Below are 57,671 nucleotides of genomic sequence, written 5' to 3'. Positions count from 1 at the left end.
TGCACCGCGACGTGTACTCCCTGTACACCCTGGTGCGTCAGGGCAACTCGGGCGGACCGCTGCTCACGCCGGACGGGCAGGTCGCGGGCGTGGTCTTCGCCAAGTCCCTGGACGACGCCAACACCGGGTACGCGCTGACCGCCGACGAGGTCGCGCCGGACGTGACCGCGGGACAGGCCGCGGACCGGCAGGTGGACAGCGAGGGTTGCGCGTTGTGACGCGGGAGCCGCGGTGACGCGGTGGGCCGGGTGTCAGTCCCGGACGTGCCGCAGCCTCGCGCCGACCCAGCGGGCCCTGCGTCCCAGGATGCGGTGCAGGCCGAGATGGCTCGGCCCCGGCGGGAGCAGTGTCATGGCCGTGTACGTGCCCGCGGCGGTGGTCCGGCGGCGCGTGCGCGATACGTCACTGTAGTCGTGCGTCCAACCCATACCGAGCTACGTGCCCGCGCCTCCCGGTCGGTAATCGCTGGATCATCGCTCAGTTGGCGTATGCGCCCGGCAATGTGACGATCGTCGGATCGTCGTACCGGTAGGTCCGCGGTGGGTGTGCCGGCGCCGGCCGGAGCTCTGCCGGAGGTCTGCGGGAGGTCCGGGGCGGCCGTGGGCCCGGCTCAGCGATCCGGTTCCGGGTCCTTCAGCCAGTTGACGAGCTCCGTCGAGAACGCCGCCGGGTCCTCCTCGTGCGGGAAGTGCCCCAGGCCGTCGAACAGCCGCCAGCGGTAGGGCGCTTCGACGTACTCGCCGCTGCCCGCCGCGAGCCGCGAGCCCATCGCCGGGTCGAGGGAGCCGTGCATCTGCAGTGTCGGCACCCGCACCGGGCGCTTCATCCGCCGGTTGAACTGGATGCCGTCGGGCCGCGCGAGCGACCGCACCATCCACCGGTAGGGCTCGATCGCGCAGTGGGCGGTCGACGGGATCTGCATCGCGCGCCGGTAGACGTCGATCGCCTGCTCGTCGGGCAGGCCCGGCCCCGACCACTGCTGCACCAGCCGGCCGACGAGCGCCGCGTCGTCCGCGACGAGCTGCCGCTCGGGCAGCCAGGGCCGCTGGAAGCCCCAGATGTAGCCGCCGGACTTGCTGGTCCTCAGGTCGGTGAGCATCGCGGTGCGCCAGCGGCGCGGGTGCGGCATCGAGGCGACCGCGAGCCGGCGCACCAGCTTGGGCCGCATCGCGGCGGCGGTCCACGCCAGGTAGCCGCCGAGGTCGTGGCCGACGAGCGCGGCGTCGGGCTCGCCGAGCGAGCGGATCACCCCGGTGACGTCGAGCGCGAGGTTGCCCGGGTCGTAGCCGCGCGGGGTGCGGTCGCTGCCGCCCACACCGCGCAGGTCCATCGCGACGGCGCGGAACCCGGCGTCGGCCAGGGCCGTCAGCTGGTGCCGCCAGGTCCACCAGAACTGCGGGAAGCCGTGCAGGAGCAGCACCAGCGGTCCGTCGCCGAGCTCGGCGATGTGGAAGCGGGCGCCGTTCGCCGCGACGTCGCGGTGGGTCCAGGGGCCCTCGGGGCGGGGGACCGGAATGCCCGTGCCGGACGGACGGCGCGACCGCTCGGGGAGGTTCATGTTCTGAGCGTGTCACATCCGGGGCCGCCATGTGGGCGAGCCGCCCTCGGTCACCCTTCGGGTCGTCGCGCGGCCGCCCGCCTCGTGCGCCGCGCCGCCACAGCCCCGGACGGCCGTACCGGCGGGGGCGGCCGTACCAGCGGGGGCGGCTACTCGCCCTTGGGGCCGGGCAGCGCCGACCGCGACGCCTTGCCGCCGGCGCCGGTGAGCTCCGGCCGCGCGTCGGCGGGCTCGACCGGCCGCGGGTGCGGCTTGGCCTTCTGCAGCACCGCCGCGCTCTCCTTCGCCGAGTGCAGCGACCGCTCGGGCTTCTTCACCTTCTTGAACCGGCCGTACGCGATCAGCGCCATGAGCACCGCCAGCACGACGTAGGCGCCGAACACGATGAGGAACGACCAGCCCAGCGTGATGCCCAGCGCGTGGATGCCGTACGCGGCGGCCATGCTGCCCATCGGCACCGCGAACAGGGCCAGCGCCAGCGCTCCGACGACGAGCCCGCTGCCGACCGCGGCCCGCTTGGCGTCCTGTCGGATCTCGGCCTTGAACAGGGCGATCTCGTCGTGCACCAGGGCGGAGACCTCCGCCGTGGCGGACGCGAACAGCTGCCCGATGCTGCGCTCGTCACCGTTCGAGGCTGCGCTCATCGCGGCGTCCTCCGTCGTTCTGCGTGGGTTCGGTCACGGTACCGGTTCGTACCGTGTCTGCCCCCGATCATGCCTTACGCGTCATCAGAGCCGCCGGTGTCCCGGCCGAGTTGGGCGAGGCGGCGGTGTTCCGCGGCCTGACGTTCGAACATCTCGGCCATCCTGAGGTGGTACGCGGGCTGGTCCTCCTCGTAGATGTCGGGGATGCCGTCGCCGTCGGAGTCGCGCTCCTCGTACTCGGTCAGCGCCCGGTAGGTGTTGTTGCGGAGCTTCAGCAGCGTGGCGGCCAGCACCGCGGAGATCAGCGAACCCACCAGCACCGCCGCCTTCGCCTCGTCGGCGAGCGGGGGGCCGGTGAAGGCCAGCTCGGCGATCAGCAGCGAGACGGTGAAGCCGATACCGCCCAGCGCGGCCACGGCCAGCACGTCCGGCCAGCGCAGGTCCTTGTTCAGTTCGGCGCGGGTGAAGCGGGCCGCCAGCCAGGTGCCGCCGAACACCCCCAGCGGCTTGCCGATCACCAGGCCCAGCACGATGCCGAGCGTCTCCGGCCGGTGGAAGACGTCGCCGAGCGAGCCGGCCGACACCGCCACCCCGGCGGAGAACAGCGCGAACAGCGGCACCGCCACCCCGGCCGACAGCGGCCGCACCAGGTGCTCGATGTGCTCGCCCGGCGACCGCGCCTCGCCGGGGCGCTGGGTGCAGCGCAGCATCAGGCCCATGGCGACGCCGGAGATCGTCGCGTGGACGCCGCTGTTGTACATCAGCGCCCAGATCACCAGCGCCAGCGGCACGTACACGTACCAGCCGCGCACCTCGCGCCGCAGCAGCAGCCAGAACAGGACCAGCCCGCCGGCCGCCCCGATCAGGGCCGCGTAGTCGATCTCGGAGGTGAAGAAGATCGCGATGATGAGGATGGCGAACAGGTCGTCGACGACGGCGAGGGTGAGCAGGAACGCGCGCAGCGCGGCGGGCAGGGCGGTGCCGATCACGGCGAGGACGGCCAGCGCGAACGCGATGTCGGTGGCGGTGGGAACCGCCCAGCCCTTGAGCACGCCGCCGCCCGACGAGGCCGCGATCGTGTAGACGACGGCCGGGACCGCCATGCCGCACAGCGCCGCCACTACGGGCAGCACCGCCGCCGCGGGGGTGCGCAGCTCGCCGACGACCAGCTCGCGCTTGAGCTCGATCCCGGCGACGAAGAAGAAGATCGCGAGCAGGCCGTCCGCCGCCCAGTGCTCGACCGACAGGTGCAGGCCGATCGCGGACGGCCCGAAGTGGACGCCGCTCGCCGTCTCGTAGCTGTGGTGCGCGGCGTTCGACCAGATCAGCGCGGCGACGGCGGCGGCCAGCAGCAGCACCCCGCCGACCGTCTCGGTGCGCAGCGCGTCGGCCACGAACGTCCGCTCGGGCAGGGGCAGCCGGCCCAGCAGGGTGGCGGCGCGGCGGGCGGGCCCCGGCGCGGATCGCTGCGGCGGCTGCTCAGTCACGGGGGGCGACCTCCTGGGCTCGCCCTCAGTCTTCCCGCGAAGGGGGCCGCGGGCGCCGTCGAGTGATCCGAACGAATGAGATCCGAACGAATGAGAGGGGCACCCGGCCTTCCGGCCGGGCGCCCCTCGCGCGGTGGTGTCGGTGCGACGCGCTGTCCGCGCCGACGTCGCCTCCCGACGGTCCCGACGGTCCCGACTGTGCCGCCGGTGCCGCCGGTCCTCGTTCTGGTCCCCTAGTCCTCGGACGCCGCCGAGGGCAGGCGACTCTGGATCAGGTCCATGACCGAGGAGTCGGTGAGCGTGGTGACGTCGCCCAGCTCGCGGTTCTCCGCGACGTCCCGGAGCAGACGGCGCATGATCTTCCCGGAGCGGGTCTTCGGCAGCTCGGTGACCACCAGGACGCGCTTGGGCTTGGCGATCGGGCCGAGCGTCTTGGCGACGTGGTCGCGCAGCGCGGAGGTCAGCTCGGCGCTGTCCTCGGCGGTGCCGCGCAGGATGACGAACGCGACGATCGCCTGGCCGGTGGTCTCGTCGGTGGCGCCGACGACCGCGGCCTCGGCCACCTTCGGGTGCGAGACCAGCGCGGACTCGACCTCGGTGGTGGAGATGTTGTGGCCGGAGACCAGCATCACGTCGTCGACCCGGCCGAGCAGCCAGATGTCGCCGTCGTCGTCCTTCTTGGCGCCGTCGCCGGCGAAGTAGCGGCCCGGGAAGCGGGACCAGTACGTGTCGAGGTAGCGCTGGTCGTCGCCCCAGATGGTGCGCAGCATCGACGGCCACGGCTCGGTGAGGACCAGGTAGCCGCCGGAGCCGTTGGGCACCTCGTTGGCCTCGTCGTCCACGACGGTGGCGGCGATGCCGGGCAGCGGGCGCTGCGCCGAGCCGGGCTTGGTCTCGGTGACGCCGGGCAGGGGGCTGATCATCATCGCGCCGGTCTCGGTCTGCCACCACGTGTCGACGATCGGGGTGCGGCCGCCGCCGATGTGCTCGCGGTACCAGACCCACGCCTCGGGGTTGATCGGCTCGCCGACGCTGCCCAGCACCCGCAGGCTGCTCAGGTCGAACTTCGCGGGGATGTCGTCGCCCCACTTCATGAACGTGCGGATCGCGGTCGGCGCGGTGTAGAGGATGGTGACGCCGTACTTCTGCACGATCTCCCAGAACCGGCCCTGGTGCGGGGTGTCCGGGGTGCCCTCGTAGATGACCTGCGTGGCGCCGTTCGAGAGCGGGCCGTAGACGATGTACGAGTGGCCGGTCACCCAGCCGATGTCCGCGGTGCACCAGTAGACGTCGGTCTCGGGCTTCAGGTCGAACACCGCGTGGTGGGTGTAGCTGGCCTGCGTCAGGTAGCCGCCGGAGGTGTGCAGGATGCCCTTGGGCTTCCCGGTGGTGCCCGAGGTGTAGAGGATGAAGAGCGGGTGCTCGGCGTTGAACGCCTCGGGGGTGTGCTCGGCGGACTGGCGGGCGGTCAGCTCGTGCCACCAGACGTCGCGGCCCTCGGTCCACTCGACGTCCTGGCCGGTCCTGCGGACCACGAGGACGTGCTCGACCTGCGGCGTGCGGGACACCGCGTCGTCGATGGCCGGCTTGAGGGCGGACGGCTTGCCGCGGCGGAAGCCGCCGTCGGCGGTGATGACGAGCTTGGCGTCGGCGTCGTCGATGCGGGACGCGACCGCGTCCGCGGAGAAGCCGCCGAACACCACGGAGTGCGCGGCGCCGATGCGGGCGCAGGCCAGCATCGCGACGACCGCCTCGGGGATCATCGGCAGGTAGATCGCGACCCGGTCGCCCTTGGCCACGCCCAGCTCGGTGAGCCCGTTGGCGGCGCGGCAGACCTCGTCCTTCAGCTCCGCGTACGTCACGGTGCGGCCGTCGCCCGACTCGCCCTCGAAGTGGATGGCCACACGGTCGCCGAGGCCGGCCTCCACGTGCCGGTCCACGCAGTTGTACGCGACGTTCAGCTCGCCGTCGGCGAACCACTTGGCGAACGGCGGGTTGGACCAGTCCAGCGTCTGGGTGGGCTCGGTCGCCCAGGTCAGGCGACGGGCCTGCTCGGCCCAGAAGCCCAGCCGGTCGGCCTTGGCCTTGTCGTACGCCGCCTCGGTGACGTTGGCTGCGGCGGCCAGTTCGGCCGGAGGAGCGAACCGCCGCTCCTCCTTCAGCAGGTTGGCCAGGCTCTCGTTGCTGCTCACGCCAGCTCCTTGTCAGGGTGTCCCAGATGTCCCAGCACTACCTCACCAGTCCTGGCGCACCCTGACAAGGGTTGCCCGCAAAGTGGTTTAGACCTTTGTGGTGGCTCCCTCCGTTTCCGGGCTGCCGGGAGCGCCCCCGGGCGGCCGTGCGCCGCCGGCCCGGGCCTCGTCCGCACTGACCTGGGACGGGGCGTCACGGGCCGCCGTTCCGTCCGGCACCGCGTCGTCGGGCCAGGCCGTGGCCGCCTCGGGGGCGACGGCGGTGAACACCCCGGTCGCCGTGTCCAGCATGTACGCCTGCGCCTCGGCCACGTGGAAGTACATCCCGTGCAGCTGGAGCGAGCCGTCGGCGACCCGGCGGGCGACGGGCGGATGGACCGTCAGATGGTCGAGCTGCGTCACCACGTTGACCAGCGCCAGGCGCTCGGCGTCGTCGGCGACGGGCCGCCCGGCGAGCGCGACCCCTCCCGGCCCGGTGGACGAGGGCCGGCGCAGCCGGTCCAGGCTCGGCCGGCCGTGGCTCAGCCAGCGGGCCAACGGCGTGCGTGCGCCCGGCTCGTGGTCCGAGCCGAGCAGTGCCTGCATCGCGCCGCAGCCGGAGTGCCCGCACACGGTGATGCCGGACACGCGCAGCACCTCCACCGCGTACTCCACGGCCGCGGCCACCGAGTCGCAGGACGTCTCCGCGCCGGGCGGCGGCACGATGTTGCCCACGTTCCGCACGGTGAACAGGTCGCCCGGGCCGCTCGACGTGATCATGCTGGTGACCAGCCGGGAGTCGGCGCAGGTGAGGAAGAGGTGCCCCGGGCTCTGGCCCTCGTGGGCCAGCCGGGCCAGCTCCGCACGCACCAGGGGCGCGGTGTTGCGCTGGAACGCGCTGACCCCGCCGAGCAGTTGACCGCCGCTGGTGGCCGGCGCCCCGTTGGGTGCGGGCCTGGTGCAGTGGTGGTTGCGCCACGGCGTCCAGGGGCGGCACGCGTGGGCGCTCAGCGGTTCGCTGACCGTCCGTCCGGCACCGTCGCCCAGCACCGCGCGGCCGCCGCGCGAGCGGTGCCGGCCGCACCAGGCGCTCAGCGCCTCGTAGGCGGCGTGGTCCATGAACGAGCCGTCCAGCTCCACCACCGCGTTGGCCCCGGGGGGCACCTGGGCGAACGCCCGGGTCAGCCGCGGCACGGCCAGGAACGTCAACTGGCCGGTCACCCGCACCCGGTGGCAGCCGGGCTCCTCCGTGACGGTGACCCGCGTGCGGGTCAGGCGGTGCAGTGCCAGCACGACGGCGACCGCGATGCCCGCGGCCACGCCCGCCAGGACGCCGAACAGGACGACGGCGCCGAGCGTGACCGCGTAGACCGGGAACTCGCGGTGCCGCTGCACGTGCCGGATGTGGGCGAAGCTGACCATCCGCACCCCCACCACCATGACGAGCGCGGCGAGCGACGCCAGCGGGATCGCCCGCAGCGCGCCGGCGGCGAAGCCCGCGCAGGCGAGCACCCACACGCCGTGCAGGATCGTGGCCCGCCTGCTGCGGGCGCCCGCCTCGACGTTGGCGGAGCCGCGCATCGCGCCGCCGGCGATCGGCAGGCCGCCGAGCAGGCCCGACAGCACGTTGGAGGCGCCCTGGCCGAGCAGTTCGCGGTCCAGCCGGGCCGGCGGGGCGTGCGGCCCGGGACGCCGGGCCCGCAGCGTGTCCACGGCCACCGCCGACAGCAGCGACTCCATGCTGGCGACGAGCGTCACGGTCAGGACCGCCGCGGCGACCCCGAGCACCGGCCCGTCGGGGAGCTGCGGCAGCAGCGGCGCCCGCCACTCCGGCAGCACGACGCGGGGGACGGTGTGCCAGGCGCTCACCGCTGTGGCCACGCCCACCGCGACCAGCGGGGCGGGGACCGCACGCAGCCCGGCGGCCCGCCCGCGCAGCCGCGGCCACCCGAGCAGGACCGCCGCGGTCAGCGCGCCGATGAACGGCGTCGCGGGGTGGCTGTGCGCCAGCTGGCCGGGCAGGGCCGCGATGTTGGCGAGGGTGGAGCTCTGGGGGGAGCCGCCGAGCACCACGTGCAGCTGGCCCACCGCGATGACCGTGCCGATCCCGGCGAGCATGCCGTGCACGATGGCCGGGCTGACCGCGAGGGCGGCGCGGGCCACCCGCAGTGCGCCGAGCAGCAGCTGGACGAGTCCGGCCAGCACTGTGATCGCGCACGTGGCACGCCATCCGTAGCGGTGGACCAGGCCCGCGGTGACCACCACGAGGCTGGTGGCGGCGCCGCTGACCTGCAGCGGGGCACCGCCCAGCGAGCCCGCGACGATCCCGCCCACCGCGGCGGCGACCAGACCGGCCTGCAGGGGTGCGCCGGTGGCGAGCGCGAGGCCCAGCGACAGCGGGACGGCGATCAGGAAGACCGTGATCGAGGCGGACAGATCGGATCGGTGGCTGCCGAGCAGGCTCGGCAACGGCGGCAGTCTCATGGTTCCCGTCTCCTTCTTCGGGCGGCGGGTGCCGGGGTGCGGGCCGGAGGCGCGCGGAGCCGGAGTGGCGCAGCGAGCCCCCTCGGCACTCCCAAGCTTCGGTAAATGGAGAGTAATGTCTCGAACGCGGAGAGTGAAGTCCGGAGGGCCGATCCGGCGATCATTTCCAGCTATCGAGTGAATTGTCCGGTGAGCGGATCGATGTGCCCGGCGACATTCGGTGAGCGCGCCGCCGTGCGGTCGCGGTCGCTGTGGTGGGGCGGGGGCCCTGCCGTGTCGGGTCGAACCGAGCACCGGCCGTCGCGCTGAGGGCCGTGGCCGCCCGGGGGGCCGGTGCCGGCCGGCGGGACGGCGGGGAGGCCGGCACCCCGTTCGCTGCGCGGCCGTGCGTCCGGAGCTCCGGACGGGACCACTGGGTGGCACCTCAGGGAGCGCCGGGATCCGGCGGGGCGAAGGCTCGGTCGCGCGCCGGACAACGCACACCGGCCTCGTCGACGACGAGGACCGGCGCAGGTCGGAGCGCTGCGCCGGTCGGAGCGCCGCTGCGCAGGTCAGGCCGTGGCGGCCGCGGTGCCGGCGGGCGCCGCGAGCGCTGCCTCGCCCAGGACGAAGGAGGGGTCGATCTGGCCCGCCAGGTCGGCGCCGGTCCTCTCGTTGCCCCAGCTGCGGGCGTTCTTCTCGTGGAAGTGCGCCATCTGCCGTGTGTAGCGGGTCCAGTCGCGGGCCTCGTAGGCGCGGTCGGCGTGCGCGTGCACGGTGCGCAGCACCTCACGGTTCACCTGCTCCAGCAGCTCGAACCGCGGCGGGCGGCCCTTCTCCATCGCGCGCACCCAGTCCGAGTGGCCGAAGGCGGCCAGCAGGTCGTCGCCGACCTCGGCCCGCAGGAACGCCAGGTCGTCCTCGCCCTGCACCTTGTTGCCGACCACGGCGAGGCCGACGCCGAAGTCGCGGGCGTACTCCTTGTACTGCCGGTAGACCGCGACGCCCTTGCGGGTCGGCTCGGCGACCAGGAACGTCATGTCGAAGCGCGTGAACATCCCGGAGGCGAAGGAGTCGCTCCCGGCCGTCATGTCGACCACCAGATACTCGTCGCGCCCGTCCACCAGGTGGTTCAGGCACAGCTCCACCGCTCCCACCTTCGAGTGGTAGCAGGCGACACCCAGGTCGGACTCGCTGAAGGGCCCGGTGACCATCAGGCGCACCTCGGCGCCGTCGTCGAGCGCGACGGTACGGGCACAGGCCGCGTACACCGGGTTGTCCTCCGCCAGGCGCAGCAGCCGTGACCCGCGGCCCGGCGGGGTGGTCTTGATCATCGTCGCGGCGGACGCGATCCGGGGGTTGGCGCCGCGCAGGTACTCCTTGATGTCCGGCAGGTGCGCGCCCAGCGCGGGCAGCGCCACCGCGTCGTCCTCGTCCAGGCCGAGGGCGGGGCCGAGATGCTGGTTGATGTCCGCGTCGATCGCGAGGACCGGGACGCGCGCGGCCGCGAGATGGCGGACGAAGAGGGAGGACAGTGTCGTCTTCCCGCTGCCGCCCTTCCCGACGAAAGCGATCTTCATGTTCGGCAGCGTAGTGGTGTGTGCCACGCCGTAGCCCGGTCGGAGTGGGAAAGGCCACTCGTTCGTGGTCGTTCACGGTCCCGGTGGGTTTGTAGGGTCTTGTGTCATGGCTTCGAACGGATCTCCCTCGCCCGCCCACGGGCACGCCGACCCCCTGGCCGTGCTGGGGGACCTCCCGGGTGTTCCCGAGTCGGTCGCCTCGGTGCGCAAGGCCGTGGACGGCGTCTACGGGCACCGGGTGATGCGCCGGCGCTCCGACGAGGTCGCCTCCGAGGCGGCGCTCCGTGGAGCGCGCGCGTCCGCCGCGCTCGCGGGCGCGGACTGGTCCCTGGAGGAGCTGCGCCGCCGCAGCGACTTCTCGGCCGACGCCGAGGCGCACACGGTCGGCGCGGCCCTGCGGCTGACCGCGGAGGCCGGACAACTGCTCGGCATCTGGCGCCGGTCACCGGTCCAGGCGCTGGCCCGGCTCCACCTGGTGGCCGCCGGCGGAGTGTCCGACGACGCGACGGTGGGGCGTCCGCGCCTGAGTGGCGAGTCCGTCGACGAGCCGCTGGTCCCGGTCGCGGATCTCCCGCTGCCCGACTCGATAGAGGTCAACGCTCGGCTGGAGGGTCTGGCGGACCTGCTGCGCGCCGGCACCAGCGCGCCCGCCCTCGTCGTGGCCGCCGCCGTGCACGGCGAACTGCTGTGCCTGCGCCCGTTCGGGTCGTTCAACGGCCCCGTGGCGCGGGCGGCCGAGCGCATCGTGCTGGTCGGCAGCGGTCTGGACCCGAAGTCCGTGTGCCCGGCCGAGGTCGGATACGCGGAACTGGGCCGTTCGGAGTACCTGGCGGCGCTGGAGGGCTATGCGTCCGGGACTCCGGAGGGCATGGCCGTGTGGATCGCGCACTGCGGCAAGGCGCTGGAACTCGGGGTGCGCGAGAGCGTGGCCGTGTGCGAGGCGCTGCAGCGCGGGGCCGCCTGAGCGGCGGCGCGGGTCCCGGTCGCCCCGGACGACCTGGGGCGGACACGAAGATGCGGCGGCATCGTCGGAGATGCCGCCGCTGGCATGTCCGCCGAGTTACCAGTGCGTGCGCGATATCTGCCCATCAGGTCGGGATCTTTGCCCGTGACCTGGTGCGGCTGGCCCGGTTGGCGGGTCGGCTACGCGTGGGTGCCCGGCTTTCATGCTCGGTCCGTGGGGCCATCTGCTGTGAACTGCGGTCTTCCTCTCGGAACTCCGTGGTCTCGCGGGCCTATGTCCTTTCTACCGCTGACCGGTGCGAAGCGGAACCCCTGGCTCTGGTTTTTACGTTTCCTGTCAATCAGGACATAAGGACCGACCGGCGCCGCCGGGAGGCCAGCCAGACCAGGCCCGCGGTGGCCGCCGCGGCGCCCAGGGCCGCGAGCACCAGCACGGGCCCCTCGGGCATCGGCAGCGCCTGGATGCGCTGGTTGAGCCGCACCGGACGGCTGAAGGTCAGCACGGGCCACTCGCGGGCCACCGCCTCCTTGCGCAGGGCGCGGTCCGGGTTGACGGCGTACGGGTGCCCGACCGCCTCGAGCATCGGAACGTCGGTCGCCGAGTCGCTGTACGCGAAGGACCGCTTCAAGTCGTAGCCCTCCGACTCCGCCAGTCGAGCCATGGCTTCGGCTTTCGCCGGTCCGTAGACGTAGTGCTCGATCTCCCCGTTGTACGCGCCGTCCTCGACGACCATCCGGGTGGCGATGACATGGTCGGCGCCCAGCATCTCGCCGATCGGCTCGACGACTTCGGAGCCCGAGGCGCTGACGATCACCACGTCACGGCCGGCCGCGTGGTGCTCCTCGATGAGCGAGGCGGCCTCGTCGTAGATGATCGGGTCGATCAGGTCGTGCAGCGTCTCGGCGACGATCTCCCGTACCTGCTGGACATTCCAGCCGCGGCACAGATCGGAGAGGTATTTGCGCATCCCCTCCATCTGGTCGTGATCCGCGCCACCGACCAGGTACACGAACTGGGCATATGCGGTTCGCAATACCGCACGTCTGTTGATGAGGCCGCCGTGGTAGAAGGAGCGCCCGAAGGCGAGCGTGCTGGACTTGGCGATCACGGTCTTGTCGAGATCGAAGAACGCCGCGGTGCGCGGTGGCAGGTGGTTTTCCACGAGACGAGCATAGGCAACCACCATTCGGCGTAAGCTCAGGCGCGTGGGTTTGCCTGAGAAGGCCATCGGGTACACCATGGAAGTCACGGATCGTTCGCGACCGTGCTAACCCGGTCTGGCTCCTCCCCCCCCGAGTCGGACCGTGGGGACGACCCCCGCTCTCCCCCCCGGCGGGGGTCGTCGCATGTCCGGACCCGTTTCTGTGGCCCGATCCCGTCTGCGCGGCCCGTGTGTCCATCGTTCTCCCCTTCGCATGCGTGTGCGTACTGCCGTGTACGACGCGTGACGGTGTGTAATCGATTCCCGCTCCGCCGGAACTCACTCCTCCGTGTGGCGGAGTTATCCACAATCGTCGAGTTGTCCACAGATTCCGACCAAGATCATCTCAATTCCGGTTCCAGTCCCAAGCTGATCGCAGGCGAAGCTCACCGAGCTCGCACGACTCGCTACGGGGGACTCGGAAATGACCGGAACCACCACGCCCGACCGTCTCGCGGCCACTGCCGAACGGTCGGCCGGGCCGCTGATTGTGGCCGACGACGAAACGCTGCTCGACGATCTGCTCCGGTTGTGCGCCGCCGCGGGCACCGAACCGGAAGTCGTGTTCACGGCGCCGCCACGCGCGGCCAGTTGGGACCGGGCCCCGCTCGTCCTGGTCGACGCGGAAGCGGCCGGCAGAGTGCAGGGCGCCCCGCGGCGCCGCGGCGTCCTCCTCATCGGCCGGGACCTCGACGACGCGGAGACCTGGCGCCGCGGTGTCGGCATCGGCGCCGACCACGTGCTCTTCCTGCCCGAGTCGGAGACCTGGCTCGTCGACCGGATCGCCGACATCGCCGAGGGAACGGGCAGCCCCGCCCTGACCGTCGGCGTGGTCGGCGGCCGCGGCGGAGCCGGCGCGTCGACCCTGGCCTGCGGGATGGCCGTGACCGCCGCCCGCGGCGGCCTGCGGACCATGCTCATCGACGGCGACCCGCTCGGAGGCGGCCTCGACATCCTCCTCGGCGCCGAACGCACCGGCGGGCTCCGCTGGCCCGACTTCGCCGACTCGCGCGGCCGGGTCAACAGCGGGGCCCTGGAGGAGTCCCTGCCACGGCTCGACGCCCTCAGCGTGCTGAGCTGGGACCGCGGCGACACCGTCGCGATCCCGCCCGCGGCCATGCGGTCCGTGCTGGGCGCGGCGCGCCGTCGCGGCGGAGTGGTCGTCGTCGACCTGCCGCGCCGCGTGGACGACACCGTCGCCGAGACCCTCCACCAGATCGACGTGGGCCTCCTCGTGGTCCCGGCCGAACTGCGGGCGGTGGCCGCCGCCAGCCGTGTCGCCGGCGCCGTCGGCACCCATCTGAAGGACCTTCGGGTGGTGGCCCGCGGCCCTTTCGCCCCCGGCCTGGACGACCAGGAGACGGCCCGCCTCCTCGGACTCCCGCTGGCGGGTGAACTGCCGCACGACGCCTCGCTCGGGGACACCCTGTCCGGCGGGCCACCGGGTTCCGCCCGCCGCGGGCCCCTCGCCCGCTTCTGCGCCGCCTTCCTCGACCGCGCGATGAACCGGGCCGGGAGCGTGCCGGCATGAGCCCCGAACTCCTGGACGCCGTCCGGCTCCACCTCGCCGAACACGGCGGCGAGCCGACCCCCGCCCGGGTGGCGGCGGCCCTGCGCGCCCGGGGACGGCTGCTCGGCGACGCCGAGGTGCTGGGCGTGGTGGAGGCCCTGAGATCCGAACTCGTCGGCGCCGGCCCCTTGGAGCCGCTCCTCGCCGACCCCGACGTCACCGACATCCTCGTCAACGCACCCGACCAGGTGTGGATCGACCGCGGCCGCGGCCTGGAACGCAGCGGCGTCCGCTTCGCCGACACCGCCGCCGTACGCCGGCTGGCCCAACGCCTGGCGACTACCGCGGGCCGGCGGCTCGACGACGCCCGGCCGTGGGTGGACGCGCGACTGCCCGACGGCACCCGGCTGCACGCCGTGCTCCCACCGGTCGTCGTCGGCTCCCCCTGCCTGTCGCTGCGCGTCGTACGCGCCCGGGCCTTCACTCTTCCCGAACTCGTCGCGGCAGACACGCTCGACAGCGGGACCGCGGCGCTGCTGCGGGACGTCCTCGACGCCCGGCTGTCGTTCATGATCAGTGGCGGCACCGGCTCCGGGAAGACGACGCTGCTCAGCTGCCTGCTGGGCCTCGTCGACCCCGCCGCCAGGATCGTCCTGGCCGAGGACTCCGCCGAACTCCGGCCCGACCACCCGCACGTGGTCCGGCTGGAGACCCGCCCGGCGAACCAGGAGGGTGCCGGCCACGTCACCCTGCGGGACCTCGTCCGCCAGGCCCTGCGGATGCGCCCCGACCGGCTGGTCGTCGGCGAGGTCCGGGGCCCCGAGGTCCTTGATCTTCTGGCCGCGCTGAACACGGGCCACGAGGGCGGGTGAACAGGTCAACCATACATGGGAGGGTCCTGGTCAGGGCGTTGTTCCGAGGGTCCTCGCTGCCGACGCCAGGAAGGCATCCCGCGTCGCTTCCCTCTCCCGCATGTTGGCCTCCACGGTTTCGAGGGTGAGCCCGTCCTCCAGGAGACCGTTCAGCTGCCGGAACGCCCTCACCAGTGCTCTCGCGGCCTCTGCCACTTCTGTAGGGCCCTCCATTCGGACCACCAACAAGCTTTGGTAGAGGGAGCGCTCGGCCGAGGCAAGGCTTAGCAGCGCGGACTCAGACAAGTTGCGATTCTCAGTGCGGTTCACTTCACGTTGAGCAAGATCCATGAGGTGGATCTTGCTCAGGAAGTCCACGTAGGCATCTCGGCGAATCTCACGGTGCCGCGCAACGCGCTGCTCTAGCCGCTCACGCTCCTTGTCGGCGCTCTCCTGACGCCCTTTAAGCAAGGTGAATCCACCGGCCAGGCCAGCGCCTGCGACCACAGCGCCAGCGCCGAGCAGCGTGCTCAATATGTCTGACATGCAGGTAAAAATACGGGACACGCTCATAGGTGACGGGGGCAACGCACAGACAAGGCGGGCACCTTGGGGGCGCGGGCGCTGTTGCTACCCGGCTGCCTCACTCACGAAGTAGCCACGGCCGCTGACGACGTACACCAGGCCCTCAGGGCGGAGGCTGGCCAGCGCGCGGGAAGCCGTCGACTGGGACACATCGAACTCAGCGGCGAGGGCCACGGTGCCCGGCAGACGCTCGCCAGCGCGATAGGTGCCACTCCCGATGCGTCGCCGGATCTCCGCCGCTACCTGGGGCCAGTGCGGCTCGGCCCTATCGATGTCCACCTAGTCAGCCTGCGACCGATTCACCCATTACGCTATCGAGGTAGTCAGCTACCGAGCTAGTCTGATGACGCAGCGCAAACAGAAACGACCCCCAGTGATCGGGCTGAAGCGATCACCAGGGGTCTGACCGACAAGGGAGCGTCGGCTATGGCAGAGCTTAGGCGTACGGAACTGGACGCAGCGCGAGAGGGCACAAACGCCCGGCTGCTGCCATGGCAGAACAACGGCAAACCCACTTACCTGGTGACCGATCCGGCCGGAACCTCTGCGCTGGCGAGGCTGGCCGATTCGGTCGAGTCACAGCAAGTCGCCAACGCACGGGAAGTGTTGCGGCTCAGCGGACAGCGGGAAATGGACACGTGCGGTGCGCCGGAACTCCGATGGGTAGTTGCGAGGCTGCGGGAATCGCTAACAGAGGTATTGCGCGTAGCTGAGTCACGGGGCATGCGACTTCCTGCCCCCGAGCCGACCGAGTAAGCCGACACCAGAAACGACACAACGCCCCGCTACGCGGTCCAGGACAGTCCTGGTGCGTAGCGGGGCGTTTCATTGCCTGGCAGGGCCTCAGTGCGACTCAGGGCCACGCGGGGGCAGATTCAGCAGGCGGCGCACATAGCGGTTCACGCTGACGCCTTCCGCCTTTGCGGCAGCGCGTAGGCTCTCGCGCTCGTCCTGAGTGACCCGCACCCAAAGAGTCCTGACTAGTTCGGTCATGCGGCTGCCTCCTCGGCAAGTCGTAGGTAGCGGCGTCCGGTTCGTTCGGACACACCAAAGTGGTCGGCCATCATGCGTCCGGTCACCGGTCGGCCATTGCGGGACTCAAGAACGGACATGGCCGCTAGCACGTCCTCGGCGGTAGGCGGAGTGACCGGAGTTTCGTCCGGCGCGCTGTCCTCGAAATCGGCCCACAGGTCACCAGACGGCCAGCTATCGGAAACGCACTCAGCGCCACTCTGACGGGCGGTCGCCGGCTCGGGGACCCCCGCTTCCACGGAAGGGGAATCCAGGGGCGCAGACGACCGCTCAGGGCTTTCTGCCCGGTGCATTCGCCACACGGTCAGCGGGAAAACGGCGTGCAGCGCTGCGGACACCCAGGTATCGACGGCGGACAGAGACTCTGCGGTAAGGACACTGGCCACATTGGCGGCCACAGCAACGGCCACGGACAGGGCCACATCACGGCCTGACCGGACGGCCCAGACTAGGTAAAGGTCGACGGCCACGGGAACGGCGTAGGACGGCCACCCAGGGACACCATGTGTCCGCGCTAGGTGGACCTGGGTTGCGAAGCTGATGACCATTGCGGCCAGCAGCGCGGCGTATCTGGCTAGCTGGGTTACGGAATGACGAGTAGTCATGGAATCTCCAGAAAGGAAGTGTCTGGGGTCATCGGCCCACTTGACCTATGCCCTGGTCGTCCCGAACATGGCGACATGGATGCAGGGGTGGCCGCAGTACTCGGGGCATTAGCAGGTTCGGTAGCGACGATCGGCGCAGCGATCGCAACGGGGTGGGCGCAGCGGGAAGGGGCGCGCATCTCTGCGCGGGCCGAGCACCGACGAGAGAGGCGGGGGCCACGCCAAGAGATCTACAAGGAATTCATCTCGGTGGCCTCGGTGTTCCGAGCGGAATCCGGGCGCTTCACTTATCGAGAAATCATCCCGGATGTCATCGACAGAGCCAGGGTGGATAGCCTCAATGAGGCAGCGAAAACTATGAAGGACTGTGCCCTTAGTGTGGCTTTGGCCGGTCCGCGAAGAGTCAGTCAAGAAGCCATCAAAATTGAGCGGATGAGTAGGGACCTAGTCACGCTCGTCTTGATTCTCAAGCAAGTGATGGAGCATAGCGGGGAAGGGCGCCAACGACTTGAACGGTCTTACCGCAAAAGGACAGTGGTCGCCGCGCGTAAGGTTGACAAAACGATAGAAGGATTCGTGCTTCGCGCGCAGGCAGCCCTAGACGATGACGGCAGCGTGAGCTAACCGCTCTCCTCCTTCCGGCACTGTCGGCGCGGGCGTGCTCGGCGGATACGGTCGCAGAGTGCAGCGCAGTGCGTTGGTCGTGCGATGTGATCACAGGGGAGCGGTGGGATAATGCAATCAGTGATGTCCGCTCATCCAGGAGGTGGCTGATGAGGGCGAGCATGATGCTCTGCGATTCAGCAGAGAGTATCAGCGATGGGAAGCTCAATATCTATGGAGCTGGTTGGAGCGTCGTTTCTTCGCCAACACCCCCCTGCTCGGTAGTAATAAAGCTGGAGGTGCCCTGGACCATGAGGAATGTCCCGCTGCGCTTGGCCCTGGATCTGGTCGACGCAGACGGTAGAAAGCTCGGAGGAGTGACGGGCGAGAATGACGGAGTGAATCCGGTGCCCACTGCCGTTCCGGGGGTTCCATTGGACTCATCGCTTGTCGTGCCGGTTCCCTCCTTTCCGCTGGCGCCGGGGCGGTACGCCTGGCAACTCGAAATCAACACGGAGGTCCCAGACGGGGGGTATCTAGGATTCACAGTCCGTTAGAAGGGGATCTGTTCAAGATTCACTCGGTGGACATGTGCATAGCGTGATGCCGGTTACATTGGGTGTTTTGAACTGGGCCGCACCTGGCCAATGGTCCAGCGGTTCCGGGCCATGCCAGACACGCTCAGCCCAAGGGACTCGGCAATCTGCTTGGCCGCCGACCACTCAGCCGCCAGGGACCCTGGGGCCTCAGCGCGCACCAACAGGCGTACGTAAGAGGCAACCTCGAAATCCTGGTGTAGCCGCTCCCACATGACAGCCTGGGGCGTCTCCCAGAGCCGTTCCCAGAGCACCATCTCGCGCCCACTGGGCGACGCTAGGGGGAAGGCAGGAAGGGGGGCGTCTCGGCCCTCAGCGGGCAAGGTGACCCAGCCGTTAGCATCCGGGGCCTTGGCCTTGTGGCTTCGCTCGGTCGACGTTGGGGCCGGACCAGAGCGAGCACGCGCACCACCCTTAGGCATGGGGTCACCTCCCAAAATTGGTATGTGATCAGCCATTGCGGCTGGTCACTTAAAGTGAAGTTCTTTGGGTTTTTCCGGATCTCTGAACCGGGCGCACCTGACGGAGACCTCCCCCGCGCTCTCCGCCCCCAAGGGTCAAAGGGGGTCACCCCCACCCCCCAGCCACGGAATGTGAAGTGCCTAAGGGTCGAGCAGACCACGCAACGCGCCTAGCGCTTCATAAACGTCGACTCGCGCACTGTCGGCAGGCATCATCACCTGATCGGCAATTGCGCTCACGACACGAGCAGGGTTGTTGCCGAACACCAGCCAGTCAGCGAGAGCAGCCGCACGACGGCCGGATACGGCAGCCTCAGCAATGCGCAGCGCAGCGAGATAGGCAGGGTTGTGGGACGGCGTCAGATAGTGCGCCAGGGTACTTAGCGGATTGTTGTTCATGGTTCCTCCGGACGGGGCCAGCCACGTACCAAAATCGGTAGGCGACTGACCCCACAGGCGCGCGCCGATTAGCTCAGGTCCGCCTTTAGCGGGCACAGGACCAGTGCCTTGACATCCGTGGCGGCGTCGACGTCGACGTGCACCAGGCCATCCGGCTGGATAACGCGGGACGTGTCAAAGCGCACGTAGTGCGTAGCGCCCGCAGCCAGCGGGATACCGCGCGACCACTGGTAAGCCTCATTCACGCCGATTGTCGACGGGTCATCCTGGCGATCCGGGAATACGGACAGGAGACGCGCGGTGCGGGTAACAGTACCGGTATTGGTTAGCTTGAGGATCGCGCGGGGAGCGGGCGGGAATTGGCCACCCTCGGCCGGTAGGACCGTAGGTGCGGGCTCTACGGTGTCCTTTCCGATGGCCACAACAGCGATGTCAGTGCGAGCCACGATGGCTCCTTTCAGTGAGAGGGGCCCGGCCGAGTTGCCAGGCCCCACGACCAGGGGTGCGCCTACTTCGCGTTGAGCGTGTTGCGGGCGTAGGAAGTGGCGGCAGCACGGGCCTTGCGCAGCTCTCCAAGGGCCTGGGAAGTGCGTCCGGCAGCAGCGCGCTTAGGGTCGCCGGATGCAGCCGCAGAAGCCACCACAGCGGCCTTGACGTTGGTAACGATGGCCTGCGCGACGTCCTGCGCGATGCCGTTGGCGGCCAGGAAACGAGTCAGGTACGTCTCATCGGCAACCAGGGCGGCCAGTGCATCGTCACCGCTCGCAAGGGTCTTCAGTGAATTGACCAGCGCGCCAGGAGAATTCGCCGAAATTGCACTCCGAGTGATCATGTCGAGATCAGCGCGAGCGGTCATGGCATCAGCCTGTGCAAGCCTCGGGCGGGAAGTCTCGTACAGCAGGGCATCGGCAATGGCCATCTTGGCGTCAGCCTCGGAAAACGACTCACTGATGGAATCCTGAGCCGCCTTGATCGCATCGCCAGCCATCATCCTGCGGCCGTCGGGCCACATGGTCTGGTCATTCAGGAAGCTGTCAGCGCGCTTACGGGCATCCTGCGCCTTACCGACCGTGCCAGTGATGGCGCTAGCGGCCTGGGAGACCATCTGCCGGACGTCGGCGGGGAGGTTGACGCTCAGGTCGGCCCCGCTGCGGAAAGCCGCCTCGTACTGGGTCACGCCCTGGCGCTGCTTGGCGATAGCCGCCGCCACCGGGTCCTGTGCAGTCGGCATGGGGTAAACCTTGAGCGGGTCCGACTCGGTACCCGAGCCGGTGACCCTTCGCTGAAACTCGCCAGTCGGCTCGGCGGGCAGGACGGTGTGCGGGGTGTTCTCAGGCATGGTGGTTTCCTTTCTCAGCGCATCCGCAGTTTGCGGGCGCGACGGATGTTCAGGGTTTGCTGTGTTTCCTTGGCGTCGTTCAGTACGGCACCTAGCCGGGCCCCAAAGGTCACTGCTGTGCGCCCCTATTAATGTGGAGTCGACGTGTGTTCCGCTCGTGAGTTCTGGCATTTATCAGCGCAGCGAGGGAGGAAGTCAGTTCTGCAAGGGTGTTGAGCGCGTCTAGGTCAGGCTCGTCGTCGTCCAGCAGCGTCAGCGCAAGTGATGTCACAGCGTCCTCGACGGCCCGGCGGGTAGAGGTGGGGACGGTGTACGTGTGGCCGCCCTGGGCGGCATTTGCCTTGAGTAGGTCAAGGGGTGTGGGCATGGTGATTCCTTACTGGGGACTCTCGGAGACCTGAGCGGCCGCAGGTACGCGAAAAGGCCCGCAGGCCCGGTTCACTTCGACCTGTCCGGCATGACAGGGAGTGATTCCGGGCCTACGGGCCTAGATCAGAGTGAGACTCGGTATTGGGGATGCCGCGCCGCCAGATGTCTCAGTGCGCGGATTACCCGTCGCGCCCCGGGTGAGCTAGTAGCCGGCTCATCGGTTTCCCCTCCGATTGTGCAGGTGTCCTAGGTGAATAGCGGACGCACGCATAGCGGTTTCATGCGCGCGCTGCTCTTCAGTGACAGCGGACCAAGCCTGCTCGCGCAGCGACTCGACCCGATCACCGAGAAGGCACTGGTCATGCCCAACTGCGCGAAAATTGCTGTCTAGCTGCTGATGATGCTTGCGGCACATTGCCTGATAGTGGGACTCGTCGGCGGACCAGAGGTGGCCGTCGTGAATCTCGTCAGGGTCGGTGTGCTGGTATGCCCACTGATCAGCGGTACGACCACACCACACGCATGCATGGTGCTTTGCAGGGCCGTACCGCCCGCGTAGTCGCTTGTGAAGTGCGCTGTAGCTGGGTAGTCGAGTCATAGGAACGTCCCCTATCGGCGAAAAACAAGAAAAGCCCCTAGCTGGTTGTCAGGGCTCACAGCGCAGACGCCAATCCGTCTGTGAGCAGACAACCAAGCCAGGGGCTTTGGTATGTGGTCGGGCTTTCGCCCTGGGGGCGCTCAGGAGTGCGCGGCCTTGCGGCTGGCGCTGGCGTCTGACTGAGCTAGCGGGCGGGGGACGTATCCGCCTGCACATGATTTGTATCGGGTGACCGGCCTCTACCGTGCTGACCGGCTAATCAGGTACTAGCGAGTCGGTTACCGCGTAGCCAGCAGGCTGCACAGCGGCGTCTGCGGGCTCGCAAGGGTCTGGGGCGGGAAAGCTGCTGGGGTGACGTGCGCGGGCCGCAGGCGGACGTACATGGGCCCTATTGGGGCCGTGCTTGGCTACCTGAGTGACGGAGTGACGTTTCGCACCCCACTCTGGATTTGGCCTATAGAACTCATGGGGCAAAGTGAGTTGGGGGGTCAAATCGTCACTTCGTCACTTTATGCAGGTCAGATGCTAGGTGGATCACTCCTACCCTTTCGCTGTCCGTCACTTCTCGCTGTCCAACCCTGCGGTAACGCGGGATAGTCCTCGGCGTCATTACCTCGCCGCCACATATCCCAGCGGGCGTAAGCAGGCATGAATGAGCCCCGCCCGGCCGTCAGGGCCGAACGGGGCTGCCTCTTGCTACGCGCTCAGTGCCTCCGGGAACCCACACAGGGCCGCTTGCAGGGCTTCCAGACGGGCAATGCGCTGACGGGTGTAGACCGTGGCGTCTCCGGCCCGCTGAGCGGCGTACAGGGCATCGAGCCTGCGCGCTATACGCTTCCATTCCATCTGGCGCTCAATCTCTGCGCTGTCTGCTTCGCACTGGCGGAGGTATTCATCACGGGTCATGTAGGCGAGCGTAATTGGCATTTGATGATTCGTCACCTGCCAAAAATTTAGGCCACCTACCAAAAACCCTAAGCGCCTTTCTGCGGACATAGAAACGCCCCACTGGGCAAGTCCACTCAGGGACCGCTCAGCGGGGCGCCATGGGTTGCTCAGGCGTCGCCTAGCAGTTCTTCTAGCTCTATCTCAGCGAGTCGGACGGCGAACGGGTCAGCGTCCCGCATCCATGCCGGACCGGCGTACGTCACGTCTGCCCGCTGAGGGTCGAATCTGCGCACCGCGCCAGGAGTAGCCGGGCGGACCACTACGCGCGCTCCCAGGTCGCCCAGGAGGCTCCGTCGCCCGTCTGTCTCGCGCTGCGCCCATGCGTCCGCCACAGTCCCGCCAGCGTCCACCCAGCGGCCTACGGCGTGTTCGGCCTCAGCCTCCAATTCAGTGACCCGAGCCTCTAGCGCGGTGATCTGAGCCGTGACCCGCTGAGCGGCCCGACCACCCGCAGGCAGATTGGCCAGGTTGCCCGCCAAGTTGTCCAACTGGGTCGTTACCTCAGCGAGTTGTAGAACTGCGCTACCGTCCGCCTCTTGCCAGCGCATAAGCGCGAACGACCCGAATCGCTTCAAGTAGTCCGCAGTCACCATCTCTTCGAGGTATCGAGCGGTAATCACGTTCGGGCGGTGGGCACCATGCTTTCCGACACCCGCCCGGCATACATACGTGCTGTAGTCCTTGCCGTTGACCGTTCGGCGCTGGCGGTACATGGGCCCATTGCACTCAGAGCAGACAGCGAGATGCAGCAGAAGCGACTTACCGCCACGGGGGGCGCCACGGCCAACGGACTTGCCATCGACAATCGCGCGGACGGCAGACCAGGTTTCGGCGTCCAGGATGGCCGGGCCAGCGCTCACGGGGTTTCCCTCAGCGTCGAGCACCGGCTGATTGGTCAGCGCACTGCGGCGGGTGCCAGGGGTGGCCTGGATAAGCCAGCCACGGACGGCAGGGGTGTACAGGACGTCTCGCAGCGTTGTGGAGTGCCATACCTGCCCGCGCAACTTCCGGCCGTCTCGCTGGCGGGCGTGTTCGGCGGGTGGCAATACGCCTCGCTCGTTCAGGTCGCGTGCCATAGCCGTAAGGCTGCCCCCGTGATTGATCAGCTTGTCGGCGCACTCGCGCAGAATGGCAGCTGCCGGCTCGTCTATCACCCAGCGCTTGTTATTCACCGGGCCGGACACGGCGTAGCCATACGGCGCGATACCGCCCAGGTGGTTTCCGCGCTGGCGAAAGTGTTCCTTGCTGGCCGTGATCCGGGCCGTGATCATGTCGCGCTCATACTCAGCAAAAGCAGCGAGCACGTTAGCGATCAGCGAGGAATTCTCGGGGGACACTACTCCGTCAGCGGTGACGATCGTTGCTTTAGTGGCCTTAGCGGCGTCTAGCAGTCGCTGAAACTCCAGGACACTGCGCGCGTAGCGGTCGAGTTTGGCGGCCAGGACGTAGTCAGCGCGTGGCAGCCAGGCCAGTACCTCGCGCATGCCGGGCCGGTCCTCTAGCTTGCTGGCGCCGCTGACGTTGGTGTCCATGGCAATGTGGACGACCTCCCACCCCCGGGCGGCCGCGTACGCCTTGCAGGCTGCTATTCGGTGGTCGGGTGCCTCTTCGGCATACAGCCTGCTCAGGCGGTCGTAGATCACGACGGTTGGCACTGGTGTTCCCTTCGGTCCGGCCCGATGAGCCTACGTGCACGGTTAGTGCGTTCACTCGGGCGGGTGCGGCACGGTCCACGCGAACGCGGCGAGCGACGTGCCCGCACGTCTGGAGGCGCTCGGCAGCACGGCGGGACTCGACCGGGCCGCCCTGCACAGCCAGTTGGCCGCCGCGCTCTCGGTCGTCGTCCATCTGGAGCGCGACGCCGCGGGCGGTCGGCGGCTCGCCGAGATCCATGTCCTCGGGCGCGGCGCCGACGGCTTCGTGGCCACCGTGCCCGCGCTCGTCCGCGAGGCGGGCGGCGACTTCGGGCACGGCCCGGGCTGGGAGCGTCTGGCCCGGCTCTGCTCGGCGGGTGCGCCATGATCGGGCACGCGCCGCCCGTGGCCGTCGTCGCGGCAGCGGCCCTGTGCGCCCTTCTGGCGGCCTTGGCGGCCACCTCAGGCTCCACGCAGCAGCGGCGTGCCCGCCGCCTCCTGGAGGGCCCCGCACGGGCTCCCGGGCGCAAGGGCTCCGCACTCGGTCAACTGCTCGCAGCGCTGGTGTCCGCCCTGCGCGGTCTCCGCGCCCCCGGGTCGTCCGCTCCGCGGGCCGCCGAGCCCGCAGGACATGGCCCCGAGAACCAAGCGGCACGGCAGCCGGGGCTCGGGCTGGTCGGGCACGGCACCCCTGCGGAACCGTGCGACTCGGCTCAACAGGACAAGCCTGTCGGCGAGATGGCGGCTGCGAATGCGGCGCCGAGCACACTCGGGACGCGGCGTCGTGCTCCGAGCAGGAGCAGGCGAACGGATCACAGCCCTCGTTCGGCTGGATCGGTGCGCGCCTCCCGGCCGATGCGCGAGGGGGCGCGCCCGCGCCCGCCGGCGGCAGGTTTCGTCTCGCTCGCCGCACCGCCAGGGGATGTGCGGCCGAACGGAACGCCGCGAGCCCGCGCCGAGGACCCTCGACCTGGCGCCGTCCCACGGGACGCCGTTTCCGGAACGCGCACCCCGCGACGGCGGGTTGGACACCTTGCCCGGCTGCACAGGCGGGTGATGCGGCCTGAGGTGGCGTGCGTGCCGGTCGGGGTGGCGGCCGGGCTGGCCACCGCGTCGCTGGTGCCGGTGCTCGCGGGCCTCGCGGCGGTCGGCCCCGCGGGACGGGCTCTGCGCCGCCGGGCTGAGCGGGCGGCCGCGGAGCGGGGCGCGGCGGCCGTCGGGGCACTGTGCGTGACGCTGGCCGGCGATCTGCGGGCAGGGCGCCCGCCGCACGCCGCGCTGGCCGATGCGGTGGACTCCGCCGGCTGGGCACACATGCCGGAACTGGCGTCGGCCGCAGGGCTGTTGTGCTCTGCCGCCCGATTCGGTGGGGACGTGCCCCAGGCGCTGCGGGCCGCGTCCGGACGGAACGAGGGCACTCGGGGGCTGGCGGCCGTCGCGGCCTGCTGGCAGGTCGCGGTGGACGGCGGCGCCGGCCTGGCGGCCGCGCTGGACCGGGTGGCCGCCGCGCTCAGAGCCGAGGCCGACCAGCGGGACGACCTGCGGGCGCAGCTGGCGGGCCCGCGGTCGACGGCGGTGCTGCTCGCGCTGCTGCCGCTGTTCGGCGTGGTGCTGGGAGCCGGACTGGGCGCCGACCCCTCCCGGGTGCTGCTGCACACGCTGCCGGGGCTGGTCTGCCTGGCGCTCGGAGTCGCCCTGGAGTGGGGCGGGCTGGCCTGGACCGCGCGCATCATCCGCGTGGCCGAAGGAGGACGCCCGAAACCTCCGGGATCGGCACGGCTTGGCGGGAGGCGGGCGTCGTGAACGCCGAGACTGTCCACAGGCTGGGGACGACCGGGGCCCTGGCGGCAGCGGCACTTGCGCTCCTGCTCGTCCTGGCCGAGGTCCGCGAGCGCCTCGCTGCCGCACGCCAGCTGCGCGGAGCGCTCGATCCGGCGGCGCGCCGCCGACGGGCACGCGGCAACGGTGTCCGCGGGACCTCGCCGGACGGCTCCGCACGCATCCCCCGGCGCCTGCGGGAGCGCGCGGCGCCGCTGGGCGGGGGAGCGGCCGCGGGCGCGCTCCTGGGCGGCCTCCTGGGCGGCGGCTCGGGTCTCGTCCCGGGCGCGCTGCTGGGAGCCGGGGCGGCGCAGTGGCGGGCCGTGCGTCGGTCCGGCTCCGCAGCGCCGCCGGGCGGATCGGAGGCCGATCCGTCCGACATCGCCCTGTGCGCCGACCTGATGGCCGCCTGTCTGGCGGCGGGAGCCACCCCCGGGGAGGCCGCGGGCGCGGTCGGCGACTGCATGGGCGGGTCCTTGGGCGCGGCGCTGACACGCGTTCAGGCGGAGCTGCGGCTCGGCGCGGAGCCCGCGGAGTGCTGGCTGCGTCTGGGCCGGCTCGCGGGGGCGCATGAGATGGCCCGCTGCCTGGCCCGGGCCTCCACGACGGGCAGTGCGCCGGTCGCCGAGATGGCCCGGCTCGCCGCGGACATCCGTGCCGCGCACGGCCGTTCGGCCCTCGCGCGGGCACGCAAGGCCGCGGTCCTGGCCACGGCGCCCCTCGGCGTCTGCTTCCTGCCCGCGTTCCTGCTCGTCGGCGTGGCTCCGGTCGTCATGGGCCTCGCCCGGAGCGTGCTGGGAGGCGCCATGACCTGAACCGCCACGCCGCGGCCGTCCCACCGCCCGGCACACCCTGAACCCCACCACCCGACGCCAGACACCGAATCAGACCCCAGATCAGGACCCAAAGCAGCACCCAAAGCAGGCCCCCCCAACACCCGGCGGATACGCCGGAACCCACCCACCGAACACCAGGAGGACGCGATGAACCACACCCTCACCAGCAGCGGCGCCACGGCCGACACCATGGAGCGCACCACGGCCGGCACCAAGGCCACCACAACGACACGCGCCACGGTCCCGGCCGGCTCCGGCACCCGGCGGCGCAAGGCCCGCAGGACGCCGCCGTGGCTCGCGCGACGGCTTCGAAGGTGCCGCGGTGCGGCCGAGGCGGGGATGAGCACGGCGGAGTACGCGGTGGGCACGATCGCCGCGTGCGGGTTCGCGGCGGTGCTCTACAAGATCGTGACGAGCGGGCCGGTGCGCACCGCGCTCAGCGGAGTGATCGAGAAGGCCCTCCATGTGCCGTTCTGAGTCCCGTACCGGGGGGATCGGGCCGCCGGGCCGGACGCACGCGGGCGATCGCGGCTACGTGACGGCCGAGACCGCGATGATCATCCCCCTCCTCGTCACGCTCACCGGGCTGCTGATCTGGGGAGTGATGGCCGCAGTGGCCCAGGTGCGGTGCGTGGACGCGGCCCGCGCCGGGGCGCGCGAGGCTGCCCGGTCGGAACCGTCCTCCGAGGTACTGCAGGCAGCACGGGAAGCCGCGCCCGCGGGGGCGGAGGTGAGCGTGCGGCGGGACGGGGACATGGTCCGCGTGCGGATCACCGTGCCGGCGCCCCGCTTCCCGGTGACGCTGACCGCCGAGGCCGCGGCGCTCGCCGAGGACTCCGTGGGAGGAGGTGACGGGCCGTGAGACGGCGTGGCGACCGCGGGTCGGCCACCGTGTGGTCGCTCGGGTCGATAGGAGTGCTGCTCGCCCTGTTCGCGGCGGCGCTGTTCATGAGCCAGGCCGTGGTCGCCCGCCACCGTGCGGGCGGCGCCGCCGACTTGGCCGCGCTCGCAGCGGCCGACCACGCGTTGGACGGCTCCAGGACCGCCTGCCGGCTGGCCGCGGAGGTGGCCGAGGCGCAGGGCGGGCGGCTGCGCGGCTGCCAGGTGGCCGGCGAGGTGGCCGAGGTCGTGGTCCAGGTCGGCGGGGCCAGGGTCCGCTCCCGGGCGGGCCCCGCCGATGCCGAGCCGCCGGACCGGCCGGCGGGCCCAGGCCCTGGTGCCCCCCTCCCGGCACGCGTCTAGCGCTGGCCCTCGCCCTCCGGGGCGTCCGGACCGGGTCGCTCCTCGGGCGGGGCCGTGGGTCGCTCCTCGGTCCCTGCCTCGGTCCGTGCCTCGGGCGGGGCCGTGGGCGAGCCGTCCTCGGGCTCCGGCCCGGCCTCGGTGTCGGGGCCGGTGCCGTCCCCGGGCGCGGCCCCGTCGCCGCCCTCACCCGCCGCCTCCTGCGCCGCGCCCGCGGCCAGCAGGCAGTCGAGGAGGCGGACGGCCGCGGCCTTGTCCAAGGGGTCGTTGCCGTTGCCGCACTTGGGGGACTGGACGCACGAGGGGCAGCCGAAGTCGCACTCGCACGCGGCGATGGCCTCCCGGGTGGCCGTGAGCCACGTGCGGGCGGTGTGGAAGGCGCGCTCGGCGAAGCCGGCGCCACCCGGGTGGCCGTCGTAGACGAAGACGGTGGGCAGCCCGGTGTCGGCGTGCAGGGGTATGGAGACCCCGCCGATGTCCCAGCGGTCGCAGGTGGCGAAGAGCGGAAGGAGGCCGATCGAGGCGTGCTCGGCGGCGTGCAGGGCGCCGGGCAGCTCCTCGGGGTGGATGCGGGCCGCGTCCAGCTGGTCCTCGGTGACCGTCCACCACACGGCCCGGGTGCGCAGGGTGCGCGGCGGGAGGTCCAGCTTGGTCTCGCCCATCACCTCGCCGGTGATGAGCCGGCGGCGCAGGTAGGACACGACCTGGTGGGTCACCTCGACCGAGCCGAAGTGGATCCGGGCCTCGCCCCACGGCTCCTCGAGCTCGTCGGACAGGACCCGCACCTCGGTGGTGTCGCGAGCCATCGTCGAATACGGCGGGTCGGCGCGCTCGACCAGGGCGACGGAGTCCTCCAGGTCCAGGTGCCGGACGACGTAGGTGCGGCCCTGGTGGAGGTGGACGGCGCCGTCGTGGACGGTGGTGTGGGCGGCGCCGGCGTCGACCGTGCCGAGGAGCCGGCCCGTCCCGGCCTCGACCACCTGGACGGGCGTACCGCCCTCGCCGCGGATGTCGGTGAGGTCGGCGGCCCGCTCCCGGCGGGTCCAGAACCAGCCCGCCGCCCGGCGCCGCAGCAGCCCCCGCTGCTCCAGCTGCGGCAGCAGGGACGCGGCCTCGGGCCCGAACAGGTCCAGGTCGGCCTCGGTGAGGGGCAGCTCGGCGGCGGCCGCGCACAGGTGCGGGGCGAGCACGTACGGGTTGTCCGGGTCGAGGACGGTGGACTCCACGGGGCGCTCGAAGATCGCCTCGGGATGGTGCACGAGGTACGTGTCCAGCGGGTCGTCGCGGCCGACCATGATCGCCAGTGCGCCCTGCCCGGTGCGGCCCGCGCGGCCGGCCTGCTGCCACAAGGACGCCCGGGTGCCCGGGTAGCCGGCCAGCAGGACCGCGTCGAGCCCGCTGACGTCGACGCCCAGCTCCAGGGCGGAGGTGGAGGCGAGGCCGAGGAGGCGGCCGGAGTGCAGGTCGCGCTCCAGGGCGCGGCGCTCGTCGGCGAGGTAGCCGCCGCGGTAGGCCGCGACGCGGCCGGGGAGCGAGGCGTCGATCTCGGCGAGGCGCTCCTGGGCGATGAGGGCGATCAGCTCGGCGGCGCGCCGGGAGCGCACGAAGGCCACGGTGCGGACGCCCTGCAGGACGAGGTCCGTCAGCAGTTCGGCGGACTCGGCGGTGGCCGTGCGGCGCACCGGCGCGCCGTGCTCACCGGACAGCTCGGTGAGCGGCGGCTCCCACAGGGCGAAGGCGAGTTCGCCGCGTGGCGAGGTGTCCTCGGTGACCTCGGCGACGGGCAGGCCCGTCAGCCGTCCGGCCGAGTGCGCCGGGTCGGCCGCGGTCGCCGAGGCCAGCAGGAACACCGGATCGGCGCCGTAGCGGGCGCACACCCGCCGCAGGCGGCGCAGTACCTGGGCGACGTGCGAGCCGAACACGCCGCGGTAGGTGTGGCACTCGTCGATGACGACATAGCGCAGGCTGCGCAGGAAGGAGGACCAGCGGGCGTGCCCGGGCAGGATGCCGCGGTGCAGCATGTCGGGGTTGGTGAGCACGTAGGTGGCGTACTGCCGCACCCATTCGCGCTCCTCGAAGGGGGTGTCGCCGTCGTAGACGGCCGGGCGGACGGCGTGGCCGAGGGGCGCGGCCAGTGCCGCGACCGCCCGGCGCTGGTCGGCGGCCAGCGCTTTGGTGGGCGCGAGGTACAGCGCGGTCGCGCCGCGCCCGCCGGTGGCCGAGCCGCCGCGGGCGCCGGCGCCCGGCTCCGCGCCGTCCATGAGGGCGCTGAGGACCGGTGCCAGGTACGCCAGCGACTTCCCGGACGCGGTGCCGGTCGCGACGATCACGGACTCGCCGCGGACCGCGTGGGCGGCGGCGCGGGCCTGGTGCTCCCACGGACGGTCGATCCCGGCTGTCCGGATCGCCTCCACAACATCTGCCCGGATGCCCTCCGGCCAGGATGCATGCCTGCCGACCCGCGGGGGCAGGTGCTCCGTATGGGTGATGCGTACGGCACGGTCGTCCCCCGCGGAGAGCCGCTCAAGAGCGGTCCGGGGAGACGGGCGCCCGTGCGCCGACTGCGGAAGATGATCCTGGGCCATCGGCACTCAGTGTGTCACCGGCGTGACGGACAATCGCAGTAAGGCGTCGTGCTGGCCCGCTACGAAGTGATTGAATGCCATCGCGGCTGCCGATCCTTGCCCTACCTTTCGGTGAGGAAGGCCCCCTACGACCGTTACCTTCGGTGGGTAGCCCCAGGGGGGCGCCGCGTCGATGCAAGGTGCTGGAGGATCCGTGGACCTGTCCCTGTCGACCCGAACCGTCGGCGATCGCACGATCGTCGAGGTCGGCGGCGAGATTGATGTGTACACCGCGCCCAAGCTGCGCGAGCAGCTGGTGGAGCTCGTGAACGACGGGAGTTACCACCTGGTCGTGGACATGGAGGGAGTCGACTTCCTCGACTCGACCGGCCTGGGTGTGCTCGTCGGCGGGCTCAAGCGGGTGCGCGCTCATGAGGGATCGCTGCGTCTGGTGTGCAACCAGGAGCGCATCCTGAAGATTTTCCGCATCACCGGCCTGACCAAGGTGTTCCCGATTCACACCTCGGTCGACGAGGCCGTCGCCGCGACCGACTGAACCTTCGACCAGACGAGGGGCACCGGACGGGTTCGCCGTCCGGGCCCCTGTGTTGCCCACCCGATGGAACCGAGGGGGAGGCCCGGCCATGCCCACCGTAGAACTGCTCTTCAGCGCCCAGCCCGAGCACGTGCGCACCGCGCGGCTCGTTGCGGCTGCCGTGGCGCGCCGGGCGGGGGTGGACGAGGCGGCCCTGGACGAGGTGAGGCTGGCCGTGGGCGAGGCGTGCAGCCGCGCCGTCGGCCTGCACCGCAGCAACGGCGTCGAGGAGCCGGTGAAGGTGCGCCTCACCGAGGAGGAGAAGAAGTTCTCCATCGAGGTGGCCGACGAGGTGCCCAGCACCGGCGGCGGCTCCGCGCCCGACTCGGGCGCCGACGACCCCGCCGACGACGAGGGCGAGATGGGTCTCGCCGTCATCAGCGGACTGGTCGACGACTTCGAGGTCGTCGACGGCGAGAAGGGCGGGATCATCCGCATGAGCTGGCCGACGGTGTCCGTCTAGCCGCTCCCCGCCGGGGCCCCGCAGCCCCTCTCACCGGCCCCGCAGCCCGCCGAGCGGAAACGCGGCCGGTCATTTACCGTGGGAATTCCCTACGGGCACCCTTTTGCGATCTTCTGCTGCTCCCTACAATCCGTCCATCTTTGCTCAGCTCGCCTGAGCGTTGCGGCTTGATCAGCCGTAGGAGCCGCACGCCCATGCGCCAAACGTCAAGGAGGACGAATGGCGGGGCAACTCACCCCTCTACCGCTTGCTGCCGCGCCGGTATTGACCGGTGGAAACCAAGCGCTGGTGTGGATCATCGCGGTGGTCGCACTGGCCGCTCTGGCGGTCGCCGCGGTGCTGGTACGTCAAGTGCTCGCGGCGGACGAGGGCACCGACTCCATGAAGAAGATCGCCGCTGCCGTGCAGGAAGGCGCCAACGCCTACCTCGCACGGCAGTTCCGTACGCTGGGGATCTTCGCCGTGGCGGCGTTCTTCCTGCTCATGCTGCTGCCGGCGGACAACCTCTCGCAGCGCATCGGAAGGTCGATCTTCTTTCTCGTGGGGGCCGTGTTCTCCGCGGTCACCGGCTATGTCGGAATGTGGCTCGCGGTCCGCAGCAATGTGCGGGTCGCCGCGGCCGCCCGGGCGGCGACACCGGAATCCGGTGAGCCGCAAAAGGATCTCACCGAGGTCTCCCACCACGCGATGAAGATCGCTTTCCGTACCGGTGGCGTCGTCGGAATGTTCACCGTCGGACTGGGCCTGCTCGGCGCCTCGGCCGTCGTGCTGATCTACAAGGCCGACGCGCCGAAGGTGCTCGAGGGATTCGGATTCGGCGCCGCCCTCCTGGCGATGTTCATGAGGGTCGGCGGCGGGATCTTCACCAAGGCGGCGGACGTCGGCGCCGACCTGGTCGGCAAGGTCGAACAGGGCATCCCCGAGGACGACCCCCGCAACGCCGCCACCATCGCCGACAACGTCGGGGACAACGTCGGTGACTGCGCCGGCATGGCCGCCGACCTGTTCGAGTCCTACGCGGTCACCCTGGTGGCCGCACTGATCCTCGGGAAGGTCACCTTCGGCGACGCGGGGCTCGTCTTCCCGCTCCTCATCCCGGCGATCGGGGTGCTCACCGCCATGGTCGGCATCTTCGCCGTCTCCCCGCGCCGCTCCGACCGCAGCGGCATGGCCGCGATCAACCGCGGCTTCTTCATCTCCGCGGTGATCTCCCTGGTCGGCGTGACCATCGCGGTCTTCTCCTACCTGCCCTCCTCCTACTCCGATCTCAAGGGCGTCGGCTCCGACATCTCCTCCCACGCCGGTGATCCGCGGGTCCTCGCCCTGGTCGCGGTCGCCATCGGCATCGTGCTGGCCGCGCTGATCCAGCAGCTCACCGGCTACTTCACCGAGACCACGCGGCGCCCCGTGCGCGACGTCGGCAAGACGTCGCTCACGGGCGCGGCGACCGTGGTGCTCTCCGGCATCTCGCTCGGCCTGGAGTCCGCGGTGTACTCGGCGGTGCTGATCGCCCTCGCGGTCTACGGGGCGTTCCTGCTCGGCGGCACGTCGATCTTCCTGGCGCTGTTCGCGGTGGCACTGGCCGGCACCGGCCTGCTCACCACGGTCGGCGTCATCGTCGCCATGGACACCTTCGGCCCGGTCTCGGACAACGCGCAGGGCATCGCGGAGATGTCCGGCGACGTGCACGGCGAGGGCGCCCAGGTGCTCACCGACCTGGACGCCGTCGGCAACACGACCAAGGCCATCACGAAGGGCATCGCCATCGCCACCGCGGTGCTCGCGGCGACCGCCCTGTTCGGGTCGTTCAAGGAGGCCGTCGACACGGCGGTCGGCAAGGCCCATCCGGCCGCGTCGGACGCCCGCTGGCTGTCCCTGGACATCTCCCAGCCCAACAACCTCGTCGGGCTGCTGCTCGGCGCGGCGGTGGTCTTCCTCTTCTCGGGGCTGGCCATCAGCGCCGTGTCGCGGTCCGCGGGCGCGGTCGTCTACGAGGTGCGCCGGCAGTTCCGCGACCACCCGGGGATCATGGACGGCACCGAAGTGCCCGAGTACGGCCGCGTGGTGGACATCTGCACCAAGGACGCGCTGCGCGAGCTGGCCACGCCGGGCCTGCTCGCGGTGCTGGCGCCCATCGCGGTCGGCTTCGCGCTCGGTGTCGGCTCGCTCGCGTCGTACCTGGCGGGGGCGATCGGCGCCGGCACCCTGATGGCGGTGTTCCTGGCCAACTCCGGCGGCGCCTGGGACAACGCGAAGAAGCTCGTCGAGGACGGCCACCACGGCGGCAAGGGCAGCGAGGCACACGCCGCGACGGTCATCGGCGACACCGTCGGCGACCCGTTCAAGGACACCGCGGGCCCGGCGATCAACCCGCTGCTGAAGGTGATGAACCTGGTGGCGCTGCTGATCGCCCCGGCGATCGTGAAGTTCAGCTACGGCGTGGACGCCAACCTCGCGGTGCGGGTGCCCGTGGCGGTGGCGGCCCTCGCGGTCATCGTCGGCGCGGTCTACGTCTCCAAGCGCCGCGGCATCGCGATGGACGACCAGGGGGAGGACGGTGACCAGACCCACGCGAAGAGCGGATCGACCGTGGCGGCGTGATGTCTGACACCTTCTCACCTGTGTCCACGTCACCATGACGGCGGGCGCCCGGCCTTGGCCGGGCGCCCGTCTTCGCGCTCTGACGTGCGCGATCACGGCCTCGCACGCATCGTCACCACCGTTTGCTACGAACGGCTTGAATATCGGATGAATCAGGTCGTTCCAGGTCATGGATTCGCGGTACACACCGGGTACCCGTGTATGTTCCGGGGCCGTAAGGCCACGGAAGGGACCCATCCGGTGAAGGTGAACACGAAGTTCCTGGCCGCGCTGTCCGGGGCGGCCCTGCTCCTGGCGCTGGGCGGGTGCAGCAGCGACGACTCCGGCAAGAAGCTGGACAGCTGGGCGAAGGGCGTCTGCGACCAGGCGGCCGGCCCGGCCAAGCAGATCGACGACGCGAACACCGCGATCAGCCAGGTGAACAGCGGCGGCACCCCCGCCGAGGTCAAGAAGGCCGACTCGGCCGCCTTCCAGCAGCTCTCCAACGCCTACAAGGAGCTCGCCGGCATCTTCCAGAAGGCCGGAGCCGCGCCCAACGGCGACCAGGGCCAGACGTTCCAGCAGAACGCCGTCACCACCCTCAACCACCTCTCGGCGCAGTACGAGAGCCTGATGAAGCAGGTCGACGCGCTGGACACCAGCAACCAGAACACGTTCGCCGACGGGCTCAAGGGCGTCTCCGACTCCCTCACCAAGACCACCGCCGACGTGCAGAGCTCCATCGGCACGCTCAGCCAGGGCGACGCGGGCAAGGCGCTCGCCCAGCAGCCCGGCTGCCAGCGGGTGTCCACGACCGCCGCGCCCACCGCCGCGTCGCCCAGCGCCTCCTGAGGCGCGGGCCGGCCGCCGTTCCGGAACCCCGCCGGGGCACCGCCCGCCGGCCCTGCGCGCCCCCGGCGAGCTGTTCCGCGAGAATGAGACGTGTGAGTACGCCCCGCGACGCCGCCCCCCGTCCCGCCCCCGCCAGCGCGCAGGCGCTGCGCGAGGACCTGCTCGCCGCCGACTTCACCGCGGACGGCTGCCTCGACCTGCTCGGCGCGGTCGCCTACGCGGCGCTGTCGCGGGCGGAGACCGTTCCCGCGCTGCGCGCCACCCGCGACGGCGGCCCGCTGGCGACCCTCGTCCGGCTGTTCCTGCTGCAACGGCCCGTCCCCTACGCGCAGGCCCGCGCCGCGCTGCCCGGCATCGAGCGGTACGAGGCCGACGGCTGGCTGCAGCGCGACGGCGACGAGGTCCGCGCGACCGCCGACGTCCGCCCCTACGCGGGCGACGGCGGCGAGGACTGGTGGATCGTCTCCGACCTCGGCTGCGCCGTCGGCGGCGCCGGGGGGATCGGCAGCGCGCCCGGCGTGGACCGCGCGGACCTCGTGCTCGGAGTCGGCGGCGCGTCGACCACGCTCGCCGGGATCACCGTGCGCACCCCCGTGGACCGCGCCCTGGACTTGGGCACCGGGTCGGGCGTCCAGGCGCTGCACGCCTCGCGGCACGCCACCCACGTCACCGCCACCGACCTCAACCCGCGCGCCCTGCACTTCGCCCGGCTCACCCTCGCCCTGTCCGGCGCCCGCGAGCCCGACCTGCGGCAGGGCAGCCTGTTCGAGCCGGTGGCGGACGAGCGGTTCGACCTGATCGTCTCGAACCCGCCGTTCGTGATCTCCCCAGGTGGCCGCTTCACCTACCGGGACGGCGGCATGGCCGGCGACGACCTGTGCCGGGCGGTCGTGAGCCGGTCCGCGGGCCGGCTCACCGACGGCGGCTGGTGCCAGCTGCTGGCGAACTGGCAGCACGTCGACGGCGAGGACTGGCGGGAGCGGCTGGCCGGCTGGGTGCCCGCCGGCTGCGACGCGTGGATCGTGCAGCGCGAGGTGCAGGACGTGGCGCAGTACGCCGAACTGTGGCTGCGCGACGCCGGCGACCACCGCGCGGATCCGGAGGCGTACGCCGCGCGGTACGACGCGTGGCTGGAGGAGTTCGAGCGCGCGAAGGTCGACGGCGTCGGCTTCGGCTGGATCACGCTGCGCAAGTCCGGCTCCGCGGAGCCGGTGGTGACCGCGGAGGAGTGGCCGCACTCGGTGGAGCAGCCGCTCGGCCCGCACATCGCGGACTGGTTCGCGCGCCAGGACTTCCTGCGGCGCCACGACGACGCCGCGCTGCTCGGCGCCCGCTTCACGCTGGCGCCCGACGTGGTGCAGGAGCAGGTGGGGCTGCCCGGCGCGGAGGACCCGGAGCACGTGGTGCTGCGGTCGGCGCGCGGGATGCGGCGTGCGACGAAGGTCGACACGGTCGGCGCGGGCTTCGCCGGGGTCTGCGACGGAACGCTGCCGGCCGGCCGCATCGTGGACGCGATCGCCCAGCTGCTGGGCGAGGACCCGGTCGTCCTGCGCGACCGCACTCCGGAGTCGATCAGGCTGCTGGTCGAGCAGGGCTTCCTGGAGCCGGTCGCCGGCTGAGGCCCGGACCAGGACCCGCGGCTCCCCGGCTCCGTGTCCGGGGTCACGCCTCGGACATCGGCGCGGGCGTCAGCGGACGTTGCGGACGACCGTCCACACGACCGCGAGACCGAGCACCGCGTACTGCGCGCGCGGGCTGAGCACCGGGCGCCAGCGGCGTCCCCGCAGGCCCTCGACCATCCACCGGCCGCACATCCACAGCAGGACCGGCGAGGCGATCATCAGCAGCGCGTTCTCGTGGAAGGCCCGCACCGGGTCGCCGTGCAGCAGGTCGTAGGCGAGGCGGGTGCCCCCGCACGCCGGGCACAGCAGCCCGGTGGCCCAGTTGAACGGGCAGCGCGGCAGCCAGTGCCCGCTCTGGTGCGGGTCCGTGTTGTAGAGGTACGCCGAGGCCGCGACCGCCGCGGCGAGCGCCCCGAGCGGCGCGGCCGCCGGGTGGTTCCGCAGCCCGCCCGGCCGGCGCACCGCGAGGGGTGCCCCGGCCGGGCTGTGCCGCAGGTCGTCAGCCACGCAGGACACGGCCCTGGGCGTCGGTCTGGTCGTTGCCGGCGAGCAGGATGATGCCGTCGATCAGCGCCCAGATCCCGCAGCCCCCGCAGGTGAACAGCTGGCCCAGGGCTATGCCGGTGTGGCCGGTGTAGAAGCGGCCGACGCCGAGGCTGCCGAGCAGGAGCTGCAGCACGCCCGCGGTGACCTTCGACTTCTCGGAGTAAGGTCGGCCGTAGGGGTCGTAGCCGTACGGCGCGTTCGGGTCGCCGGTGTAGGCCCCGGGCGGCGGCGGGTAGGGGCCGCCCTGCGGATACCCGTACCCGGGCTGCTGCTGAGGCGCCCCCTGCGGATAGCCGTAGCCCGGCTGCTGCTGGCCGTACGGATTCTGGCCGTAAGGATTCTGATCGGACAAGGCCGTCCCCCTGCGCTGTGTGCGTGTCGGTCTTCGCTGGCCGACATCCTTGCAGTCACGGCCTGTCCCTGTCCCGTCCGGAGCCGTGCGCCGCAGGGCCTCCGGCGCGGGTCGCGGGCTCCCGGCACGCCCCCCGGCGCACTACCGCAAAGCTGCCGGGCGCGGCCGCGGCACCGGCATTTCCGGGCACGATGGGCTGAGGCGACGTAGCCTTCTTGAGGACCCCGGCAGTGTGGATAGAACGTACATCGGGTTACCGTTCGAGTGGCGTTGCGGACTTTTCCCGTTTGACACGGGGCCAGGAGGTACGGTCACACTCCGCAGCGACACCCCTTCAACCCGGAGAGAAGAGCGAAGTTGTCCCCGACCCGCGAGACCGCACCAGGCGGCCGCCGACTTGTCATCGTCGAGTCGCCCGCCAAGGCGAAGACGATCAAGGGCTATCTCGGCCCGGGATACGTCGTCGAGGCCAGCGTCGGGCACATCCGCGACCTCCCCAACGGGGCCGCCGAAGTGCCGGCGGAGTACAAGGGCCAGCCTTGGGCACGGCTCGGCGTCAATGTGGACAGCGATTTCCAGCCGATCTACGTCGTCAACGCCGACAAGAAGGCACAGGTCAAGAAGCTCAAGGATCTCCTGAAGGAGTCCGACGAACTATTCCTCGCCACCGATGAGGACCGCGAGGGCGAGGCCATCGCCTGGCATTTGCAGGAAATCCTCAAGCCCAAGGTGCCGGTGCACCGGATGGTGTTCCACGAGATCACCAAGGACGCCATCCAGGAGGCCGTGCGCAATCCGCGCGAGCTGAACCAGCGCCTGGTCGACGCCCAGGAGACCCGCCGCATCCTCGACCGGCTGTACGGCTACGAGGTCTCGCCGGTCCTGTGGAAGAAGGTCATGCCGCGGCTGTCCGCCGGCCGCGTCCAGTCCGTCGCCACCCGGCTCGTCGTGGAGCGCGAGCGCGAGCGCATCGCGTTCCGCTCCGCCGAGTACTGGGACCTGCTGGGCACCTTCGGCACCGGCCGCGCCGGCGACGCCTCCGACCCCTCGACGCTCACCGCCCGGCTGATCGCCGTCGACGGCCGCCGGGTCGCCCAGGGCCGCGACTTCGACGCGTCCACCGGACAGCTGAAGTCCGGCGCGAACGTGCTGCAGCTCGACGAGAGCGCCGCCCGCGCCCTGGCCGCCGCGCTCGCCGACACCCAGTTCTCGGTCCGCAGCGTCGAGTCCAAGCCCTACCGCCGCTCGCCGTACGCGCCGTTCCGCACCACCACCCTCCAGCAGGAGGCGTCGCGCAAGCTCGGCCTGGGCGCCAAGGCGTGCATGCAGGTGGCGCAGAAGCTGTACGAGAACGGCTTCATCACCTATATGCGTACCGACTCCACGACGCTGTCGGAGACCGCGATCAGGGCCGCCCGCGCCCAGGTCACGCAGCTGTACGGCGCGCAGTTCCTGCCGGACAAGCCGCGCGTGTACACCGGGAAGGTGAAGAACGCGCAGGAGGCGCACGAGGCGATCCGCCCCTCCGGCGACCGCTTCCGCACTCCCGCTGAGACCGGCCTGACCGGCGACCAGTTCCGGCTCTACGAGCTGATCTGGATGCGCACCGTCGCCTCCCAGATGAAGGACGCGGTCGGCCAGTCCGTCACCGTCAAGGTCGGCGGCGGCTCCGCGGACGGCCGCGACGCCGAGTTCTCCGCGTCCGGCAAGATCATCACCTTCCACGGCTTCCTCAAGGCCTACGTCGAGGGCGCGGACGACCCCAACGCCGAGCTGGACGACCGCGAGCGCCGGCTGCCGCAGGTCGCCGAGGGCGACCCCCTGACCGCCACCGGGATCACCGCCGACGGCCACGCGACCAAGCCGCCCGCCCGCTACACCGAGGCGTCGCTGGTCAAGGAGCTGGAGGAGCGGGAGATCGGCCGCCCGTCGACGTACGCGACGATCCTGGGCACGATCCTCGACCGCGGCTACGTGTTCAAGAAGGGCACCGCGCTCGTCCCGACGTTCCTGTCGTTCGCGGTCGTCAACCTGCTGGAGAAGCACTTCGGCCGGCTCGTCGACTACGACTTCACCGCGTCCATGGAGGACGACCTCGACCGCATCGCCCGCGGTGAGGCCCAGGCCGTGCCGTGGCTGCGCCGCTTCTACTTCGGCACGGACGAGGGCGACTCCGACGCCGTCCCGTCCGCGGCCGCCGCGGGCAACGGCGACGGCGACCACCTCGGCGGGCTCAAGGAACTCGTCGAGGACCTCGGCGCCATCGACGCCCGCGAGATCTCCTCCTTCCCCGTCGGCGACGGCATCATGCTGCGCGTCGGGCGCTACGGCCCCTACGTGGAGAAGGGCGAGCGCGGCGAGGAGGACCACCGCCGCTCCGACGTGCCCGAAGACCTGCCGCCGGACGAGATGACGGTGGAGTACGCCGAGGAGCTGTTCGCCCGTCCCTCCGGCGACTTCGAGCTCGGCAACGACCCCGAGACCGGGCGGCCCATCATCGCCAGGGACGGCCGGTACGGCCCGTACGTCACCGAGGTGCTGCCCGAGGACACCCCGAAGACCGGCAAGAACGCGATCAAGCCGCGGACCGCCTCGCTCTTCAAGTCGATGACCCTGGACACCGTCACCCTCGCGGACGCGCTCAAGCTGATGTCGCTGCCGCGCGTCGTCGGCACCGACGCCGAGGGCGTCGAGATCACCGCGCAGAACGGCCGCTACGGGCCCTACCTGAAGAAGGGCACCGACTCGCGCTCCCTGGAGAACGAGGACCAGCTCTTCACGATCACCCTCGACGAGGCGCTGGCCGTCTACGCCCAGCCGAAGGTGCGCGGGCGGGCCGCGGCGAAGCCGCCGCTGAAGGAACTGGGCACCGACCCGGTCAGCGAGCGGCCGGTCGTCGTCAAGGACGGCCGCTTCGGCCCCTACGTCACCGACGGCGAGACCAACGCGACGCTGCGCCGTGACGACGAGGTGGAGACGATCACGCCCGAGCGCGGCTACGAGCTCCTCGCCGAGAAGCGGGCCAAGGGGCCGGTGAAGAAGAAGGCCGCCGCCAAGAAGGCACCGGCGAAGAAGGCCGCGGCCAAGAAGGCCACCGCGAAGAAGGCCGCGCCGGCCAAGAAGACGGCCGCCGCCAAGAAGACGACGTCGGCGGCCAAGAAGGCCACCCCGTCGGAGTGACGCATCCCGGTCGGGCGCGGCAGTCGCCGCGCCCCGCCGGGCACACCGCCCGCGGGGCCCGCTCCTCCGAGTTGTCCACAGGAGAGCCGAACCAGGCATGAGTGGCCGGGCCCGGGCCGGATAGGCTGTCAGAATGACGCGATCCGAGCAGCCGGCGCAGCCCGCGGACGTCACCGAAACGTTCGCGACCGACCTCGCGGCGGACTCACGTGAACGCGCGGTCGGCGCACTACTGAAAGTCCCCGCACTGCGCAGGCTGTGGAGTGCCCAGCTGACCGGAGCGGTCGCCGACCGCCTCGGGATGCTCGTGCTGCTCCTGCTCACCGTGCAGGCCGTCGCCGCGTCCCACTCGTTCGGAGGCGGCTACCGGGGTGTCGCGTTCGCGGCCTCCGCGGTGCTGGCCGCGCGCCTGATCGCGACCCTGCTGTTCGGTGCGGTGCTGCTCGGCCCGCTGTCCGCGCTCACCGCCGAAGGCGGCCCGCTGGACCGCCGGTGGACGATGATCGGCGCCGACACGGTCCGCCTCGGGCTGTTCATCGTGGCCCCGCTGTGGATCACGTGGGCGCCGGACTCCGCGCACATCTGGCTGCTCGTCACCGCGTTCGTCGCCGGCGTCGCCGACCGCCTGTGGGCGGTCGCCAAGGACGGCGCCGCGCCCGTGCTGCTGCCGGCCACCGGTGAGGCCTCGGTGCGGCCCGCGCCCGACCACCTGGCCACCCTGCACCGGCTGGACCTGCGCACCAGCTTCGTCGCGCTGCCGTTGGCCGCCGCCACGCTCGTCGTGGTCACGATGGTCAACACGCTCATCGCGCTCGGCGTCGACTGGTTCCACCTGCACCAGGTGGCGCTCTCCTCCTACGTCGCCGCCGGCCTGTTCTCGTCGTCGACGGCGATCCTCTACCTGCTCGAGCTGCCGTCCGGCACGGCCGCCCGGCCGCGCTCCCCGCTGGAGGGCCTGCGGCTCCCCAAGGGCCCGGCCGGCACCGAGCGCGGCAGGACCGGCGCGCTGCCGCTGCTGGTGCTCGCCACCGCCGCCACCGCCGGGGCCGTCGGTGCCGCCGTCGCGCTGGCCGTGCTGCGTGCCGCCGGTCTCCACTTCGGGCCGGTCGGCTTCGGCCTGCTGGTCCTGGCGCTGTCCGCCGGCACGGTCATCGGCATCCGGGTGGCCCCCAAGACGCTGCCGGGCCTGTCCCGGCGCCGGCTGCTGGCGCTGGCCATCGGCCTCACCGGCATCGCGCTGCTCCTCACCGGCATCGTCGCCGACGCGACCACGGTGCTGCTGCTGGCGCTGCTCGCCGGCCTCAGCGCCGGCCTGACCGCGAACACCGGCCACGTCCTGATCGAGCAGGAGGCCGAGGAGCCGCGCAGGGCCCGCACCGTCGAGCACCTGCAGGCCGTCTCCCGCGCGGTCATCGCCGTCGCGGCCATCGTGGCCCCGCTGGTGGCTGGCGCGATCGGCCCGCACCGCATCCACCACGGCCACTTCACCTTCGACCACGAGGGCGCCGCCTACACGCTGATCCTCGTCGGCGCGCTGCTGCTGCCGGTCGCCGCCCTCGTCCTCGGCAAGACCGACGACCGCACCGGCGTGCCGCTGCGCCGCGACCTGCGCGAGGCGCTGCGCGGCGCCGAACCGGCCGTGGCGCCCGCCGCCACCGGCTTCTTCATCGCGATAGAGGGTGGCGACGGCGCGGGCAAGTCCACGCAGGTCGAGGCGCTCGCCCAGTGGATCCGCGGCAAGGGCCACGAGGTCGTGGTCACCCGCGAGCCCGGCGCCACCGCCGTCGGCAAGCGGCTGCGGTCCATCCTGCTCGACGTCTCCGACGCGGGGATCTCGCACCGCGCCGAGGCCCTGCTGTACGCGGCGGACCGCGCGGAGCACGTCGACACCGTGGTGCGCCCCGCCCTGGCCCGTGGCGCGGTCGTCATCTCGGACCGCTACATCGACTCCTCGGTCGCCTACCAGGGCGCGGGCCGCGACCTCGCGCCGACCGAGATCGCCCGGATCTCCCGGTGGGCCACCGACGGGCTCGTCCCGCACCTGACGGTGCTGCTCGACGTCTCGCCGGAGACCGCGAGGGAACGGTTCACCGAGGCGCCGGACCGGCTGGAGTCCGAGCCGGCCGAGTTCCACCAGCGGGTCCGCGCCGGGTTCCTCACCCTGGCCGCCGCCGACCCCGCCCGCTACCTCGTGGTCGACGCCGGGCAGGCGCCCGAGGACGTCACCACCGTCGTACGGCACCGCCTGGACCAGTTGCTGCCGCTCTCCGAGAAGGAGATCGAGGCCCGCGCCGAGGCCGAGCGGAAGGCCGCGGAGGAAGCCGCGCGCCGCGCCGCCGAGGAGGCGGCCCGCAAGGCGGAGGAAGAGCGGCTCGAGCGCGAGCGGCAGGCGCAGCTGGAGAAGCTGCGGCGCGAGGAGGAGGAGCGCAGGCTCGCCGCCGAGGAGGCCGCGCGGCGCGAGATCGCCGAGCGCAAGGCCGCCCAGGAGGCGGAGGCCGCGCGGCTGCGCGCCGAGGAGGCGGCCCGCGTCGAGGGCGAGGCCCGCGCCAAGCGCGAGGCGGAGGAGGCGGCCCACGCCGCCGAGCAGGAGCGGCTGCGCCGTCTCGCCGAGGAGCAGGCGCGCCTGCGCGCCGAGACCGAGGAGCGGCGGCAGGAGAAGCAGCGGAAGGCCGAGGAGGCGCTGCTGCGCGCCGAGGCCGCACGGGCCGCCGCCGCGGCTGCCGCGGCCGAGGCCGCCGCCGCGGAGACGACGGTGCTGCCGCACATCACGCCGGACGACGTCCGCGGTGGTGACGGGGCGGACGGTTCCGACGGTTCCGAGAGTTCTGACGGCTCTGAGGGCTCTCAGGGGGCGGACACGGCTGAGCGCGGGGACGGCTCGGCGTCCGGGGCACGGTCCTCGGAGGACGCCGGTGGCGAGGCCGGTTCGGAGCACGGCTCCGGGAAGCCGGAACGCGGACTCGAGGACACCACGGTGCTCACGCCGGTGGCCGGCGCGGACGACGGCGCCGAGTCGTCCGAACACACGACGGTGCTGACGCCCGTGCCCGGGCACGACGCCTCGGAGACGACGACGGTGATGCCGCCGGTCGTGGTGGACGGCGACGGCGACGCTGACGCGTCCTCGGCCACGGAGGCACCTGTTTCGGGGCCGAAGGCGCCCGAGAAGTCGGAGACGGCGGCCGACACGCCGACGGAGCCGCCGGTTCCCGGGACCGCGCGGGACGCGGATCCGGCGGACCGGGTGCCGCCGTGGCTGTTCCGGCCCGAGACGCCGGAGAACGAGCGGACCCGCGAGCTGCCGGCCGTACGGCCGGGGGAGCCGGGTTCCGCCGAGCCGCGGCGAGCGCGGCCGAGGCCGGAGTGGGCGGAGGAGACGCCGCTCGACGATCTGCCGTCGCTGGCCGACGAGTTGCTGGGGCGGCGGGACGAAGGGGAGCCTCCGGCTGGGGGGCGTCACTAGCCCGGGCCCTCCAGGGCGGGCCCTCGCGCCCGTGACGGGCTCCGCCCGTCAGCCCGTCTGCCCGCATGCCGTCGGGCAGGTGCCCGTCCGTGCGGGGTTCCCGCGCCTCGCGGCGCGGGGTCTTCCCACCCGCACCACCGTGCGAGTTCGTTGTCGACCGACGGTCCTCCCGCTGGGGCGCGCCGCCGTTGGCGTCCGCGCGTCCGTGCGTCCGTGTGCCCGTGCGGGAACGGTGCGCGGGTGCGTGGCGTGTGATGGGGTGGCGGTCCTCCCGCTGGGGGGCGCCGCCGTAGCCGTCCGTGGGTCCGTGCGTCCGCTGGGGTGCGGCGCGGTTGGCGTCCGGGCTTCTGTGCGGGAACGTTGGGCGGGTGGCGGGTGCCCCTGCGCTGGGGCGGCTGCATCGGTGGCGTCCGGGAGCTCGGGGGCCGGGGCGGCGGGAGTGGTCCGGTGGTGGGGGTTCTGGGGCGTGGGGTGGGGACAATAGGGGGCGTGCGCCGGTATGGGGTGTTGGGGGTCACCGAGGTGTGGGACGGCGGGGTCGCCGTGCCCTTGGGCGGGGGGAAGCTGCGGGCGCTGCTGACCGTGCTGGTGATGCACGCCGGGCGGGCCGTGGGGCCGGAGCGGCTGATCGACGAGGTGTGGGCGGACGAGCCGCCCGCTGACGCGTCCGGTGCGCTGCAGGCGCTGGTGGCGCGGCTGCGCCGGAGCCTCGGCCGGGAGGCCGTCGTCTCGGAACCCGGCGGCTACCGTTTGGACGCCCCGCCCGAGACCGTCGACCTGTTCGAGTTCGAGGCGGCGCTGCGGGACGGGGAGCGCGCCCTGAAAAGCGGGGACGCGGCGGGCGCCGCGCAGACGCTGGACCGGGCGCTCGCGTCGTGGCGCGGACCGGTGTTCGCGGACCTGCCGGACCGGGCGGCCGCCGCGGTGCGGCCGGAGGCGCTGCGCCTGACCGCTTTGCGGCTGCGGATCGAGGCGGACCTGGCGCGCGGGCGGGCGACGCAGGCGCTGCCGGTGCTGCGGGAGGCCGTGGCGGACCACCCGCTGGACGAGGCGTTCCGCACCCAGCTGATCCGCGCCCTGCGGGCCGAGGGCCGCACGGCCGACGCGCTCGTGGCGTTCGAGACCGCGCGCACCGTCCTCGCGGACACTCTCGGGGCGGATCCCGGGCCCGAACTGCGCGCTCTGCACGCCGAGTTGCTCGGTACGAGCGGGTCCCGTCCGCAGACGGAGGCCGCGCCCGGGGCGGCGCCGCCGAACCGCGGCAACCTCCGCGCCCGTCTGACCAGCTTCGTCGGCCGTGAGGCCGACCTGCGGGAGATCGCGGCCGACCTGTCGGCGGGCCGGCTCGTCACGCTGACCGGGCCGGGCGGCTCGGGGAAGACCCGGCTGGCGCAGGAGGCCGCGGACCGCACCGCGTATCCCGACGGGGTGTGGCTCGCGGAGCTCGCGCCGCTCGACGACCCCGCGGGCGTGCCGCACGCCGTGCTGAGCGCGCTGGGACGGCGCGAGATCCAGTTGCCGGCCGCCGCGCGCGACCGTCTCGCCGACGCGCACGGCGAGGATCCGCTGGAGCGGTTGCTCGAGTACTGCGGGCAGCGGCGCCTGCTGCTGGTGCTGGACAACTGCGAGCACGTGATCGGGGCGGCCGCCGACCTCACCGCGGAGCTGCTGGCGGTGTGCCCGGGCGTGACGGTGCTCGCCACCAGCCGGGAACCGCTGGGCGTACCCGGCGAGGTCGTGCGGCCGGTGGAGCCGCTGGCGCCGGGGCCGGCGTACCAGCTGTTCGGCGAGCGGGCGGCCGCCGCGCGGGCCGGGGCCGCGGGGTACGACAGCGCCGAGGACGTGGCGGCGGTGCAGGAGATCTGCCGGCGGCTGGACGGGCTGCCGCTGGCGATCGAGCTGGCCGCGGCACGGCTGCGGGCGCTGTCGCCGCGGCAGATCGCGGACCGCCTCGACGACCGGTTCCGGCTGCTGACCGGCGGCAGCCGCACGCTGCTGCCGCGCCAGCAGACGCTGCGGGCGGTCGTGGACTGGAGCTGGGACCTGCTGGACGAGCCGGAGCGGGCGGCGCTGCGGGGCCTGAGCGTGTTCGCCGGCGGCTGCACGCTCGCCGCGGCGGAGGCGGTGTGCGGTCCGGACGCGGTCCTCACGGTGGCGCAGCTGGTGGACAAGTCCCTGGTGGTGGCCGAGCACGGCCGTCCGGGCGGCACCCGCTACCGGCTGCTGGAGACGATCCACGAGTACGCGGCCGAGCGGCTCGCCGCCGTTCCCGAGGAGGCCGCTGCGGCGGCCGCCCGCCATGGCGCCCACGTCCGCGATCTGGTGGTGGCCACCGAGCCGAAGCTGCGGGCCGCCGACCAGCTGGAGTGGCTGGAGGTGCTGGAGACCGAGCTCGACAACATCCGTGCCGCGCTGCACCGCAGCGTGTCGGCGGGTGACGAGCGGGGCGCGCTGACGATCGCCCTGGCCATGGGCTGGTTCTGGACGCTGCGCAACTACCGCGACGAGGCGGGCGAGTGGGTGGACCGCGTGATCGCCCTCGGGGAGCGCGGCACCGATCCGTCGGATCCGCTGTACTGGCCGCGGCTGGACGTGCGGATGCTGGACTTCTTCGTCAAGAGCGACCGGGCGTCGGAGGAGCAGTGGCACTCGGCCGAGGCGGAGGAGGAGGCGGCCGCGCTGATGGCCGCGTACCGCGTGGGCGGTCCGCCGGCCGCGCGGTTCCCCGGGATGCTCTGGCCGTTCGCGGTGTACCTGTTCGGCGGCGCGGTCGAGGTGCGGCGCCATACCGAGGAGATGGTCGCCAACTGCCGTGAGTACGGCGACGACTGGTCCTTGGCGGCGGCGCTGATGTTCCGCACCCATGCGGCGGTCGACTCGCCCGGCGCCCTGGACGCGGCGGACGCCGACCTGGCGGAGCTGCGCCGGTTGTGCACTGGCATCGGCGACCGCTGGATGCGCGCGCAACTGCACGGTGCGAGCGCGGAGATCGAGACCCTGCGCTGCAACTACGACCTGGCCCGGGCCGACTTCGAGGCGTCGATGGGGCTGGCCGAGGAGCTCGGCGCGCTCAGCGAGACGCCGTTCCTGCTGGGGCGGATGGCCGACCTGGAGCACCGGGCGGGCCATGCCGAGGTGGCGCGCAAGCTGTGCGCGCGGGCCGAGGAGATGGCCGAGCGGTTCGCGGTGTGGGACGCGCGCACCTACATCCGCTACCTGAAGGCCCTTCTGCTGCTGGAGGAGGGCGACACGGCCGGGGCGGCGGCTCTGGCCGGCCTGGTGGAGGGCCACATCGCCGACGGCACTCCGCCGCCCAGCTTCCAGGTGCTCGTCACCGGCCTGAAGGCGCGTGTCGCGGCCGCGGACGGTGACACCGCCGGGGCCCTGGCCGGTCTGGCGGAGACGGTCCGGCGCGCGGTCGAGGTGGGCTGCACCGATCCGGTGGTCGCCGAGACCGTCGACGTGGCGGCGCAGGTGCTGCGGCGCGCCGGCGATCTCGTGGGCGCGGTGCGGCTGGCGTCGGCGGCAGACGCGGTGCGCGGACCGCTGCCGCGGACCGTGCCCGAGGAGCGGGACCACGCGGCGCTGTGGGAGCGGGCGGTCGCGGGACTGGCGCCGGAGGAGCTGGCGGCGGCCCAGGCGGCCGGCGCGACGGCGGACCGGACCGCGGCTGTCGCGCTGCTCGCCGCGCTGACCGCCGGGGACACGGACGCCGGGGACACGGATGGCGGGGGAACGGACGGCGCGGACCCGGACGGCGGGAACACGGACGACGCGGAACCGGGCGGCGGCGGGGACGGCGGGGAATAGACCCGCACGGGCCGCCGTTCCCTTCTTCTTGAGCGTTCAAGCAGGCAGCGCTGGGGGACGGCAGGCCGTGTGACCGGAAGTGGGAGAGCCGTGAGAGTCGAGATCTACTCGGACATCGCGTGTCCGTGGTGCTACGTGGGCAAGGCCCGGTTCGAGCGGGCGCTGGCGGCGTATCCGCAGGCCGCCTCCGTCGAGGTGGTCTACCGGCCGTTCCAGCTCGACCCGGCGGCGCCGCAGCAGCCGCTCGGCCACCGCGAGGTGCTGGCCAAGAAGTACGGGCCGCAGTCCGTCGCGATGGACGAGCGGATCACGGCGCTCGGCGCGGCCGAGGGCATCACGTTCGACTTCGACACGGTGCTGGAGAACAACTCGCTGCTCGCCCACCGCCTGCTGCGGTTCGCTCTGGACACCGCGGGATCCGCGACCCAGGCACGGCTGAAGGGTCGGCTGATGGCCGCGCACTTCGGCGAGGGCATGGACATCGGCGACCGCGGCCAGCTGGCGGACGCCGCGGCCGCCGTGGGCCTGGACCGGGACGCGGTCGTCGCGTTCCTGGCCACCGACGAGCTGGCCGCCGAGGTCAGGGCCGACATCGACGAGGCCCACGAGCTGGGCATCTCCGCCGTCCCGACCTTCGTCTTCGAGGGGCAGTGGGCGGTGCAGGGCGGCCAGGAGGCGTCCACGTTCCTGCGGGTCCTGGAGCAGGTCGCCGAGCAGACCGCGCAGGCGCGCGGCGAGGAGGCGGCAGCGGCAGGACCGGACGCCACCCCCGAGGGGGAGGCGTGCGCCGACGGCGTCTGCGAGGTCCCGCCCCCCTCGTCCCGCTGAGGCGGCGGTCCGTTCCTGGGACGTCCCAGGACCTCCTGGGACCTCCCGGGACACGCCGCGCGGGCGGTCCGGTGCGTACGGGTCGCCCGCGGGCAGTGGCCGAGGCTGGGCGCGAGGGCTGTCAGGTGCAGGTGATGACGGAGTCGGCCCAGTCCGCCAGGTTGGCCGCGTCCAGCCCGGGCCGTACGGGGTCGACGACCAGCCGCAGCGTCGAGAAGCCCTTGAGGCCGACGTGCACCGGCACCGCGGGGTCCCCGGCGTGCACCGGGCCCGAGGACCACAGGGGCGTGCCGTCCCCGAAGACGCGGAACGTGACGGCCGCCCCGAAGAGCCGGGCCAGGTCGTCCACTCCGGCCTTGGCGTCGTAGGCGACGCACGCCCGGTTGAGGTCGATGGTCACCGACGACGGCGCGTGCACGGTGATGCCGTGCGCGTACTCGGTGCCGCCGACGCGCAGCAGCGAACGATCCCACCACCAGCCGCGGCCACCGGTCCTGCGGATGGTCGGCCCGGTCGCGCCGTCGCCGGGCCGGCCGACCGGCAGCGAGTCGACCGGATACGCCACGGGCGGCGGGGGCGGGGGCGGCGGAGTGGTCGACGGTGTCGCCGACGGGGTGGGCGTGGGGGTCGGTCTGGGGGCCGGCGTCGGGCTCGGTGACGGCTTGGGCGGTGGCGGCGCGGGGGCCGTCGCGGCCGGCGCCGGGGCCGGTGTGGTCGGCGGCGGGGGCGGAGGCGCCGGCGTGCGCGACGGAGCGGGCTCGGGCGGGGGCGGCGGGGCGACCGTGGCGACCGGCGCCGTCGTGGCGGGCAGCGCCTTGGGCGCGGGCGCCCGGTGGCCGTCGCCGCCGGTCAGTGCGAACGCCAGCGCGGTGGCGGCCGCCGCGACGACCACCGCCGTGGCGATGCCCGCCTTGACGGGCGCGCCGAGCCCTTCGCCCACCGCGGCGCCGCCGGCCGCTCCCGCGCCGCCGCCGGACCCGGACGCGGCGGCCGCCGCTCCGCCCGCGGCGCCTGCCGCCACGGCGCCGCCGGCCACCACCGCACCCGCGGCCTTCGCCGCGTAGACCGCGGCGAACCAGCCGATGTAGGCGACGGGAAGCAGGCCCTTGAGCGTGGAGTTGAGGTCGGCCAGCTCCACGGAGGCGGCCGTGCACCGCGAGCAGTCCTTCAGGTGCCGGCTGAGTTCCCGGTCGGCCCGCAGGCGCAGGCCGCCGCGGGCGTGCGCGCCGAGCCGGTCCGCGAACCGGGCGCACTCGCCCTCGGCCGTGAGGCTGGAGGAGACGTGCGCCTGGAGGTACGCCTGGCGCAGGCCTTCGCGGGCCCGGTGGGCGAGCACCGCGGTGGCGTTGGGGGTGAGGCCGAGCAGCGGTGCGACGGTGCTGGGCGACTCGTCCTCGACGGCGGTGTGCCACAGCACGGTCTGCCAGCGCTCGGGCAGGGTGCGGAACGCCCGCACGGCCAGGCTCTGTTCGGCTTCGTGCATGGCCCGCACGTCCGCGCCGAGCTCGGCGGTGTCCTCGGCGGCGGAACTGCCCGCCGAGGTGACGGCGAACACCGCGAAGTCCTCGACGAGGTGCTCGCGCCGCGCGGAGGTGCCCCACGTCGCCGCGACCCGGCGGACCGTCGTCAACAGGTAGGCGCGCACGGCCGATTCGGGGCCGCTGCCGCCGCGGATGGCCTGCAGCGTGCGGGCGAACACCTCGCCGGTCAGATCCTCGGCGGTGTGCGCGTCCCGGCAGCAACTCCGGGCGTAGCGGCGGACCGATTCTGCGTGCCGGCGGTACAGCTCCTCGTAGGCGCTGTCGCGGCCGGCCCTGACCAGGTCCACCAACTCGCCGTCGGACAGGGCCGACCGGCCCTCGGCGGTGTCGGGATCGGGCGCCGGGTGCCCGCCCCCGCGCTCGCCGGCCGCCTCGTCCGCGGGCGGGCCCGCGGGCGCGGGCACGGTGGGCGACGCCGCCGGCTCCGGTCGTGCGACGGGGTCGCGCTGCCCCGGGACCCTGCGCGAGGGCAGTTCCTCACCGGTCTCGGGGCCTGCCGCCGGCCCGCCGGACTCCCCGTTCGCCTCATCCACGGCAGAAGCGTGGCACACCGCAACCGGGCGGCGTCATGCTGTGCATAACAACCACCCTTCCGTGGGGGCAGCGTTCACAGATCCTCCACGACCGCCCGGTCGCGGGCCCGTGCGCGCGTTCCGGTAACCGCCCGGGAGGGGTGCTTCCCCAGGGGCCCGGACGCGGCGGCGCCGCGCACCCGCGGGCCGAAGCCCGGAGCACGCGGCGCTGTCGTGGTGCGACGTCGGGCGGAGCCGGCTCAGGCCGGCGCGCCCCCCGGGCGCGGACCGCTGCCGTCGGCCGGCGGGCGCGCCGCCGGGTCGCGGTCCGCGGGTCCGCCCGCGAGCCGCTCGCCGGGCCGGGAGCGCAGGCCTTCCAGCAGGATGTCCAGCAGCCGGTCGGAGGCCGCCGCCTGCTGCGCGGCGTCCGGCAGCGGAGGCGCCGCCGTGGCGATGACCAGCAGTACGTCGGCCACCGACACGTCACCGCGCAGTTCGCCCGACTCCCGTGCCCGGTCGACCAGTTGGCCGACCACGTCGAGCAGGGCCGGCACGCCTTCCGTGTCGCGGCCCGGCCCGGCGGCGGCCGCCGGGGAGTGGTCCGCGCCGGGGCGGGTGCGCTGCTGCGGCACCCTGACCGGCTCGTCCGTCGCGCCCGGGCTGCCCTGCACGCGCAGGACCTGTGGCGGCAGCAGCCGCCCCGCGCCCGAGGCGGCGGAGGTGCGCAGGAAGCGGGCGAGCGCGGACCACGCCTCGTCCTCCTGGCCGAGAGCGGTACGGGCCTGCTCGGTGAGCCGGGCCGTCTCCTCCTCGGCGATCCGCCGGACCAGTACGTCCTTGCTCGGGAAACGGCGGTAGACCGTCCCGACGCCGACCCGGGCGCGCCGGGCGACGTCCTCCATGGGCGCCCCGTAGCCGAGCTCCCCGAACACCTCGCGGGCCGCGCGCAGGACGTGTTCGAGGTTGCGCTGTGCGTCGACGCGCAGCGGAGCCGGCCGGCCGGCCGCTCCATGGCTGGTCGCGAGTGTGGTGGTGCGCTGAGAGTCCTGAATGTGCATATCCCATCCCCCGGAAATCCGTAAGTCTCCCCCCGGAGACTCCCCACCCATTACGAAGATCGCTGCGCGTTACGCGCAGTACTACGAGATACGAACATAGTTGAGCCTGCGTCAATAAAGAAGGGGGCGTTCCGGCTACCGGGCGACGTGCGCCCCGCCGCGCGCGCCCCCCGAGGGGTGGACGCGGGGGCGGGTGCCGTGGTGCGCGCTTTGCCCTGTGATGCGCCCGCCACCACGGATAGGCAGCGCCCGCACACGCCGGGAAATCCCCCAATCGGTGCTGTCCGCCCTGTGGACAAACGCGGCCCGGCCATTGCCTCATGGAGCAATGACGGAGTCGGTAGCTTTGGCCAAAGGAAGCACGCCGCGCATTCTCGTGGTCGGCGGCGGCTACGTGGGGATGTACGCCGCCCTGCGCCTGCAGCGGAAGCTCAAGCGCGACGAGGCGGAGATCGTCGTCGTCGAACCGCAGCCGTACATGACCTACCAGCCGTTCCTGCCCGAGGCCGCGGCCGGCTCCATCTCCCCGCGGCACGTCGTCGTCCCGCTGCGGCGGGTGCTGCCGCGGTGCCGGATCGTCGTCGGGGAGGCGCGCGGCATCGACCACGCGCTGCGCACCGCGACCGTCGCCACGCTCGCCAGCCAGGAGGAGGGCGGCCAGGAGCTGGAGATCCCGTACGACCAGCTCGTGCTGGCGCCCGGCTCGGTCTCCCGGACCCTGCCGGTGCCCGGACTGGCCGAGCACGGCATCGGCTTCAAGACCGTCGAGGAAGCCATCGGGCTGCGCAACCACGTCCTGGAGCAGCTCGACATCGCCTCCTCCACCCGCGACGCGGAGGTCCGCGAGGCCGCGCTGACCTTCGTCTTCGTCGGCGGCGGCTACGCGGGCGTGGAGGCGCTGGCCGAGCTGGAGAACATGGCCAGATACGCGGTCCGCTACTACCACAACATCCGTGCCGAGGACATGAAGTGGGTGCTGGTCGAGGCCACCGACCGGATCCTGCCGGAGGTCGGCGAGGAGCTGGGCCGGTACGCGGTGCGCGAGCTGCGCGGCCGCAACATCGACGTCCACCTGGAGACCCGGCTGGAGTCCTGCGAGCACCGGATCGCGACGCTGTCCGACGGGTCGATGCTGCCGACCAGGACCCTGGTGTGGACCGCGGGCGTCAAGCCCGCGCCGGTACTCGTCGCCTCGGACCTGCCGCTGTCCCCCCGCGGGCGGGTGGCCGCCGAGGCGACGCTGCGCGTCGCCGGCGTGGCGGACGCCTGGGCGGCGGGCGACGCCGCCGCCGTGCCGGACCTCACGGCCGAGGAGCCCGGCGCGGAGTGCGCGCCCAACGCCCAGCACGCGGTGCGCCAGGCCAGGGTGCTGGCCGACAACCTCGTCGCCCAGCTGCGCGGGCAGCCGCTCGCCGAGTACCGGCACCAGCACGTCGGCTCGGTGGCCTCGCTCGGTCTGCACGAGGGCGTCGCCCTGCTCTACGGGCGCAGGTTCAAGGGCTACCGGGCCTGGCTCATCCACCGCGCCTACCACCTCAGCCGGGTGCCGACCTTCAACCGCAAGGCGCGGGTGCTCGCCGAGTGGGTGCTGTCCGGGCTGTTCAAACGGGAGATCGTCTCCCTCGGCTCCCTGGAGCATCCGCGCGCCGAGTTCGAGGCGGCCGCCGGCGACCACGGCACCCGGTCCGACCCCTAGCGAGGGGCACCGGCAGGCCGCTGTCCGGGCCACCGTCAGGCGCCGGATCGGGGGGCGGGCGCAGGCGCGCCAGAGCCCCCCGCCGCCCCGCAGGGCCTGCGGCGATTCCCCCCGAGGGCCACGGTCGGTCACACTGGGCGGGTGACCACGCGTGCGACAGCGCTGGCAAACAGTGACAAATACGAGGAATCGGACGGTTGAACCTTACGCGTTGGAGCGCCCGGCTCCCCGGAACACAGCGACGCAGCGCCGTCCCCGCGGCCCGCGCCAAGACCGCCGACCCCGCGGGCACCCCCGCCCAGGGCCGCGCCGTCGTCGGCACCGGCACCCCGGACGGCACCACCGCCACCGGCGCCGGCAGCCCCTCCACCGACGAGTTCGCCCAGGTCGCAGGCACGCCGTCGGTCCCCGAAGTCCTCGCCAGCCTGCCCGCGCTGATCGCCGTCACCCGCGGCCCCGCCCACCGCGTGAGCTTCGTCAACGACGCCTACGCGGAGGTCTTCGGACCCCGCGACACCGGCGCCCCCGCCCGCGAGGCGCTCCCCGAACTCGACGAGCTGGGCCTGCTCCCCCTGATGGACCAGGTCCGCCGCAGCGGCAAGCCGCGCACGGTCAAGGCCCGCAAGGTGACCCACGGCGACGGCACCGCCGTCACCCGTCAGGGCTACTTCACCTTCACCTGCACCCCCGTCCACGCCGACGACCCCGACCCCGACCGCCGGGGCGTGCTGGTCTTCGCCGCCGACGTCACCGACCAGGTGCTGTCCGCCGACCGGCTGCGCGAGAGCGAGCGCCGCCTCCACGAGACCGCCGTCACCCTGCAGCGCAGCCTCCTCCCGCAGGAACTCGAACAGCCCGACGACCTGCGGGTCGCCGCGACCTACCAGCCCGGCGGGACGGACGCCGCGGTCGGCGGCGACTGGTACGACGTGATCACCCTCGGCGCCGGCCGCACCGCGCTGGTCATCGGGGACGTCATGGGACGCGGTGTGCGCGCCGCCGCCGTCATGGGCCAGTTGCGCACCGCCGTCCGCGCCTACGCCCGGCTCGACCTGCCCCCGCACGAGGTCATCCAGCTGCTCGACGGCCTCGCCTCGGAGATCGACGCCACCCAGATCGCGACCTGCGTCTACGCCGTCCACGACCCGAGCGAGGGCCGGCTGTCCTACGCCAGCGCCGGCCACCTGCCCATCGTCATCCGCGACCCCGACGGCACCGTCCGCCGCGCCGACGAGCCCACCGGCCCGCCGCTCGGCACCGGCGGCTGGATCCACACCTCCGGCAGCATCCCGCTCGGCCCCGGCTGCACCGCCGTCCTCTACACCGACGGGCTGGTCGAACGCCGTGACCAGGACATCGACGACGGCATCGCCGCGCTGACCCAGGCCCTCGCCGGCGCCACCGGCGCACCGCAGGTCATCTGCGACCGGCTGCTGCGCACCCTCGGCGTCACCTCCGAGCACGACGACGACGTGGCCGTGCTGGTCCTGCAGTACCCCGACCACACCGGGGACGACGCCGAACTCTTCCGCAACGCCTCGCTCGAGCTGCTCGGCGGCATCGAGGCCGCACCGCGCGCCCGCGCCTTCGCCTCCGGGGTGCTCGCCTCGTGGCGCTTCCCCGTCGCACTGCGCGACCTCGGCGTGCTCGCCGCCAGCGAACTCGTCGCCAACTCGCTCAAGCACGGACACCCCCCGATGCGCCTGCGCCTGCGGCGCACCGACCGGCGGCTGATCATCGAGGTCACCGACGGCGACGAGCACCTGCCGCGGCGCCGCAGGGCGGAACCGGGCGACGAGTCCGGCCGCGGCATCTCGATCATCGCCACCATCGCCTCCGGCTGGGGCTCGCGCCGCACACCCGGCGGCGGCAAGGCCGTGTGGTGCGAGTTCGCCCTGCCGGAGTATCCCGAGGACAGCGCGGACCACGCGTAGCCCCGCGGCTTCAGCCGCGGGGCCACCCGGTCACCGGACCGTCCCCCAGGACGACCGTCAGGCGGGCAGGGTCTCCTCCACCTGGGGCTTCGGCACCGACTGCGCCACCACCCGGGTCGCACGCAGCGGGCTGTCCTGCGCCGCGGTCAGCCCGCGGCCCAGTCGCAGGGCGATCACCGAGATCCCCAGCGAGCAGACGACCAGCATGACCAGGTAGGCGTCGTAGGCGCCCGCCCCGACCAGCACGCCGCCGACCGCCGGACCCAGCGCCAGCGCCAGCTGCTTGACCAGCGCGAACGCCGCGTTGTACTGCCCGACCATCCGCTCCGGCGCGAGATCGGCCACCAGCGGCGAGACCGTCGGTGCCAGCATCGCCTCGCCGAGACCGAACAGCGCGTACGTCGAGATGATCGCGGCCACGGCGGCCGCGTGGTGCCCGTGCACCACACCCGACGCTCCGGCGACGACCCAGGCCACGGTCCACACCAGGCCGACCCCGGCGATGACCCGGCTGCGCCGCCGGTGCTCGACCAGTCGCAGCACCACGAACTGCGCCAGCACGATCACCGCGGTGTTCGCGGCCAGCGCGATGCCCAGGGTGGCCGGGGAGATCCGCGTGACCTCGACCGCGAACGCCGACAGGCCCGACTCGAACTGCCCGTAGCAGGCGAAGAACATCACGAAGCCGAGCACGCACAGCGTGACCATCGACCGGTCGGCCAGCAGCACCCGCCAGCCGTTGCCGGACGCCGAACGCTCCTTGCCGGGGATGGCCTCGCCCAGCCGCGGCGCCTTCGGCAGCCGCGTGCCGGCGACCACGGCGCCCAGCACCAGGAACATCGCCGCCTCGATCGCGAACAGCCGCAGGAACGAGGACGGGTGCGCGGTGTCCACCAGCATGCCGCCGAGCAGGCCGCCCACGCCGAGCCCCAGGTTGTTCAGGAAGAACGAGGTCGCGAAGGCCCGCGACCGGGTGGCGGTCGTCGAGCACCAGACGATCATCGTGGCCAGCGCGGGCTGCACCACCGCTACACCGGCGCCCAGCGACGCGGCGGCGGCGATCACCAGCGGCTCGCTGCCGGACAGCCCGAGCCCCAGGGAGCCGGTCGCGGCCAGCAGCGTGCCGACCACGGCGACCGGCACGGGTCCGCGGCGGTCGATGGCGCGCCCGGTGAAGGGCAGCACGATCAGCGCGGCGACGGCCAGGGTGGCCAGCACCACACCTGCGGTGCCGGCGCCCAGGCCCCGCACCTGCGACACGTAGATGAACGTGAACGGCACGGTGAACCCGTTGCCGAACGCGCTCAGGGCGTTCCCCAGCTGGATCCGGCGCAGCGCGGCGCTCGTCGCGGTGGTCACGTTCACCTCTCTCGGGCACGTGAAGTCCCCGGGGCCGGAGCCGAAGGGCTTCGGTCCGAAGACTTCAGACATAAAGTTCGATGCTAAAGACTACATACGGAAGGCCTTTAGAGCAACGTCGTCCGTGGCATACTCATTCCCATGACCGCAGCCGAGGGTTCACCAGGCGCACCCCAGGAGCTGGACCTCGACGCCCAGATCGCCGCCTACCAGCGCGAATTCCCCGAGGTCGACCCCCAGGTGGAGAAGGTCGTCACCGCCCTGGGCCGGCTCAACCGCCGGATGAACGTCGCGTACGGCCGCCAGCTGGTCGACCTGGGCATCAGCAACTCCGAGTGGGAGGTCCTCAAGGCGCTCGTCGTCGTCGGCCGCCCCTACCAGCTCGGCCCCGGCGACCTGGCCAAGCGCCTCGGCCTCACACCCGCCGCCATGACCCACCGCATCGACCGCATGGTCGGCGAGGGACTGGTCACCCGGGAGCGGGACGAGAACAACCGCGTCCGCGTCATCGTCGAGCTCACGGACGAGGGTCGCGAGAAGTGGCTCGAGACCATGCGCATGGCCGCCGTCTTCGAGGACGACCTCCTCCAGGACCTCTCCGCGGAGGAGCGTGGCTCCCTGGGCGAGATCCTGACCCGCCTGCTGCGCCGCGTGGAGTCCACGCAGCCCGACGCGGGCGGCCGGCTGGAAGACCTCGACTGACGGGGTTGACACCCCCCGCCCGGGTGCGTAATGTTCTCCGGGTTGTCCGACGTGAGCGCCGACTCCGGTCGGTCCCCGGACAGCCATCCCGCAGGAACCTCTCGAGAAAACGCGCGACCTGTCGCGTCGTCTTGTCGTCGTGCGTTTTTTCGGAATGCGTGTGGTCATTCGAACGACCGGGCCGATTTGGCCGGGCGGGAGGAAGTCCGCTAAAGTCTCACTCGTCGGAAGGGCCCAACGGCCCGGAAGACGGACCCCGCTGACTGGGGGTCAGACACCGAAAAGCGTCTGATACAGTCGGAACACAACGAAGGGAAAGCCCGGAGGGGCCCGAAAGGGAACCGAAGGAAGCGTCCGTTCCTTGAGAACTCAACAGCGTGCCAAAAGTCAACGCCAGATATGTTGATACCCCGTCCCTCACGGTTCGCCGTGGTGGATGTGGTTCCTTTGAAAAGTCCTTCCTGTAGCGGGAAGGCGAGACACAGCGAGGACGCTGTGGGCGGTCGGATTATTCCTTCGATCG

General features: G+C 72.2%; 46 protein-coding genes and 2 pseudogenes (1 of these 48 running past the window's edge). 24 read left to right on the top strand and 24 right to left on the bottom strand.

The window, feature by feature from the left end; translation table 11 throughout:
* Positions 1–218: the 3' portion of a MarP family serine protease gene (locus BMW99_RS24890; protein ID WP_069463284.1), read on the top strand. Its footprint begins 982 nt before the window's first position; 218 of the gene's 1,200 nt are visible here — the last part of the coding sequence; the start codon falls outside the window, past its left edge; the stop codon is at positions 216–218.
* Positions 219–251: 33 nt separating this feature from the next.
* Here BMW99_RS24890 and BMW99_RS41435 read toward each other — a convergent pair whose 3' ends face one another.
* The 7 genes from BMW99_RS41435 to BMW99_RS24860 form a co-directional block, all read right to left on the bottom strand.
* Positions 252–428, bottom strand: coding sequence for a hypothetical protein (locus BMW99_RS41435; protein ID WP_176735464.1), 177 nt, complete (start codon positions 426–428; stop codon positions 252–254).
* A gap of 182 nt (positions 429–610) precedes the next feature.
* Entirely contained in the window at positions 611–1,558 is a 948-nt protein-coding gene (locus BMW99_RS24885) for an alpha/beta fold hydrolase (protein ID WP_069463282.1), read from the bottom strand.
* A 149-nt stretch (positions 1,559–1,707) separates the two neighbouring features.
* Complete coding sequence (locus BMW99_RS24880) at positions 1,708–2,202, bottom strand: phage holin family protein (protein WP_069463281.1); 495 nt, start codon at positions 2,200–2,202, stop codon at positions 1,708–1,710.
* 74 nt (positions 2,203–2,276) lie between these two features.
* Positions 2,277–3,689: a Na+/H+ antiporter NhaA gene (nhaA, locus tag BMW99_RS24875; RefSeq protein WP_069463280.1), complete on the bottom strand. Its 1,413-nt coding sequence runs from the start codon at positions 3,687–3,689 to the stop codon at positions 2,277–2,279.
* 233 nt (positions 3,690–3,922) lie between these two features.
* Positions 3,923–5,881 carry an acetate--CoA ligase gene (gene acs / locus BMW99_RS24870; RefSeq protein WP_069463279.1) on the bottom strand — a complete coding sequence of 653 codons (1,959 nt, stop codon included), beginning with the start codon at positions 5,879–5,881 and terminating at the stop codon, positions 3,923–3,925.
* A gap of 87 nt (positions 5,882–5,968) precedes the next feature.
* Positions 5,969–8,344, bottom strand: coding sequence for a SulP family inorganic anion transporter (locus BMW99_RS24865; RefSeq protein WP_079138372.1), 2,376 nt, complete (start codon positions 8,342–8,344; stop codon positions 5,969–5,971).
* Positions 8,345–8,895: 551 nt separating this feature from the next.
* A complete protein-coding gene (locus BMW99_RS24860; RefSeq protein WP_069463283.1) occupies positions 8,896–9,903 on the bottom strand; it encodes an ATP-binding protein in 1,008 nt (335 codons plus the stop codon).
* A gap of 106 nt (positions 9,904–10,009) precedes the next feature.
* Between BMW99_RS24860 and BMW99_RS24855 the strand changes: the two genes are divergently transcribed.
* Complete coding sequence (locus BMW99_RS24855) at positions 10,010–10,867, top strand: oxidoreductase (protein ID WP_069463278.1); 858 nt, start codon at positions 10,010–10,012, stop codon at positions 10,865–10,867.
* A gap of 340 nt (positions 10,868–11,207) precedes the next feature.
* Here the strand turns inward: BMW99_RS24855 and BMW99_RS24850 are convergent, their stop codons facing one another.
* Positions 11,208–12,053, bottom strand: coding sequence for an HAD family hydrolase (locus BMW99_RS24850; RefSeq protein ID WP_069463277.1), 846 nt, complete (start codon positions 12,051–12,053; stop codon positions 11,208–11,210).
* 439 nt (positions 12,054–12,492) lie between these two features.
* Here BMW99_RS24850 and ssd point away from each other — a divergent pair, with 439 nt between their 5' ends.
* A complete protein-coding gene (gene ssd / locus BMW99_RS24845; protein ID WP_069466598.1) occupies positions 12,493–13,599 on the top strand; it encodes a septum site-determining protein Ssd in 1,107 nt (368 codons plus the stop codon).
* Positions 13,596–14,447 (top strand): annotated as a pseudogene (locus BMW99_RS24840) (TadA family conjugal transfer-associated ATPase); the annotation flags it as partial. The gene ssd and the pseudogene BMW99_RS24840, both read left to right, overlap by 4 nt.
* 33 nt (positions 14,448–14,480) lie before the next feature.
* Here the strand turns inward: BMW99_RS24840 and BMW99_RS24835 are convergent.
* The 4 genes from BMW99_RS24835 to BMW99_RS24820 all read right to left on the bottom strand — a co-directional run bounded on the left by BMW99_RS24835 (position 14,481) and on the right by BMW99_RS24820 (position 16,516).
* On the bottom strand, positions 14,481–14,975 hold the full coding sequence (locus BMW99_RS24835; protein WP_143080562.1) for a hypothetical protein: 495 nt from the start codon (positions 14,973–14,975) through the stop codon (positions 14,481–14,483).
* 84 nt (positions 14,976–15,059) lie between these two features.
* Entirely contained in the window at positions 15,060–15,293 is a 234-nt protein-coding gene (locus tag BMW99_RS24830; RefSeq protein ID WP_069466600.1) for a winged helix-turn-helix domain-containing protein, read from the bottom strand.
* A 564-nt stretch (positions 15,294–15,857) separates the two neighbouring features.
* On the bottom strand, positions 15,858–16,007 hold the full coding sequence (locus BMW99_RS43135; protein WP_107451722.1) for a plasmid mobilization protein: 150 nt from the start codon (positions 16,005–16,007) through the stop codon (positions 15,858–15,860).
* Positions 16,004–16,516, bottom strand: a complete 513-nt coding sequence (locus BMW99_RS24820) for a transfer protein spdA (RefSeq protein ID WP_245791615.1) — start codon at positions 16,514–16,516, stop codon at positions 16,004–16,006. The genes BMW99_RS43135 and BMW99_RS24820 overlap by 4 nt, the downstream gene beginning before the upstream one ends.
* A 210-nt stretch (positions 16,517–16,726) precedes the next feature.
* Between BMW99_RS24820 and BMW99_RS40835 the strand changes: the two genes are divergently transcribed.
* Together BMW99_RS40835 and BMW99_RS43130 are read left to right on the top strand one after the other, a co-directional pair.
* Complete coding sequence (locus BMW99_RS40835) at positions 16,727–17,275, top strand: hypothetical protein (protein ID WP_143080561.1); 549 nt, start codon at positions 16,727–16,729, stop codon at positions 17,273–17,275.
* A gap of 149 nt (positions 17,276–17,424) precedes the next feature.
* Positions 17,425–17,811, top strand: a complete 387-nt coding sequence (locus BMW99_RS43130; RefSeq protein WP_407640316.1) for a DUF6941 family protein — start codon at positions 17,425–17,427, stop codon at positions 17,809–17,811.
* A gap of 641 nt (positions 17,812–18,452) precedes the next feature.
* On the opposite strand, the gene BMW99_RS40830 is transcribed toward BMW99_RS43130, so the two are convergent.
* The 6 genes from BMW99_RS40830 to BMW99_RS24795 form a co-directional block, all read right to left on the bottom strand.
* The gene (locus BMW99_RS40830; RefSeq protein WP_141726261.1) at positions 18,453–18,710 is read right to left on the bottom strand and encodes a hypothetical protein; all 258 of its coding nucleotides are present in this window, start codon (positions 18,708–18,710) and stop codon (positions 18,453–18,455) included.
* A gap of 68 nt (positions 18,711–18,778) precedes the next feature.
* Positions 18,779–19,156 carry a hypothetical protein gene (locus BMW99_RS24810; protein ID WP_069465175.1) on the bottom strand — a complete coding sequence of 126 codons (378 nt, stop codon included), beginning with the start codon at positions 19,154–19,156 and terminating at the stop codon, positions 18,779–18,781.
* 62 nt (positions 19,157–19,218) lie between these two features.
* On the bottom strand, positions 19,219–20,049 hold the full coding sequence (locus BMW99_RS24805; RefSeq protein WP_069465176.1) for a hypothetical protein: 831 nt from the start codon (positions 20,047–20,049) through the stop codon (positions 19,219–19,221).
* Positions 20,050–20,158: 109 nt separating this feature from the next.
* Entirely contained in the window at positions 20,159–20,416 is a 258-nt protein-coding gene (locus BMW99_RS40825; RefSeq protein WP_141726262.1) for a hypothetical protein, read from the bottom strand.
* Positions 20,417–21,712: 1,296 nt separating this feature from the next.
* On the bottom strand, positions 21,713–21,922 hold the full coding sequence (locus tag BMW99_RS24800; RefSeq protein WP_141726263.1) for a hypothetical protein: 210 nt from the start codon (positions 21,920–21,922) through the stop codon (positions 21,713–21,715).
* A gap of 149 nt (positions 21,923–22,071) precedes the next feature.
* On the bottom strand, positions 22,072–23,619 hold the full coding sequence (locus BMW99_RS24795; protein WP_069465178.1) for a recombinase family protein: 1,548 nt from the start codon (positions 23,617–23,619) through the stop codon (positions 22,072–22,074).
* A 52-nt stretch (positions 23,620–23,671) separates the two neighbouring features.
* Between BMW99_RS24795 and BMW99_RS24790 the strand changes: the two are divergent.
* The 6 genes and pseudogenes from BMW99_RS24790 to BMW99_RS24765 form a co-directional block, all read left to right on the top strand.
* Positions 23,672–23,986: pseudogene (locus BMW99_RS24790) on the top strand (TadA family conjugal transfer-associated ATPase); the annotation flags it as partial.
* Between the two features lie 689 nt (positions 23,987–24,675).
* Complete coding sequence (locus tag BMW99_RS24785) at positions 24,676–25,401, top strand: type II secretion system F family protein (protein WP_322899719.1); 726 nt, start codon at positions 24,676–24,678, stop codon at positions 25,399–25,401.
* Positions 25,398–26,231: a type II secretion system F family protein gene (locus tag BMW99_RS24780; protein WP_075017576.1), complete on the top strand. Its 834-nt coding sequence runs from the start codon at positions 25,398–25,400 to the stop codon at positions 26,229–26,231. The genes BMW99_RS24785 and BMW99_RS24780 overlap by 4 nt, the downstream gene beginning before the upstream one ends.
* Positions 26,232–26,399: 168 nt before the next feature.
* The gene (locus BMW99_RS24775) at positions 26,400–26,729 is read left to right on the top strand and encodes a DUF4244 domain-containing protein (protein WP_245791614.1); all 330 of its coding nucleotides are present in this window, start codon (positions 26,400–26,402) and stop codon (positions 26,727–26,729) included.
* Positions 26,716–27,114: a TadE family type IV pilus minor pilin gene (locus tag BMW99_RS24770; protein WP_075017575.1), complete on the top strand. Its 399-nt coding sequence runs from the start codon at positions 26,716–26,718 to the stop codon at positions 27,112–27,114. Before BMW99_RS24775 ends, BMW99_RS24770 begins: the two co-directional genes overlap by 14 nt.
* Positions 27,111–27,494: an Rv3654c family TadE-like protein gene (locus BMW99_RS24765; RefSeq protein WP_069461749.1), complete on the top strand. Its 384-nt coding sequence runs from the start codon at positions 27,111–27,113 to the stop codon at positions 27,492–27,494. Before BMW99_RS24770 ends, BMW99_RS24765 begins: the two co-directional genes overlap by 4 nt.
* Here BMW99_RS24765 and BMW99_RS24760 read toward each other — a convergent pair.
* A complete protein-coding gene (locus BMW99_RS24760; RefSeq protein WP_107451391.1) occupies positions 27,491–30,076 on the bottom strand; it encodes a DEAD/DEAH box helicase in 2,586 nt (861 codons plus the stop codon). The two genes, BMW99_RS24765 and BMW99_RS24760, sit on opposite strands and share 4 nt — an antisense overlap.
* Before the next feature lie 193 nt (positions 30,077–30,269).
* On the opposite strand from BMW99_RS24760, the gene bldG reads away from it, so the two are divergent.
* The 5 genes from bldG (at position 30,270) to BMW99_RS24735 (ending at position 36,164) form a co-directional block, all read left to right on the top strand.
* Positions 30,270–30,611 carry an anti-sigma factor antagonist BldG gene (gene bldG / locus BMW99_RS24755; RefSeq protein ID WP_031520166.1) on the top strand — a complete coding sequence of 114 codons (342 nt, stop codon included), beginning with the start codon at positions 30,270–30,272 and terminating at the stop codon, positions 30,609–30,611.
* An 88-nt stretch (positions 30,612–30,699) separates the two neighbouring features.
* Positions 30,700–31,113 (top strand): ATP-binding protein, encoded by a 414-nt coding sequence (locus BMW99_RS24750; protein WP_069461747.1) that lies wholly within the window; start codon positions 30,700–30,702, stop codon positions 31,111–31,113.
* Positions 31,114–31,332: 219 nt separating this feature from the next.
* Positions 31,333–33,714 carry a sodium-translocating pyrophosphatase gene (locus tag BMW99_RS24745; protein ID WP_069461746.1) on the top strand — a complete coding sequence of 794 codons (2,382 nt, stop codon included), beginning with the start codon at positions 31,333–31,335 and terminating at the stop codon, positions 33,712–33,714.
* A 240-nt stretch (positions 33,715–33,954) separates the two neighbouring features.
* The gene (locus BMW99_RS24740) at positions 33,955–34,545 is read left to right on the top strand and encodes a small secreted protein (protein ID WP_322899515.1); all 591 of its coding nucleotides are present in this window, start codon (positions 33,955–33,957) and stop codon (positions 34,543–34,545) included.
* Positions 34,546–34,628: 83 nt separating this feature from the next.
* A complete protein-coding gene (locus BMW99_RS24735) occupies positions 34,629–36,164 on the top strand; it encodes a DUF7059 domain-containing protein (RefSeq protein ID WP_079176170.1) in 1,536 nt (511 codons plus the stop codon).
* 69 nt (positions 36,165–36,233) lie between these two features.
* Here the strand turns inward: BMW99_RS24735 and BMW99_RS24730 are convergent, their stop codons facing one another.
* Entirely contained in the window at positions 36,234–36,662 is a 429-nt protein-coding gene (locus tag BMW99_RS24730; protein WP_069464346.1) for a DUF2752 domain-containing protein, read from the bottom strand.
* 4 nt (positions 36,663–36,666) lie between these two features.
* Positions 36,667–37,065, bottom strand: a complete 399-nt coding sequence (locus BMW99_RS24725) for a TM2 domain-containing protein (RefSeq protein ID WP_069464344.1) — start codon at positions 37,063–37,065, stop codon at positions 36,667–36,669.
* A 357-nt stretch (positions 37,066–37,422) separates the two neighbouring features.
* Here BMW99_RS24725 and topA point away from each other — a divergent pair, with 357 nt between their 5' ends.
* The 4 genes from topA to BMW99_RS24705 all read left to right on the top strand — a co-directional run bounded on the left by topA (position 37,423) and on the right by BMW99_RS24705 (position 48,346).
* Positions 37,423–40,245, top strand: coding sequence for a type I DNA topoisomerase (gene topA, locus BMW99_RS24720; RefSeq protein ID WP_069464345.1), 2,823 nt, complete (start codon positions 37,423–37,425; stop codon positions 40,243–40,245).
* 133 nt (positions 40,246–40,378) lie between these two features.
* On the top strand, positions 40,379–43,708 hold the full coding sequence (tmk, locus tag BMW99_RS24715) for a dTMP kinase (RefSeq protein WP_075017573.1): 3,330 nt from the start codon (positions 40,379–40,381) through the stop codon (positions 43,706–43,708).
* A gap of 489 nt (positions 43,709–44,197) precedes the next feature.
* Complete coding sequence (locus BMW99_RS24710; RefSeq protein WP_075017572.1) at positions 44,198–47,518, top strand: BTAD domain-containing putative transcriptional regulator; 3,321 nt, start codon at positions 44,198–44,200, stop codon at positions 47,516–47,518.
* Positions 47,519–47,587: 69 nt separating this feature from the next.
* Positions 47,588–48,346, top strand: coding sequence for a DsbA family oxidoreductase (locus BMW99_RS24705; protein WP_075017571.1), 759 nt, complete (start codon positions 47,588–47,590; stop codon positions 48,344–48,346).
* A gap of 121 nt (positions 48,347–48,467) precedes the next feature.
* On the opposite strand, the gene BMW99_RS24700 is transcribed toward BMW99_RS24705, so the two are convergent.
* Both BMW99_RS24700 and BMW99_RS24695 read right to left on the bottom strand, forming a co-directional pair.
* Entirely contained in the window at positions 48,468–50,420 is a 1,953-nt protein-coding gene (locus BMW99_RS24700) for a sigma-70 family RNA polymerase sigma factor (protein ID WP_075017570.1), read from the bottom strand.
* A 239-nt stretch (positions 50,421–50,659) separates the two neighbouring features.
* Positions 50,660–51,457, bottom strand: a complete 798-nt coding sequence (locus BMW99_RS24695; RefSeq protein WP_079138973.1) for a TetR/AcrR family transcriptional regulator — start codon at positions 51,455–51,457, stop codon at positions 50,660–50,662.
* Between the two features lie 346 nt (positions 51,458–51,803).
* Between BMW99_RS24695 and BMW99_RS24690 the strand changes: the two genes are divergently transcribed.
* The gene (locus BMW99_RS24690) at positions 51,804–53,153 is read left to right on the top strand and encodes an NAD(P)/FAD-dependent oxidoreductase (protein WP_265736960.1); all 1,350 of its coding nucleotides are present in this window, start codon (positions 51,804–51,806) and stop codon (positions 53,151–53,153) included.
* Between the two features lie 197 nt (positions 53,154–53,350).
* Positions 53,351–55,087 carry an ATP-binding SpoIIE family protein phosphatase gene (locus BMW99_RS24685; protein WP_069466794.1) on the top strand — a complete coding sequence of 579 codons (1,737 nt, stop codon included), beginning with the start codon at positions 53,351–53,353 and terminating at the stop codon, positions 55,085–55,087.
* A 57-nt stretch (positions 55,088–55,144) separates the two neighbouring features.
* On the opposite strand, the gene BMW99_RS24680 is transcribed toward BMW99_RS24685, so the two are convergent.
* The gene (locus BMW99_RS24680) at positions 55,145–56,446 is read right to left on the bottom strand and encodes an MFS transporter (protein ID WP_069466796.1); all 1,302 of its coding nucleotides are present in this window, start codon (positions 56,444–56,446) and stop codon (positions 55,145–55,147) included.
* 141 nt (positions 56,447–56,587) lie between these two features.
* On the opposite strand from BMW99_RS24680, the gene BMW99_RS24675 reads away from it, so the two are divergent.
* Positions 56,588–57,148 carry a MarR family winged helix-turn-helix transcriptional regulator gene (locus BMW99_RS24675; RefSeq protein ID WP_069466795.1) on the top strand — a complete coding sequence of 187 codons (561 nt, stop codon included), beginning with the start codon at positions 56,588–56,590 and terminating at the stop codon, positions 57,146–57,148.
* Positions 57,149–57,671 lie beyond the last annotated feature (523 nt).

It is taken from the genome of Actinacidiphila rubida, assembly GCF_900110255.1.
GTDB lineage: Bacteria > Actinomycetota > Actinomycetes > Streptomycetales > Streptomycetaceae > Actinacidiphila > Actinacidiphila rubida.
This window is presented reverse-complemented; position numbering and strand designations above follow the sequence as displayed.

What these genes read in the sequence shown, in the direction of transcription:
- BMW99_RS41435 (WP_176735464.1), bottom strand. Translation starts at nt 428, where the DNA reads ATGGGTTGGACGCACGACTACAGTGACGTATCGCGCACGCGCCGCCGG.
- BMW99_RS24885 (WP_069463282.1), bottom strand. Translation starts at nt 1,558, where the DNA reads ATGAACCTCCCCGAGCGGTCGCGCCGTCCGTCCGGCACGGGCATTCCG.
- BMW99_RS24880 (WP_069463281.1), bottom strand. Translation starts at nt 2,202, where the DNA reads ATGAGCGCAGCCTCGAACGGTGACGAGCGCAGCATCGGGCAGCTGTTC.
- BMW99_RS24865 (WP_079138372.1), bottom strand. Translation starts at nt 8,344, where the DNA reads ATGAGACTGCCGCCGTTGCCGAGCCTGCTCGGCAGCCACCGATCCGAT.
- BMW99_RS24860 (WP_069463283.1), bottom strand. Translation starts at nt 9,903, where the DNA reads ATGAAGATCGCTTTCGTCGGGAAGGGCGGCAGCGGGAAGACGACACTG.
- BMW99_RS24855 (WP_069463278.1), top strand. Translation starts at nt 10,010, where the DNA reads ATGGCTTCGAACGGATCTCCCTCGCCCGCCCACGGGCACGCCGACCCC.
- BMW99_RS24850 (WP_069463277.1), bottom strand. Translation starts at nt 12,053, where the DNA reads ATGGTGGTTGCCTATGCTCGTCTCGTGGAAAACCACCTGCCACCGCGC.
- ssd (WP_069466598.1), top strand. Translation starts at nt 12,493, where the DNA reads ATGACCGGAACCACCACGCCCGACCGTCTCGCGGCCACTGCCGAACGG.
- BMW99_RS24835 (WP_143080562.1), bottom strand. Translation starts at nt 14,975, where the DNA reads ATGTCAGACATATTGAGCACGCTGCTCGGCGCTGGCGCTGTGGTCGCA.
- BMW99_RS43135 (WP_107451722.1), bottom strand. Translation starts at nt 16,007, where the DNA reads ATGACCGAACTAGTCAGGACTCTTTGGGTGCGGGTCACTCAGGACGAG.
- BMW99_RS40835 (WP_143080561.1), top strand. Translation starts at nt 16,727, where the DNA reads ATGGATGCAGGGGTGGCCGCAGTACTCGGGGCATTAGCAGGTTCGGTA.
- BMW99_RS43130 (WP_407640316.1), top strand. Translation starts at nt 17,425, where the DNA reads ATGAGGGCGAGCATGATGCTCTGCGATTCAGCAGAGAGTATCAGCGAT.
- BMW99_RS40830 (WP_141726261.1), bottom strand. Translation starts at nt 18,710, where the DNA reads ATGAACAACAATCCGCTAAGTACCCTGGCGCACTATCTGACGCCGTCC.
- BMW99_RS24805 (WP_069465176.1), bottom strand. Translation starts at nt 20,049, where the DNA reads ATGCCTGAGAACACCCCGCACACCGTCCTGCCCGCCGAGCCGACTGGC.
- BMW99_RS40825 (WP_141726262.1), bottom strand. Translation starts at nt 20,416, where the DNA reads ATGCCCACACCCCTTGACCTACTCAAGGCAAATGCCGCCCAGGGCGGC.
- BMW99_RS24800 (WP_141726263.1), bottom strand. Translation starts at nt 21,922, where the DNA reads ATGACCCGTGATGAATACCTCCGCCAGTGCGAAGCAGACAGCGCAGAG.
- BMW99_RS24775 (WP_245791614.1), top strand. Translation starts at nt 26,400, where the DNA reads ATGAACCACACCCTCACCAGCAGCGGCGCCACGGCCGACACCATGGAG.
- BMW99_RS24770 (WP_075017575.1), top strand. Translation starts at nt 26,716, where the DNA reads ATGTGCCGTTCTGAGTCCCGTACCGGGGGGATCGGGCCGCCGGGCCGG.
- BMW99_RS24760 (WP_107451391.1), bottom strand. Translation starts at nt 30,076, where the DNA reads ATGGCCCAGGATCATCTTCCGCAGTCGGCGCACGGGCGCCCGTCTCCC.
- BMW99_RS24750 (WP_069461747.1), top strand. Translation starts at nt 30,700, where the DNA reads ATGCCCACCGTAGAACTGCTCTTCAGCGCCCAGCCCGAGCACGTGCGC.
- BMW99_RS24745 (WP_069461746.1), top strand. Translation starts at nt 31,333, where the DNA reads ATGGCGGGGCAACTCACCCCTCTACCGCTTGCTGCCGCGCCGGTATTG.
- BMW99_RS24735 (WP_079176170.1), top strand. Translation starts at nt 34,629, where the DNA reads ATGAGACGTGTGAGTACGCCCCGCGACGCCGCCCCCCGTCCCGCCCCC.
- tmk (WP_075017573.1), top strand. Translation starts at nt 40,379, where the DNA reads ATGACGCGATCCGAGCAGCCGGCGCAGCCCGCGGACGTCACCGAAACG.
- BMW99_RS24695 (WP_079138973.1), bottom strand. Translation starts at nt 51,457, where the DNA reads ATGCACATTCAGGACTCTCAGCGCACCACCACACTCGCGACCAGCCAT.
- BMW99_RS24675 (WP_069466795.1), top strand. Translation starts at nt 56,588, where the DNA reads ATGACCGCAGCCGAGGGTTCACCAGGCGCACCCCAGGAGCTGGACCTC.